50 protein-coding genes (1 of these 50 only partly in view) are annotated in these 56,848 nt (G+C 63.5%); 22 read left to right on the forward strand and 28 right to left on the reverse strand.

From position 1 onward, the window contains the following. A protein-coding gene (locus ACR30Z_RS18490; protein WP_434374108.1) for an FG-GAP-like repeat-containing protein crosses the window boundary here: on the reverse strand, positions 1 to 1,841 show its 5' portion. 226 nt of this gene lie to the left of the window's left edge; the window shows 1,841 of its 2,067 coding nt (coding positions 1-1,841); its start codon is at positions 1,839 to 1,841; its stop codon lies off the left edge, out of view. Between the two features lie 355 nt (positions 1,842 to 2,196). Here ACR30Z_RS18490 and ACR30Z_RS18495 point away from each other — a divergent pair, with 355 nt between their 5' ends. Continuing rightward, positions 2,197 to 4,497, forward strand: coding sequence for a SulP family inorganic anion transporter (locus ACR30Z_RS18495; protein WP_434374109.1), 2,301 nt, complete (start codon positions 2,197 to 2,199; stop codon positions 4,495 to 4,497). Between the two features lie 81 nt (positions 4,498 to 4,578). Here the strand turns inward: ACR30Z_RS18495 and ACR30Z_RS18500 are convergent, their stop codons facing one another. Together ACR30Z_RS18500 and ACR30Z_RS18505 are read right to left on the reverse strand one after the other, a co-directional pair. After that, positions 4,579 to 4,833 carry a hypothetical protein gene (locus ACR30Z_RS18500; protein ID WP_434374111.1) on the reverse strand — a complete coding sequence of 85 codons (255 nt, stop codon included), beginning with the start codon at positions 4,831 to 4,833 and terminating at the stop codon, positions 4,579 to 4,581. A 29-nt stretch (positions 4,834 to 4,862) separates the two neighbouring features. Next, complete coding sequence (locus ACR30Z_RS18505) at positions 4,863 to 5,450, reverse strand: hypothetical protein (RefSeq protein ID WP_434374113.1); 588 nt, start codon at positions 5,448 to 5,450, stop codon at positions 4,863 to 4,865. Positions 5,451 to 5,573: 123 nt separating this feature from the next. Here ACR30Z_RS18505 and ACR30Z_RS18510 point away from each other — a divergent pair, with 123 nt between their 5' ends. Beyond that, entirely contained in the window at positions 5,574 to 6,170 is a 597-nt protein-coding gene (locus tag ACR30Z_RS18510; RefSeq protein WP_434374114.1) for a DUF1992 domain-containing protein, read from the forward strand. Between the two features lie 88 nt (positions 6,171 to 6,258). On the opposite strand, the gene ACR30Z_RS18515 is transcribed toward ACR30Z_RS18510, so the two are convergent. Together ACR30Z_RS18515 and ACR30Z_RS18520 are read right to left on the reverse strand one after the other, a co-directional pair. Beyond that, entirely contained in the window at positions 6,259 to 7,575 is a 1,317-nt protein-coding gene (locus ACR30Z_RS18515; protein ID WP_434374116.1) for an ammonium transporter, read from the reverse strand. A gap of 175 nt (positions 7,576 to 7,750) precedes the next feature. After that, positions 7,751 to 8,992, reverse strand: coding sequence for an MFS transporter (locus tag ACR30Z_RS18520; protein ID WP_434374118.1), 1,242 nt, complete (start codon positions 8,990 to 8,992; stop codon positions 7,751 to 7,753). 155 nt (positions 8,993 to 9,147) lie between these two features. Here ACR30Z_RS18520 and ACR30Z_RS18525 point away from each other — a divergent pair, with 155 nt between their 5' ends. Beyond that, entirely contained in the window at positions 9,148 to 9,879 is a 732-nt protein-coding gene (locus tag ACR30Z_RS18525; RefSeq protein ID WP_434374119.1) for a glutamine amidotransferase, read from the forward strand. 139 nt (positions 9,880 to 10,018) lie between these two features. On the opposite strand, the gene ACR30Z_RS18530 is transcribed toward ACR30Z_RS18525, so the two are convergent. From ACR30Z_RS18530 to ACR30Z_RS18575, 10 genes are all read right to left on the reverse strand, one after another. Next, positions 10,019 to 12,214, reverse strand: a complete 2,196-nt coding sequence (locus ACR30Z_RS18530; RefSeq protein ID WP_434374164.1) for a transglycosylase domain-containing protein — start codon at positions 12,212 to 12,214, stop codon at positions 10,019 to 10,021. A gap of 107 nt (positions 12,215 to 12,321) precedes the next feature. After that, positions 12,322 to 12,822, reverse strand: a complete 501-nt coding sequence (locus tag ACR30Z_RS18535; protein WP_144652954.1) for a sensor histidine kinase — start codon at positions 12,820 to 12,822, stop codon at positions 12,322 to 12,324. A gap of 200 nt (positions 12,823 to 13,022) precedes the next feature. Continuing rightward, a complete protein-coding gene (locus ACR30Z_RS18540) occupies positions 13,023 to 13,736 on the reverse strand; it encodes an aspartate/glutamate racemase family protein (protein WP_434374120.1) in 714 nt (237 codons plus the stop codon). Further along, entirely contained in the window at positions 13,726 to 15,165 is a 1,440-nt protein-coding gene (locus ACR30Z_RS18545) for an MFS transporter (RefSeq protein WP_434374122.1), read from the reverse strand. The genes ACR30Z_RS18540 and ACR30Z_RS18545 overlap by 11 nt, the downstream gene beginning before the upstream one ends. A 474-nt stretch (positions 15,166 to 15,639) precedes the next feature. After that, positions 15,640 to 17,214: a carbohydrate-binding domain-containing protein gene (locus tag ACR30Z_RS18550; protein ID WP_434374124.1), complete on the reverse strand. Its 1,575-nt coding sequence runs from the start codon at positions 17,212 to 17,214 to the stop codon at positions 15,640 to 15,642. 9 nt (positions 17,215 to 17,223) lie between these two features. Then, positions 17,224 to 18,027, reverse strand: a complete 804-nt coding sequence (locus tag ACR30Z_RS18555) for a polyphosphate polymerase domain-containing protein (RefSeq protein WP_434374126.1) — start codon at positions 18,025 to 18,027, stop codon at positions 17,224 to 17,226. Continuing rightward, complete coding sequence (locus tag ACR30Z_RS18560; protein WP_434374128.1) at positions 18,024 to 18,707, reverse strand: DUF4956 domain-containing protein; 684 nt, start codon at positions 18,705 to 18,707, stop codon at positions 18,024 to 18,026. The genes ACR30Z_RS18555 and ACR30Z_RS18560 overlap by 4 nt, the downstream gene beginning before the upstream one ends. Next, positions 18,707 to 19,846 (reverse strand): GtrA family protein, encoded by a 1,140-nt coding sequence (locus ACR30Z_RS18565; protein WP_434374129.1) that lies wholly within the window; start codon positions 19,844 to 19,846, stop codon positions 18,707 to 18,709. The genes ACR30Z_RS18560 and ACR30Z_RS18565 overlap by 1 nt, the downstream gene beginning before the upstream one ends. After that, on the reverse strand, positions 19,843 to 20,823 hold the full coding sequence (locus ACR30Z_RS18570; protein ID WP_434374131.1) for a phosphodiester glycosidase family protein: 981 nt from the start codon (positions 20,821 to 20,823) through the stop codon (positions 19,843 to 19,845). Before ACR30Z_RS18570 ends, ACR30Z_RS18565 begins: the two co-directional genes overlap by 4 nt. Before the next feature lie 81 nt (positions 20,824 to 20,904). Then, positions 20,905 to 21,492 carry a DinB family protein gene (locus tag ACR30Z_RS18575; protein WP_434374132.1) on the reverse strand — a complete coding sequence of 196 codons (588 nt, stop codon included), beginning with the start codon at positions 21,490 to 21,492 and terminating at the stop codon, positions 20,905 to 20,907. A 112-nt stretch (positions 21,493 to 21,604) separates the two neighbouring features. Here ACR30Z_RS18575 and ACR30Z_RS18580 point away from each other — a divergent pair, with 112 nt between their 5' ends. From ACR30Z_RS18580 to ACR30Z_RS18590, 3 genes are all read left to right on the forward strand, one after another. Beyond that, entirely contained in the window at positions 21,605 to 21,811 is a 207-nt protein-coding gene (locus ACR30Z_RS18580; RefSeq protein ID WP_223941739.1) for a ribbon-helix-helix protein, CopG family, read from the forward strand. Beyond that, positions 21,808 to 22,176, forward strand: coding sequence for a type II toxin-antitoxin system death-on-curing family toxin (locus ACR30Z_RS18585; protein WP_434374133.1), 369 nt, complete (start codon positions 21,808 to 21,810; stop codon positions 22,174 to 22,176). Before ACR30Z_RS18580 ends, ACR30Z_RS18585 begins: the two co-directional genes overlap by 4 nt. A 257-nt stretch (positions 22,177 to 22,433) precedes the next feature. Continuing rightward, a complete protein-coding gene (locus ACR30Z_RS18590; RefSeq protein WP_434374135.1) occupies positions 22,434 to 24,806 on the forward strand; it encodes a polysaccharide lyase 8 family protein in 2,373 nt (790 codons plus the stop codon). A gap of 32 nt (positions 24,807 to 24,838) precedes the next feature. Here the strand turns inward: ACR30Z_RS18590 and ACR30Z_RS18595 are convergent, their stop codons facing one another. Continuing rightward, positions 24,839 to 26,026 carry a GntR family transcriptional regulator gene (locus tag ACR30Z_RS18595; protein ID WP_144652943.1) on the reverse strand — a complete coding sequence of 396 codons (1,188 nt, stop codon included), beginning with the start codon at positions 26,024 to 26,026 and terminating at the stop codon, positions 24,839 to 24,841. 153 nt (positions 26,027 to 26,179) lie between these two features. On the opposite strand from ACR30Z_RS18595, the gene ACR30Z_RS18600 reads away from it, so the two are divergent. Continuing rightward, positions 26,180 to 27,628 (forward strand): sulfatase-like hydrolase/transferase, encoded by a 1,449-nt coding sequence (locus ACR30Z_RS18600; RefSeq protein ID WP_434374136.1) that lies wholly within the window; start codon positions 26,180 to 26,182, stop codon positions 27,626 to 27,628. Here ACR30Z_RS18600 and ACR30Z_RS18605 read toward each other — a convergent pair. Beyond that, positions 27,625 to 28,650 (reverse strand): Gfo/Idh/MocA family protein, encoded by a 1,026-nt coding sequence (locus ACR30Z_RS18605; RefSeq protein ID WP_434374137.1) that lies wholly within the window; start codon positions 28,648 to 28,650, stop codon positions 27,625 to 27,627. The two genes, ACR30Z_RS18600 and ACR30Z_RS18605, sit on opposite strands and share 4 nt — an antisense overlap. 242 nt (positions 28,651 to 28,892) lie before the next feature. Here ACR30Z_RS18605 and ACR30Z_RS18610 point away from each other — a divergent pair, with 242 nt between their 5' ends. The 5 genes from ACR30Z_RS18610 (at position 28,893) to ACR30Z_RS18630 (ending at position 32,871) form a co-directional block, all read left to right on the forward strand. Further along, positions 28,893 to 30,230: a sugar ABC transporter substrate-binding protein gene (locus ACR30Z_RS18610; RefSeq protein WP_434374139.1), complete on the forward strand. Its 1,338-nt coding sequence runs from the start codon at positions 28,893 to 28,895 to the stop codon at positions 30,228 to 30,230. Then, positions 30,230 to 31,228 carry a carbohydrate ABC transporter permease gene (locus ACR30Z_RS18615; RefSeq protein ID WP_434374140.1) on the forward strand — a complete coding sequence of 333 codons (999 nt, stop codon included), beginning with the start codon at positions 30,230 to 30,232 and terminating at the stop codon, positions 31,226 to 31,228. The genes ACR30Z_RS18610 and ACR30Z_RS18615 overlap by 1 nt, the downstream gene beginning before the upstream one ends. A gap of 10 nt (positions 31,229 to 31,238) precedes the next feature. Next, complete coding sequence (locus ACR30Z_RS18620) at positions 31,239 to 32,144, forward strand: carbohydrate ABC transporter permease (RefSeq protein ID WP_434374142.1); 906 nt, start codon at positions 31,239 to 31,241, stop codon at positions 32,142 to 32,144. A gap of 102 nt (positions 32,145 to 32,246) precedes the next feature. Further along, positions 32,247 to 32,555: an MmcQ/YjbR family DNA-binding protein gene (locus ACR30Z_RS18625; RefSeq protein ID WP_018778846.1), complete on the forward strand. Its 309-nt coding sequence runs from the start codon at positions 32,247 to 32,249 to the stop codon at positions 32,553 to 32,555. Positions 32,556 to 32,565: 10 nt separating this feature from the next. Beyond that, positions 32,566 to 32,871, forward strand: a complete 306-nt coding sequence (locus ACR30Z_RS18630) for a hypothetical protein (protein WP_144652937.1) — start codon at positions 32,566 to 32,568, stop codon at positions 32,869 to 32,871. 98 nt (positions 32,872 to 32,969) lie between these two features. Here the strand turns inward: ACR30Z_RS18630 and ACR30Z_RS18635 are convergent, their stop codons facing one another. From ACR30Z_RS18635 to ACR30Z_RS18650, 4 genes are read right to left on the reverse strand one after another with little or no spacing between them, the layout of a single operon-like run. Further along, complete coding sequence (locus tag ACR30Z_RS18635; protein ID WP_011776030.1) at positions 32,970 to 33,782, reverse strand: bifunctional allantoicase/(S)-ureidoglycine aminohydrolase; 813 nt, start codon at positions 33,780 to 33,782, stop codon at positions 32,970 to 32,972. Between the two features lie 14 nt (positions 33,783 to 33,796). Beyond that, positions 33,797 to 35,059, reverse strand: coding sequence for a DUF6986 family protein (locus ACR30Z_RS18640; protein ID WP_434374143.1), 1,263 nt, complete (start codon positions 35,057 to 35,059; stop codon positions 33,797 to 33,799). Position 35,060: 1 nt separating this feature from the next. After that, a complete protein-coding gene (gene aceB / locus ACR30Z_RS18645) occupies positions 35,061 to 36,674 on the reverse strand; it encodes a malate synthase A (protein WP_434374144.1) in 1,614 nt (537 codons plus the stop codon). A 16-nt stretch (positions 36,675 to 36,690) separates the two neighbouring features. Next, the gene (locus ACR30Z_RS18650) at positions 36,691 to 38,091 is read right to left on the reverse strand and encodes an NAD-dependent malic enzyme (protein WP_434374145.1); all 1,401 of its coding nucleotides are present in this window, start codon (positions 38,089 to 38,091) and stop codon (positions 36,691 to 36,693) included. Between the two features lie 221 nt (positions 38,092 to 38,312). Here ACR30Z_RS18650 and ACR30Z_RS18655 point away from each other — a divergent pair, with 221 nt between their 5' ends. Next, positions 38,313 to 39,068: an IclR family transcriptional regulator gene (locus ACR30Z_RS18655; RefSeq protein WP_011776026.1), complete on the forward strand. Its 756-nt coding sequence runs from the start codon at positions 38,313 to 38,315 to the stop codon at positions 39,066 to 39,068. Positions 39,069 to 39,428: 360 nt separating this feature from the next. On the opposite strand, the gene ACR30Z_RS18660 is transcribed toward ACR30Z_RS18655, so the two are convergent. Both ACR30Z_RS18660 and pucL read right to left on the reverse strand, forming a co-directional pair. After that, on the reverse strand, positions 39,429 to 40,937 hold the full coding sequence (locus ACR30Z_RS18660) for a nucleobase:cation symporter-2 family protein (RefSeq protein ID WP_144652933.1): 1,509 nt from the start codon (positions 40,935 to 40,937) through the stop codon (positions 39,429 to 39,431). Positions 40,938 to 41,094: 157 nt separating this feature from the next. Beyond that, positions 41,095 to 42,009 (reverse strand): factor-independent urate hydroxylase, encoded by a 915-nt coding sequence (gene pucL, locus ACR30Z_RS18665; protein ID WP_208760049.1) that lies wholly within the window; start codon positions 42,007 to 42,009, stop codon positions 41,095 to 41,097. Positions 42,010 to 42,379: 370 nt separating this feature from the next. On the opposite strand from pucL, the gene ACR30Z_RS18670 reads away from it, so the two are divergent. Beyond that, the gene (locus ACR30Z_RS18670; protein ID WP_014922716.1) at positions 42,380 to 42,556 is read left to right on the forward strand and encodes a hypothetical protein; all 177 of its coding nucleotides are present in this window, start codon (positions 42,380 to 42,382) and stop codon (positions 42,554 to 42,556) included. A gap of 183 nt (positions 42,557 to 42,739) precedes the next feature. Here the strand turns inward: ACR30Z_RS18670 and ACR30Z_RS18675 are convergent, their stop codons facing one another. Then, a complete protein-coding gene (locus tag ACR30Z_RS18675; RefSeq protein ID WP_144652931.1) occupies positions 42,740 to 43,675 on the reverse strand; it encodes a type IV toxin-antitoxin system AbiEi family antitoxin domain-containing protein in 936 nt (311 codons plus the stop codon). 465 nt (positions 43,676 to 44,140) lie between these two features. Here ACR30Z_RS18675 and ACR30Z_RS18680 point away from each other — a divergent pair, with 465 nt between their 5' ends. Beyond that, positions 44,141 to 44,599 carry a hypothetical protein gene (locus ACR30Z_RS18680; RefSeq protein ID WP_434374147.1) on the forward strand — a complete coding sequence of 153 codons (459 nt, stop codon included), beginning with the start codon at positions 44,141 to 44,143 and terminating at the stop codon, positions 44,597 to 44,599. 28 nt (positions 44,600 to 44,627) lie between these two features. Then, positions 44,628 to 45,632, forward strand: a complete 1,005-nt coding sequence (locus ACR30Z_RS18685) for a hypothetical protein (RefSeq protein WP_434374148.1) — start codon at positions 44,628 to 44,630, stop codon at positions 45,630 to 45,632. 97 nt (positions 45,633 to 45,729) lie between these two features. Here the strand turns inward: ACR30Z_RS18685 and ACR30Z_RS18690 are convergent, their stop codons facing one another. Next, on the reverse strand, positions 45,730 to 47,085 hold the full coding sequence (locus ACR30Z_RS18690) for an 8-oxoguanine deaminase (RefSeq protein WP_434374149.1): 1,356 nt from the start codon (positions 47,083 to 47,085) through the stop codon (positions 45,730 to 45,732). A gap of 410 nt (positions 47,086 to 47,495) precedes the next feature. On the opposite strand from ACR30Z_RS18690, the gene ACR30Z_RS18695 reads away from it, so the two are divergent. From ACR30Z_RS18695 to ACR30Z_RS18715, 5 genes are all read left to right on the forward strand, one after another. Continuing rightward, positions 47,496 to 47,990: a nucleoside deaminase gene (locus ACR30Z_RS18695; protein ID WP_017200639.1), complete on the forward strand. Its 495-nt coding sequence runs from the start codon at positions 47,496 to 47,498 to the stop codon at positions 47,988 to 47,990. A gap of 6 nt (positions 47,991 to 47,996) precedes the next feature. Continuing rightward, entirely contained in the window at positions 47,997 to 49,580 is a 1,584-nt protein-coding gene (locus ACR30Z_RS18700) for an NCS2 family permease (RefSeq protein WP_144652929.1), read from the forward strand. A gap of 331 nt (positions 49,581 to 49,911) precedes the next feature. Further along, positions 49,912 to 51,135 (forward strand): XdhC family protein, encoded by a 1,224-nt coding sequence (locus tag ACR30Z_RS18705; protein ID WP_434374151.1) that lies wholly within the window; start codon positions 49,912 to 49,914, stop codon positions 51,133 to 51,135. Further along, positions 51,126 to 52,055: an FAD binding domain-containing protein gene (locus tag ACR30Z_RS18710; RefSeq protein WP_434374152.1), complete on the forward strand. Its 930-nt coding sequence runs from the start codon at positions 51,126 to 51,128 to the stop codon at positions 52,053 to 52,055. The genes ACR30Z_RS18705 and ACR30Z_RS18710 overlap by 10 nt, the downstream gene beginning before the upstream one ends. After that, complete coding sequence (locus ACR30Z_RS18715; RefSeq protein WP_434374154.1) at positions 52,045 to 54,867, forward strand: molybdopterin-dependent oxidoreductase; 2,823 nt, start codon at positions 52,045 to 52,047, stop codon at positions 54,865 to 54,867. Before ACR30Z_RS18710 ends, ACR30Z_RS18715 begins: the two co-directional genes overlap by 11 nt. A gap of 66 nt (positions 54,868 to 54,933) precedes the next feature. Here ACR30Z_RS18715 and ACR30Z_RS18720 read toward each other — a convergent pair whose 3' ends face one another. Together ACR30Z_RS18720 and nboR are read right to left on the reverse strand one after the other, a co-directional pair. Beyond that, positions 54,934 to 55,401, reverse strand: a complete 468-nt coding sequence (locus tag ACR30Z_RS18720) for a GNAT family N-acetyltransferase (RefSeq protein ID WP_434374155.1) — start codon at positions 55,399 to 55,401, stop codon at positions 54,934 to 54,936. Positions 55,402 to 55,411: 10 nt separating this feature from the next. Continuing rightward, positions 55,412 to 56,050 (reverse strand): nicotine blue oxidoreductase, encoded by a 639-nt coding sequence (gene nboR, locus ACR30Z_RS18725; RefSeq protein ID WP_434374157.1) that lies wholly within the window; start codon positions 56,048 to 56,050, stop codon positions 55,412 to 55,414. A gap of 158 nt (positions 56,051 to 56,208) precedes the next feature. On the opposite strand from nboR, the gene ACR30Z_RS18730 reads away from it, so the two are divergent. Beyond that, a complete protein-coding gene (locus ACR30Z_RS18730) occupies positions 56,209 to 56,400 on the forward strand; it encodes a YegP family protein (RefSeq protein WP_024818015.1) in 192 nt (63 codons plus the stop codon). An 85-nt stretch (positions 56,401 to 56,485) separates the two neighbouring features. Here ACR30Z_RS18730 and ACR30Z_RS18735 read toward each other — a convergent pair. Continuing rightward, positions 56,486 to 56,848, reverse strand: a 363-nt coding sequence (locus tag ACR30Z_RS18735; protein WP_434374159.1) for a transketolase-like TK C-terminal-containing protein, incomplete at its 5' end; no start/stop codon positions are given.

A 56,848-nucleotide genomic window follows, 5' to 3' on the forward strand; every position in this document is an offset into this window, starting at 1 on the left:
ATGAAACTCCACAGCGTGCCCTTGCTGTCACGGGCCAGCAGGTCCTCAAGGCCGTCTTTATTGAGGTCGCCCGGGCCCGAGATGAAGGTCATGCCATTCAGGCCGCTGCCGATTTCGTAGGGTCTGCCTTCCAGCCAGCCACCCACGCCATTGCCCCGGTAGAGCCACAGGTTCCCAGAGCCGTCCCGGGCTGCGATGTCAGGCTTTCCATCCAGGAGATAGTCTCCGATTCCAGCAATGGCCGTCATGCCATTCCATCCTTGCCCCACTTGGGTGCGAACCAGCCAGCCACCCTTGCCGTTGCCCGGATACAACCACATCACCCCGTTGGCGTCGCGGGCCAGCAGGTCCGCCTTGCCGTCACCGTTGAAGTCACCGGGGGTGATGAGGGCCGTCATGGCATTCCACCCCTGGCCCACCTTTGACGGCGACAGCCACCCTCCGCTGCCATTGCCTGGGTAGAGCCATAGATCACCGTTGCTGCTACGTGCCAGGACATCGGTCCTTTTGTCGCCATTGAAATCGTGCCGGATGTCATCGGGCGTGACGGTAATAGTGAACGTTGAACTTACGGCATCGGGACTGAACCCGTTGGTTGCGGAAATGCTGAAGGTGTACGTGCCGGCCTTGGTGGGAACTCCGGCGAGTGAAGCGCCTTCAAGGGTCAAGCCGGGTGGAAGTGAGCCGGAGGCAACCTTGAAGGAGATGCCGTAGGAGCCCTTCGCAGTAAAAGCGAAGCTGTACTGGGCACCAACCCTGCCCGATTCCGGAGGTGCGCCGGACGTGATGACAGGAGGAATATTTCTGCCATCAATGATCACCACGTCGCTGGTGTCCTGGTTGTTGGAGCGATACAGGTCTGGGACGAAGACCGTGTTTGTTTTCGTATTCACGGCCATACGGCCGGGAATGCTGAAACCCGGCACAAAGGAGACGGAATTGGTCGCGCCGTCGAACACCCGGACCCGCCCTTGGTACTGATCGGAGACGTAGACCTTGTTGCTGGTCTCATTCAGGGTGAGGGACAGGGCATAAGACCCCGTGGGAACCGTGGCCATTGAATGGGTGTTCCCGTCGAGCACGGTCAAGCTCGAATCCGCGAAGTTGAGGGCGTAGACCTTGTTGGTTGCTCGGTTGACTGCCAGTTCCTGGGGATGGGTGTCGGTGCCGGTCGGTACTACCGTGGTCTTTTGCGTGGCACCGTCAACGACGACGATGGACTGCTCGTAGCGGCAAGCAACATACGCCTTGTTGGTGACGTCGTTGACCGCTATTGCGTAGGCCGAAGTGCACGCGGTGACCTTCGTCATCGCGTTTGTCGATCCGTTCAGCAGGGTCACGTTTCCGCCGTCGCCGATGGCATAGACGGTGTTGGTTTTTTCGTTCACGGCCAGTTGGAATGCTGGGCCCGCCTGAACTTTTTTGGTGGTCTTTGTGGCACCGTCGATCACAGTGATACCGCTGCTGTGTGGAACGTAGATCTTGTTGGTCGTTTCATTCACTGCGGGTTTGCCGGCCGAGTCCGAGAGTTGGATCTTCGTGCTGGTTCCGGAGGTGCCATCGATGACCGACACCGAGGTTTCGCCGTAATTCTGGACGTAGATCTTGTTGGTTGCCTCGTTCACCACCAGTTCGCGGGGTTCGGTCCCCACTGAAACCGTCTTCTGGGACCTGGTTGCCGGATCAATGATGGTGACTGTGTTGGCCGCGTCATTGCTGGCAAAGGCCTTATTGGTTGTTTCGTTAACGGCCAACGCGAATACCCTTTGGCCAACCTGCACGCGGTCGGAGAGGACGTCCGCCTCGGCGGCAGGAGTGACGCCTATCAGGAGGCCAGTCATGGCGAGAGTCGCCGTCAGCAAGCCCAAGACTGGGCGCGATGCACCTTCAGCAGGAAAAGCAGAAATACCCAGAGCAGCCAAAGGCTCGACCCCCAAAATCCAGTGCGCGACCATCGCGTCAACCTGCGAAGTTTATACGTCCAGGGGCCGATGCCTGGCATCGGACGAAAGTGCGACGGGAACGAGCAATGCCCTGGGTTGCCCCAACGATCCCCACCCCCGCGAAAGTTCCCCTTTGTCCTCACGTGACGCACCTACTTCACAGCTTTTGTCATGCTTGTCACATCTAGTTGTCATTAACGGTGACAAGTTCCGTAGCTTGGATGGGTCAGCACTCCCGAGCCAAAGGAACCCCATGCCGCAACCCAACGAACACGCCACCGTCCCCACGGACTCGCACAGCCCGCCGGGAAAGAACCCGGGCAAAGGTGCGACCAAACCCTCTTTCCTCAGGAACCTGAGCGCGGACCTTCCCGCGTCCCTCGTAGTCTTCCTCGTCGCACTTCCTCTTTCGCTGGGCATCGCCGCCGCGTCCGGAGCTCCTGTCATGGCGGGCCTCATCGCCGCAGCCGTCGGCGGCATTGTCGCTGGGAGCTTGGGCGGCTCCCCACTGCAGGTGAGCGGCCCCGCGGCCGGACTGACCGTCGTCGTTGCCGGTCTGGTTGACGAATTCGGCTGGGCGGTAACGTGCGCCATCACGGTCGGTGCCGGCGTCCTGCAGTTACTCATGGGTGTCAGCCGTATTGGCCGAGCCGCGCTGGCAGTGTCGCCAGTGGTGGTCAAGGCGATGCTGGCGGGCATTGGTATCACCATCATTTTGCAGCAAGCCCATGTGCTGCTTGGCGGCCAAGCTGCCGGGTCCGCCGTCGAAAACCTGACCGCACTTCCAGCGGCCATCACCAACGTGGAACTGCACTCGGCGCTGCTGGGTTTGGCCGTCGTCGCGATACTTCTGACGTGGAAGTTCCTCCCCGCAGCGGTGCGGAAGATTCCAGGGCCGCTTGCCGCCGTCGTGGCTGTCACGGCACTATCTGTAGCGGTAGCCCCAAGCGTTGAGCGCATCAGCTTCAGCGGCTCCATTTTCGACGCCATTGCGCTCCCCAGCCTGCCCGACGGCAACTGGCGCGCCGCAGGCATGGCCGTCATCACGGTGGCCCTGATCGCAAGCATCGAATCGCTCCTGTCAGCGGTCGCCGTCGACAAAATGCACGGCGGTTCGCGCACCAACCTCAACCGCGAGCTGGTGGGCCAAGGCTCCGCGAACGTTGTCTCGGGCATGCTCGGCGGACTCCCGGTGACCGGCGTGATCGTCCGCAGCGCCACCAACGTGGAAGCCGGCGCGAAAAGCCGCACCTCCGCCATCCTGCACGGCGTCTGGGTCCTGGTGTTCTCCGCCCTGTTCGCCGGCCTGATCCAGCTGATTCCGTTGTCCGTGCTGGCCGGGTTGCTCCTGGTGATCGGCGCGAAGCTCATTAAGATCGCCGACATCCGCACCAGCCTCCGCACCGGCGACCTGCTGGTCTACGCCGTGACGCTGGTATGCGTCGTGGCCCTCAACTTGCTGGAGGGCGTCATCATCGGACTGGCCCTCGCCGCCCTCTGCGTGCTGTGGCGCGTGCTCAGGGCGCAGATTCACGCTCATGCGCCCGCTGGTTCGGGCCTGTCGTGGCGCGTCACCATCGCTGGCTCGTGCAGCTTCTTCGCCCTGCCCCGACTCAACCGCGTCCTCCATTCCGTGCCCGAAGGTCAGGACGTCGTAGTGGAACTCAACGCCGACTACCTGGACCACGCCTTCCGCGAAGCGTTGGTGGCCTGGCAGAAGCAGCACCGCAATACCGGCGCCTCCGTGGTTCTGGAGGAACATGGGACCACTGCTTTCACGGACGCCGAGGACAACACTCCCCAGCGGCAGGACTTGCGCGAATTCCCGCTGCCGCCGCGCACGTCGTGGCAGCCTGCTGACGTGGTCACCGAAGCAAAGGACGACGACGGCGGTCAGCTGCCGCTGCGGTCGATCCTCCTGGGCATCGACAAGTACCATCGTCGCCACGCGGACAAGGTCCGCCCCCTGGTGCAGGACCTCACCGAAAGTCAGAACCCTGACACGTTGTTTGTCGCCTGCGTAGATTCGCGCGTCAATCCGAACCTGATCACCAGCAGTGGACCCGGAGACCTCCTGACGCTCCGGAACATCGGCAACGTGGTGTGCAGTGACGATCACGATGCTTCGATCGACTCCGCGCTGTCCTTCGCAGTCAAGGCGTTGTCCGTGGACTCGATCATCATTTGCGGGCACTCCAACTGCGGTGCGATGAAGGCAGTCATCGCTGATGCCGAGGGTGCTGCTCCTGCCTTGGGATCCGGTTTTGATACCTGGCTGGAACACGCCCGGCCCAGCTACTCTGCCCTGTTGGCCGGCAACCCGGTGGCCATGGCTGCCGAGGCGCACGGGTACAGCCGCTTGGATCAACTGAGCATGGTGAATGTGGCCCTGCAACTCCGGAAGCTCGAGGACCACCCCGTCACGGGGCCGGCTATTGCCTCCGGCCTGGTTCAGGCCACCGGCTTGTACTACGACATCTGCACGGCACGCGTTGTGCTGGTGAGCCCGGAAGGCATCGAGCAGCTGGATCCGAGCATGGCGGTGCGCTCCTAGTTCCGGCGTAGTTCCGGCCGGGCCGCCACCACCTACTTCGAGCTGCCCGACACGCCACTTTTGCGGCGGGTCGGGGTTGGTTCACCGTGAAAGTGGGTGGTGGCGGCGCGTTGCGCGGGACTTCGCCACGTACAGCGTCACGCAGATGCTCACGACGAAGCTCAAGGCCAGGGCTGCGACGCCAGCCCATGCGGCCACGTAGTAGCTGGCAGGAGGATCGACTGTGTCCACGACGGGTTCCATGTAGGACCAGAGCGTCACACCTGTGGCCCATCCCAAGAGAACAAGCAGGGCCGTGACCGCCCACGCCGCGATGACCATCAGATTCAGCTGCATGTATGCCCCCACATCACATTGCTCGATTTCTACTGGACAGCGTCCGGCAGGGCCTTAACGAATTCCTCAATCCTGCTGAAGACGCCCGATTGGAGCTCTTGCGAAGCTCGCCAGTCATTCGGGATCTGGAGGGAATGGTCCGCGCCGGGGATCTCAACAAATGTCCCCACCGATTCAGACTTTTGGCCGCCGTCCCAGAGTTTGTCCTCGGAACCGCCGATGAAGAGGTCGGCCTTGTCCGTATGAGCGATCGTCTCCCTGACTTTGGCGTCCGTCAGCAACGGTGTGAGCCACACACCCGCTGTCTTTGTGTCTTCAGCCCAGGGAATTGCCAAGGTCCCGAACGACTTCGCAACCACCAGCCGCCGGCTTGTTAACGGCACGGCAGCAAAGGCATCCTCCGCCGCCCGCGCTACAAATGCGTGCGGGTCCGGCCCAGGCTCGTCTTCGGGCGTCCATCTGACAGCTTGGACGTGCCAACCGAACGCAGTGAGCATCTCACCAACCCAGAAGAGAACCGGGCCTTGCACCGGGTACCCCGAGCCCGGGAGAAGGACGGCAACCTTGGCTTCGCCGGCGTCGCTGGTTTTTGCCTTGGCCCAGGTGTATGACTCCATGGCCCCCATGCTAACGGGCCGAAGGTACGGGCCTCGCCCGTGGCCCGCATCTTGCGGAATACTGGACCCAGAACCACGATGTCCGACAGGCCAAGGCTGTCGTGTGAGGAGGTGGCGAGCACCGTGAATGCCGAGAACAACGCCTTCAGGCGGAAGCTTGAGCGTGGCGCGGAACTACGTGCGGTACGCGGATGGGGTGGAAGCGCCCAAGAGGACGCTGAGATCGAGGCCGCTGACGCTGAAGAGCGGGAGAAGCGCCGGAAGGTGGACGATGCTGCCCGGGTTGAATACCTGATCCGGGATGCCATGAACCAGGGCAAGTTCGACAACCTCAAGTACGCCGGTAAACCCATCCCGGGCTTAGGGGAGCACTACGATCCCGACTGGTGGGTCAAAGGGCTCATCCAGCGCGAACACCTGAGCGGGATCGGCCCACCTGCGATCCTGCTGCGGATCGAGGATGCTGAGCTCGACGGCAAACTGGACCAGCAGTACACCGATAAACAGGTTCGGGACATTCTTGAGGACTTCAACAAGCGGGTCATCGAGGCCCGGCGGCAGCTGCAGGGTGGCCCTCCAGTGATCACCAAACTCCGCGATATAGACGCCGAATTGGAGCGCTGGCGGCAACGGAGGGCAGCGGCAGCTCCACCCGAGCCGGAACCCGCACCGGACACCAAACGAACGTGGTGGCAGCGGATCTGGAACGGCTCAGGCTAGCCCGGCTGCTACCAACCCGGCGCACACAACAGCAGCCGACGGCGGAACCCAGGTCCCGCCGTCGGCTGCTGTTCTGCGTGTGGTGCCGTTAGGCGAAGCTGTCTTCCTTGGCCTCCGCAGCCGGCTTCCGTTTGATCAACGCCGACAGGTGCGCCTGCTGCTGGCGGAAGTGGCCGTGGGCGGTGAGGCCGAACTCGTAGGCTGACTCCGCGTGCTGGGTGAGGTCCACGCCGGTGACTTCGTGCTCGTGGGGGACCCGGAATCCGATGGTCTTGTGGATGGCGCGGCCGATGATCAGCGTGCCGAGTCCGGAAAGGGCGATGGTGACCAGCACGGCCATGGTCTGCGCGATGAGCTGCTGAGGGCCGCCACCGTAGAGAAGGCCGCCAGCCACACCGTCCTGGGGGAAGGCGATGAAGCCGAGCGATAGCGTGCCGATCACACCTGCGCCGAAGTGCACGCCCACTACGTCGAGGGAATCGTCGAAACCGAACTTGTACTTCAAGTCAACGAACACCGCGCAGGCAGCACCGGCCACCAAACCCAGGCCCAGAGCGGCCAGCGGGGTGATGTTGGCGCAGGATGGGGTGATCGCAACCAGGCCAGCCACCACACCGGACGCAGCACCCAGGGAGGTGGGGTGTCCGTGGCGAACCTTCTCCACCACGAGCCAGCTCAGCATGGCCGCTGCCGGAGTAACCAGGGTGTTGACCCAGATGAGGCCGGCCTGCTCCGCCGTTGCTGCGGCGCCGCCATTGAAACCGAACCAGCCGAACCACAGGATGGCCGCGCCGATCATGATGAAGGGGACGTTGTGTGGGCGGTGGTTGGGGTCCTTGGCGAATCCGTGGCGCTTTCCCACGATCAATGCGAGGACGAAAGCGGCAGTTCCGGAGCTCACCTCAACCACTGCGCCACCGGCGAAGTCGATGACTTGGCCGAAGATTTCCGTGAGGGCACCGCCGGCGCTCATCAGGCCACCGCCCCAGATCATGTACGCCAGCGGGCAGTAGACCACGGTGACCCAGATGGGGACGAACACTGCCCAGGCACCGAACTTGGCGCGGTCGGCGATGGCGCCGCTGATCAGGGCGACGGTGATGATGGCGAACGTTGCCGCGAAGCCTGCCTTGATGAGATCCGGTGAACCCATGAGGTCCTGGAGCCCGAAGTGCGCGAAGGGGTTGCCGAACAAGCCCAGGAATCCGTCACCGGTGGTCATCGAGTAGCCCCATAGGACCCAGACAACGCCCACGATGCCGGCTGAGATGAAGCTCATCATGATCATGTTGAGCGCAGCCTTGGCACGCGTCATGCCGCCGTAGAACAGGCCGAGGCCCGGGGTCATGAATAGCACCATTGCCGATGACAACATCAGCCAGACGTGTTGCGCAGAGATTTCCACCTGCGTTCCCTTCTGATCAAGTCTGTCCGAAACGGGGCCGTTGTTGCACGGCCCACACCAACCCCCCGATCAATATTCGGTGAGCTATGTTTCCGACTCAGAAGAGCCAAGTTGCAGCTAAGTTACAGAAATCCCTCGTTCGTGAAGATCACGTCACTGGCGTGTTTCGGGCATGTTAACGGCGCTTCTCGCGAGGGCCGGCCGGGTAGCCGCCCCGCCTGCTGGCGATGATGATACCCAGCGCTATCGCCGTAGGAACCGCCGCGGCCAGGGGCACCAGTTGAGCTCCCACCGTGGTGAGGGCGAACGCGCCATAGACAGCCCCGACCGCGATGCCCAGTTGGATGGTCACCACGGTGAGGCCGTTGGCGGCATCCTTGTGCTCACCTCCGGCACGGAGGATCGCCGCTTGGTTGTAGATTCCCACGGCGCCGAAGGCAATGCCCCAGAGGGTCATCAGGGCAAACGCGCCCACCCAGCTGCCGCCCAGCGCCGGCAGCAGGGCGAAAGCAAGGGTCAGGAGTCCGACGGCGGCAATCACCGAGGTGCGCGGGCGGGAGTCAGCGGTCATGCCGGCAATCCAGATGCCCACTAGGCTGGCGATTCCCACTACAGAGAGGGAGAGGCTGGTGGCTGATTCGGGCAATCCGGAAGCCAACAGGAACGGCGCCACGTAGGTGAACAGGGTGAAGTGGGCCAGGAGCAACAGCGGCCAGGCGATGGCCACGGCGATCACCCCCGGTTGTTTCATGGCCGCACGGAGGGACGGGGTCTTCTGGCTGGCGTGGTCGTGCGCGCCGGGCAGCAGCCAGAAAGCCAACACTGCCAAGAGCGCGCCGACGCCCGCGAGCACCATGAAGGAGGCGCGCCACGTCATCAGGGAGCCCATCAACGTGCCGATGGGTGCTCCCACGGCCAGCGCGATGCTGTTGCCGCTGAACACCACGGCCATGGCCTTGCCCACGGAGTGGGCCGGAACGATGCGTGCCACGTACGGTGCCATGCTGGACCACAGCATTCCGTGCGCGATCCCGCCAAGGAGCCTCGCCCCGATCGCCCAGCCCAGAGTGGGGCTCAAGGCCAGGAGGACGTTACTCAGGGCAAAGGCCAGCACAGTGGCGATCAAGAGCGTCTTGCGGGGAACCCTGCCGGCCAGGAAACGGGACAGCGGGAGGGCCGTGAAGACGATGATCGCTGCGTACACAGCAGTCAACGAACCGACGGCCGACTCATCGACTCCGAGGTCGCGGCTGATTTGCGGAAGCAGGCCGGACGGAAGAAGCTCGGTGGTAACTGCCGTGAAACCAGCGGCCGCCAGCACCAGGAGTCCGCCCCACGGGATCTTCTTCGGTTGCTGCCGTTCAGCAGGTGTCGCCTCCGGCGATGGTGTTCCGACGACCACAGGGTCCTGCTTCAAAGATTGCTCCTCAGGGATGAGTCATGCTGGGGGTGCTGTTTCATAGGGGGTAAGACAACGCTATGCAGCCACGGCGACGTGAGGGAGTCTCTGTCAGACACCCCCTTGCAGCAACACACTTTGTCACCCAGCCATTCCTCACGCAGACTGGGCCTGTGAAGCCCTTCCTCTTGCTGGCCACCCGCGCCGAAGACGCCGCAGCCGATGACGAGTACCAGGCCTACCTCCGGTACTGCGGCCTGAAGCCGGAAGAATTGGTTCGGATTCGGCTTGAATCTGGGCCTTTGCAGCCCCTTGACCTGTCCGACTACTCCGGTGTGATTGTCGGTGGCAGTCCCTTCACGTCCAGCGATCCTGTGGAGGAGAAGAGCGCCGCCCAGATCCGGGTTGAGACGGAACTCTCATCGCTGCTGGACCGGATCGTGGCGGAGGACTTCCCGTTCTTTGGTGCCTGCTACGGGGTGGGGACCCTGGGTGTGCATCAGGGCGCCGTCATTGATCGCCGCTTCGGGGAGCCGGTAGGAGCTACGGAGATCACACTGACCGTCGAGGGGGAGCGCGACCCCATGCTTCAAGGTGTCCCGCGCACTTTCGAAGCCTTCGTGGGACACAAGGAAGCGTGCAGCCAACTTCCCGAGCACGCAGTGCTGCTGGCCAGTTCTGAAGCCTGCCCGGTGCACATGTTCCGGATCAAGAACAACCTCTACGCAACGCAATTCCACCCCGAGCTGGACGCCGACGGCCTCATCACCCGGATCACCATCTACAAGGACTCCGGCTACTTTCCCTCGCACACCGCGGACGAACTCATCGAATCGGCACGCCAATCATCGGTGACGGAGCCGATGCGCGTGCTCAGGAACTTCACGGAGCGCTACGCCCGCTAACGTCGGCCGTTGTGAGGCCCGCTTTGCGCGCCAAGCGCGGGGAATGCCACGCAAAGCGGGCCCCGCAACGCCAGCGCACGACGGCGGCAGGTCGCCGTCGTACGTATTGTCACCTGGTGCGACGATCCCCAGGGCCTGCCTACCGCCCCGTGAGCCTCGGAACCGCGGGTACCGTGGCAACAGGTGCCGGTGGCGGCGGGGGAGCGGGTGCCGCGAAAGGCCCGCTCGGATACAGTGCCGTGGCTTCCATCATGTAATTGGCCCACTGCGGGCCGGCGATCATGTAGCCATCCAGTGACTTGTAGAACTTGCCGTTGATGGTGACGTTCTGTCCCGCCCGCTGCTGTCCCGCCGTCGTGTCTCCGAAGAACGAGGCGGTGGCGAGGGCGGTGGTGTAGCCGGCCACCCACGTAGCGCCGTTGTTGTTGGAGGTACCGGTCTTGGCCGCAACAGGGACCCGGGTGTGGACCTTGGGTTCGATCCACACGCCGGAGCCAACCTTCATGACGTCCTGCAGGACGGCGTTCACACCGCGTGCCACGGCCGGCTTTACCGCTTCCCGGCACTCCGGTGTTTGGGTCTGGTACTCCCTGCCCTGGGAATCGCTGATTCCCGTAATGGCGATGGGCTTGCAGTAGGTGCCGTCGTTGGCGAAGGTGGCGTAGGCGCTCGCGAGCACCAGCGGAGCCACGCCGATGGAGCCAAGGAGGTTGCCGATCTGGTGCATGTTGACCGGTGCGTTGTCCAAACCGCTGTGCAGTCCCACGGTGTCCACCATCCGCTGGATTCCACAGAAGTCCAGTTGAGCGGCAGTGGCAAAGGTGGCCGTATTGATGGAGTTGTAGAGGCCGTAATTGATGGGCATGGGGCGGTAGTAGCCGACGTCGTTGTTTTGCAGGTCATCGTCGGCACCAAGGTTCTGCGCCTTCTGTGCCGAGCTGTAACCACCCAGCACCCTGCCGCAGCTGGAACGCCACGGGAAACCCACGGGGTAGACCCTGCGGGATGCGTCAACCACGGCGGTGGGGTTCTTGCCTTCGTTGAGCCACTCGGCGTAGATGAAGGGTTTCATGGTGGAACCGGGCTGGAAGCCGCCTGCGCCATTGAGGTCGTAACCGTTCTCATCCTTGGCATCCACGTTGAAGTTCAGCTGGGTATCGTATTTTCCGTCCTGCGGCACGAACACCGTGTTTTGGGCCATGGCCAGGATCTTGCCGGTGCCGGGCTGCACCGTGGTCAACGCAGCGCCCCATTTATCCGGGTTGGCACCGGCGGAAGAGTCCACTTGCTGCTGGGCGACGGCCTGGAGCCTGCTGTCCAGCGTGGTGGTGATGGTGAGGCCGCCACGATAGAGGAGCCGCTCACGTTCCTGCACCGTTGAACCGTAGGCCTCGTTATTGAGGATGAGATGCGAAACGTAGTCACAGAAGTAGGTAGCAATCGACGCCCCTGCGCAGCCTTGCAGGGAAGGGGTGATGTTAAGTTCGATGGGCGTTGCCGCTGCGACCCCGTGGTCCACCGCGGTGATCTTGCCCTGCTCCAGCATCCGGTCCAACACCAGGTTGCGGCGAATGAGCGCAGCCTCCGGGGCGGCTGTTGGATCATAGATGCTGGGGCCATTAACCAGGCCTGCCAGGAGCGCAGCCTGCGGCAATGTCAGTTCCTTCGCTGACGTACTGAAGAAGTACCGTGACGCGGCCTCGATGCCATAAGCGTTCCGGTTGAAGAACACGATGTTCAAATACCCCTCGAGGATTTGTTCCTTGGTGAAGCGCTTCTCCAACTCCAGGGCCAGCTTGATTTCGCGGAGCTTATCGCCCATGGTCTTCTCGCCGCTGAGGACTACATCCTCTGGGCGGCCCTCGGACAGGCGCGACTCGTTGAGCACGTTGGTGACGTACTGCTGGGTCAGCGTGGAGGCGCCTTGCCGGGTCCCTTTGGTCAGGTTGGAACTCAGCGCCCGCATGATGCCCTGTGCATCAACGCCGGGATGCTCGTAGAAACGGCTGTCTTCCATGGCCACGATCGCTTCCCGGATGAATGGCGACATTTCCTCCAAGGGAACCTTCACCCGGTTCTCGGCGAAGAAGGTTGCAATGTGTTGCCCGTCTGCAGTGACCACCGTGCTGGACAGGGAAGGGGAATCGACGTCGAGTTGGCTGGGCAGGCTTTGGTAAAACCCGATGGACCCGCCCACCGTGGTGCTGGTGAAAGCGACCACGGGCACCACGAAGCCGGAGATCAGCACACCGCAGAGAATGCTCACGAAGAAGAACACGAAGACCCTCAAGAGGACCTTGCCCAGACCTAGCTTTGGACCCTTGTTCCGCGCCATTTTCGTTGCCATTCCGTTGGGATGCAGGCTGAAAAGTAGCTACAGAATACGTCCGGGAGTGCCGTCGATCCATGGGTTGGGAGCCCAATTATGGTCCCAAATAGGACTCAATCCAGCGGCAGCGTGACCCTCACACTGGTGCCCCGCCCAACTTCTGAGTCGATGTCCACTGTCCCGCCGGCGTCGTGCACTGCGATGGACATCATCAGCAGTCCGAAGCCGTGCCGGCGTCCACTGGGGGCGGCATGGATTTCGAATCCGTTGCCATCATCCGTGATGGTGAGCTGGATGCCGTGGTAGACGGCGTTGAGCCGGACGGTGAGTTCGCTGGCCTCGGCATAATTGAGGGTGTTGCTGAAGGCTTCCTGCGCCACGTGATAGAGCAGTGCGGCGGCCGATGACGAGATCTCGATGCCGTGGTGCGGAGTGTGCCAGTGCACGGTCACGCCTGCCCGTCGCAACGGGGCTGCCAGCCTGTCGATGCATCCGGCGACGCCCAGCGCGTAGAAATCCACGGGGTGCTGATCCTGGATGATGCCCTTCACGGACACCACCTCGCTTAATGCTGCTGACTGGTCCATCTGGTCCCCCACATCGTTGTGTTCCATACCGGAAATTCGTTGCCGAAACCCCGAGGTATTGGTGTTCCGACTGCTTCCAGCGTGGCGCCGCAACATCAAGGAACCTTTTCGATTTGCTCAAGTTCGCATCAAGTTTGCGGGTGAGGCTTGCGGCATGGACGCGCCTCGTGCAGTGACGCCCGACGGCGGCCCTTGCGGACCGCCGTCGGGTTGTGACTGGCGTGTGGTCAGCTGTCCTTCGCCAGCAAGGTGAGCAACAGCCGGCAGGCGCTGGGCACCGGTTGGATGATGGCGACGGAGGTGGACTCGGCAAGTCGCCGGGCGGTGGCACTGAGCGGGCCACCGGCGATGATCACCGCGTCCGCACCATCCTTCTCCGATGCCGCAGACACAGCATGGGCCAGTTCCCGGTACTGCCTTTCGGGATCGGCCGCCAGGACCAGGGGCTCGGACTCCGTCAAGCGAACACCGGCAAAGGACTCTTGGAACCCGTGGGCTGCCACCAGTTTGCCCAGTGCCTCCACCAGCAACGGTGTGCTCGTTGCCATGGCGAAACGGCGAAGGTGCCCGTCGGGGTGGTGGGCGGCGGCATGGAGGGAACCCTGCCCGATCCCGACCACGGGAATCTCCAGCTCCCGGTCCAGTTGCTCACGCCCGGGATCGCCGATTGCCGCCACAATCACTGCGGCGACCCTGCCGCCGTCGGGTCCTGAAAGGTAGCCGTGGGCTGCTTCCCTGACGTGTTCCGCGGACTCGGCCAGACTCTCCGGGTCCACGATCATGGAGGGTCCGGCGGCTGCGGTGATTCCGGTGACCCGGATGCCGTGTGACGCGAGAGTCTCCGCGGCGAGGTCCACCATCATGGCGGTGGTGTTGCTGTTGGTGTTCGGATTGATCAGCAGGACTGTTTTGTCCCTCGGCGCGTGACTGTCAGTGCCCATAGATGGCAGCCTCCTCGTCCTCGTTCGGTTCGGCGTCTTCTTCCAAGGGCTTGCCGAAGGTTTCCGGTGGGAACTGGACCACGACCGCCAGGACAATGAACAAGACTGCCAGTGTGGTGAACATCCCCGGCAGTCCGGCCGAATCGAAGACAGCCCCTGAAATGAGCGGGAACAAGCCGCCGGAAAGGGAACCCGCGGCCAGGATGATGGACGTTCCGAACCCGCGGGTGCGGGTGGGGTAGAGCTCCGGAGCGAACAGCCAAATAGTGGTGTTAAGGATGATCACGGAGAAGTTGAAGAGCACCCCGAAGATCACAATGAGCACGATGTCGCTGGCCAGGAAAGCCATGGACAGGCCGGACAGGCAGCCCAGGATCGCAGCCGATGTCAGGACCTTTTTCCGAGGCAGCCGGCTGGCGAGGTATGCGGCAGTGCAGGCGCCCAGCAAGGAACCTGATTGCATGATCAGCGTGAACCACAAGCTGGTGTTCACGGCGTAACCCCGGGACACCAGGATGGTTGGCATGAGCGTCAGCATGGAGATCTGGGCGGCGTAGGACATGCAGACGGCGATGCACAGCAGGACCGTGCGCTTGAGGAGCTTGCCGCGGAGTGCGTCCTTCCAATGGCCGGACGTCTTCACCACCACGGGGTCGGGGACTGCGGTGATATAGGTTTCGGGATCGGTGACGGGGCCGGAGAGCTTGTTGCGTGCCAGCCGGGTGATGACCAGGTTCGCTTCGTCGATCTTTCCTTGCGAGGCCAGGAAGCGGGGCGTTTCCGGAACGTAGCGACGGAAGAACATCACCAGCAGTGCGGGGATGAACAGAAGGCCGAACACCCAGCGCCACTTGTCCGGGCCGTCGAAGAGGGTGAAGACGAGGATGCCGAAGGCCGGTGCCAGCATGTTGCCCAAGCCGGCAGCGGTGACGTTGATCAGGCCAACCGCCGTGCCACGGTGTTTGGCAGCGAAGAACTCCGCCATCATGATCACGGCTACCGCGATTTCGCCGCCCAATCCGAAGCCGACGATGAAGCGTCCCACCGCCAGGATGGGATAGTTGGGGGCCACCGCGCAGAGCAACGAGCCTCCGGCGAAGATGATGAGGTTGATGACCAGCATGTGGCGCCGGCCGTATTTGTCGACGATCAGGCCCGTCGCCAGCCGTCCGAGTGCGGTTGCCGTAAACGTCATTGTGTTCAGCAAGCCGATTTCGGTGGCGCCCAATCCCCAGGACTGGCGAAGGATGGGGCCGGTGATGCCTACGGCATTTTGTTCAAGGGCGTCGAAGAAGACACCCAGCAGGATCATGAAGACGATCTGGCGGTGCGCGCCGGTCACCCCGATTCGCTGATACGCGCCTTCGATTTGTTGTGCCAGGGATCCGGTCCGCGGTGTTGCAGCCTCCTGGGCATGGTCTTTTTCCACAGTGCGCTCCTTACTGAGCTCTGAAGGGGTTCCGTCATACGGAATGCGAATATCGCATGAGGGAATGTGATGGAGATTACACTTTGGGATACCAGAAGGCCATAGCTGCCGTGTAAACAGAATGTGACCGGATCCTCAGCGGTGGCTTTGATGTGGTGGACTATTGACCCCCATTGGATGACCCACACAGCAAATTCATCCAAAAAGGGTTGATTTAGGGCCCTTCAGTGGTCGAAAGAGAGCAGTAAGGCTCACTCCTGACGCTACTCAGGCTCACCAAGGGGCGGTCCTGATCCGAGGGCCGATCGCAGCGTAGTATGCCATCGCGAACCAGCGGCCCGAACCAGTGGCCCGAACCAGTGCGTCCCGTTTCTGCTGGATCATTCGCTTGTTCCCTCTGAAGATCCCCGGATTACCGGGGACAGCGTCGGGGCGATGACGAATGATCCAGCAGAACTGCACCTGCCACGAATCTCAGCGGCGGCCGGGACCTTGCGCCTGGGGGTACTGGCCCGCGGTCACGGTGCCCTGTTCCTCTGCGCCGTCGATGGAGCCCGTGGTCACTCCGGCTTTCGCCTCGGAGCTGCCGCCCGTGTACACCGTGTACGTGGCACCGTCGGTGATCGCGGAAGAGGAGAACACCAGGGATGCGATGGTCTTGGTGGTCACGAACGTCGCCACCACGGCTCCCGACGAGTCCACAATGTGCACGGGAGTACCTGCGGCAACGGAAGAATCGAAGGTCAACTGAACGCCGGACTGCCTGGACGACGTTCCCGGGGTAACGGCCATTCCGGCGCTTCCCGCAGCAGCCACGGTGCCGCCGGTGACCGTCAGTTCACCGTTCACATCCAGTGCGCCGTTGCCGTCGTTGGTGGGCCCGTTAACCACCACCGTTCCACCGGAGATAGTGGCATTTCCGTTGGAGTCCAAGCCATCGCCCTGCGCATCGATGGTGAGAGTTCCGCCCGACACCTCAACGGTGTAGTCGCCAACGGTCTCGCCGCCGCCCATACCTCCTCCGCCCATACCGCCGCCGCCCATGCCAGCGCCGGTGTCAGTACTGGTCGACGACCCGCCGGATGCGTTCACGCCGTCGTCGTTGGAAGTGACCGCCACGTCACCGCCGGAGATCACGATGTGCTGCGCTTCCAGCCCCTCTTCGGACTCGGCCACGGTGACCGTTCCGCCGGTGACGGTCAGCGTGTTGAACGCTTTGACGCCGTCGTCGCCGGCGTTGACAGTGAGGGCGCCGCCGCTGACCATGAGCCAGCCTCGGCCCTCGTCCGTTTCATTGTCGGCCTTCACACCGTCACCGCCAGCGGTCACCTGGTAGGCGCCGTCCAGGAGCACCGTGTAGTCCTTGCCGCGGATGCCGTCGTCCACTGCATCCACCGTGACCTTGCCCGATGCCAGCACTAGGCCGTCCTTGGAAACGATGCCGTCGTTGAACTTCCCGTTGACGGCAAGGGAGCCCGTGCCAGCGATGGTCAGGTCGGCCATGGAATAGAGGGCTGCGTTGGGTGCGTCCTCACCTTGGTCCGAGTGCGCGGTGGCGTCGGTCAGCGTGTTGGTGCTGCCATCCTCCAGGTACACGATCGCTTCGTCGGCGCCCTGCACCACGAACGGCGAGCCCGTGGAGTTGCCCAGTTCCACCCCATCCAGGACGATGCGCACGGTGTCCGAATCTCCGGCGGCTACCACGATTTGGCCGTCGCTGAGCGAACCGCTGAGACGGTAGGTGCCGGCCGCGCTGATGGTGACGGTGTTTCCGTCAACCGCCACACCTGTGGAGGACGACGACGTCACTCTACTGCCGCCGTCGGACAGGCTGATTGCCACTTCAGCAGCGGTGTCCCAGCTGAGGTCGTCGCTGTCGTAGTGGGTGTCGTCCTCGATGGTGGCGGCCGTGACGGCTTGCTGCGTAGTTGTGGTGGACGTGCCCGTAGCGCCCGTTGACGTAGAGCTGGTGGCGGCGGTGGAGCAGCCGGCCAAGGAGATGGCCAGGGCGACGGCGGCAACGGACAGGGCTGTGCGGAAGGAGCGCATGGTGATTCCTTAGCTTTGGGGGAGTTGGTTGACGGGGCGCAGGGGCATGCGGCGCCGAAGTGTTTGGTTCCAGCGGTTGGCCGGCAGTTCGGGATGGAGTGCGGCCATGCCGGTGGCGAACTTGGAGATGCGGCACGGCCGGACGCCGTTGGCCCAGAGGTGCCGGTCCAGTGGGCCGGGAGCAGAGCCGGATTTGGTCTCCACCACCACCGCGTCATCAAGGACCCAGGGCTGGCCGTCCCGGCGTTGCCAGGTGACTTCCGAATCGATGGTGGCCCGGCTTCCCGATTCGGGAAGGTACAGGGTGGTGCGGTCGTAGCGCGTGGACAGGACGGGCTCCAGCGGACCGAACGGCACTTCGCCGATCGCTGCGCAGAGGGTCTCATTGACGTAGGCCAGCCCTTCGTCCGTCAGCCGGTCGCGGTCGCACAGTTCATACGGGATGCGTTCCTTGACGGTGGCTTCGCGGGCGCCTTCGGTCTTGACCTCCAGGAAGCTCACTGCGCTGTCCACGTAGGTTCGTGTGCGGATCTTGAAGCGTCGGCGCCGGCCATGGGCTGCCAGCATGTAGCTGTCCAAGTCGGGGGTATCGAAGTACACGGAGTCGTACGCGAAGGTGCGCGTGCCGTCCATGTCCAGGACGCGTGCCTCCGTGCTGAAAGTGGAGAGGACCCGCCGAGCCGTTGCCGAGGGAACCAGGTACTTGCGGTCAACCCGGGTCAGCAACGCGGCTTCGGTGGTGAGTTCTTCAAGCCCGACGGCGGGGAGCTGGCTCAGTTGCGGCATGATCGGTGGGGCGTCGGCGCGGTTCATGCGACACCGGCCGAGGTGGGCACGGACTGCTGCGGTGCCGGCTGGGATGGCAGTTCCTGTGGTGCCGGGGAGAGCGCGCCGGCCGGCTGGTTGAAGCCAAGCTGTGAGTGCCGTGGCTGTGACGGGTCCCGGTGGAAGGGCCGGACCGCATACCGGACATCCACGATCGTCTTGTCGTTGACCATATCCAGTTCCTGGATGGTTGCCGAGTGGACGGTACCGTTGAGGACTTCCTCAAGGCGGGCGTAGAGCTCGGGTTCGTTGTTGATGGCACGGTCCAGCACCACGGTCTGGTGACGGTAGGCCGGGAGGACCCTGGGATTGTCGCCCACGAACATCACCAACAGCACCAGGGCCAGGAGGGACAAGGTCAGCCACAGCGGTTCCACGCCGATGCCTGCGATGAGGCCGAGCGCCAGCGCTGAGAAGTAGTAGGCCACCTCATGCTGGGCGAGTTCCGTGGACCGGAGCCGGATGATGGAGAGAACGCCGAACAGGCCCAGTCCCAGTCCCACGCCCGCTGCCGAACCGGACAACGCCGTGGCCACCGCCAGGACTCCCACGTTCATGCCGAGGTAGGAAACCACCAGGTCGCGGCGCCGGTGCCGGCGGAGGTAGAGGGCCAGGGTCAGGACGGTGATGGCGGCCAGGTCTGCCGCTATGAGGATGATGGTGTTCATCAGTTGCTCCGGAATCTCTTGGGGGATTGGTCTCCACTTTTCCCGGTCGGGCTGTGCTGAAACTGTGCCGGGACCAAGGCTGGGATATGTGTTTCAGGGGCCTGCGGTGCCGCGGCACGGGCCTTGCGGACGAACAGGAATCGCTGCTGCACGGCATAGCTGATACCCAGCAACGTCACCTCGGTGACCACCTTGGCTACCACGTCCGGAACAGCGGCGGACGTCAGAGCCCACATCGCGCCGTAGTTGGCCGACAAGAGCACCATCACCAGCGCCACATAGCCCGTGGCAGCGGAGCGCAATGACGTGTCATTGCCATGTTCAAAGACCAGCCGGCGGTTGACCATGAAGTTCACTGAGGCGCTGACCACGCGGGCGCCCACCACCGCCAAGAGCAGCGAATCCGTGAAGGCGCTGAGGAGCAGGAACAGGACCGTGTCCACCATGAAGGCTGTTAATGACGAGCCCAGGAACTTCAGCAGCGGCGCATAGATCCGGACGGAATCGGCCACGGGACGGAAGTGCGATCCCGAGTTGTGGTCCAGGTAGACCGTGGCGATCTCCACGGTAGCGATGCCGTAGCCGGCTTGCTTCGCTTCGAGCAGCAGGTTCAACTCGTACTCGTAGCGTTGGCCCCGGACAGTCAGCAACCACGGAAGCATCTCCGCCGGGTAGCCTCGCAAACCCGTTTGGGTGTCCGTGACCCGTTGCCCGGTCGCCAGCCTGAACAGCGCACGCGTCACCGTATTGCCGAATTTGCTCCGGGCCGGGACGTTTCCCGTGAAGTTCCTGCACCCCAGCACCATGGCCGCGGTGACTCCACGGACCCGGTCGGCGACGGCCAGGATGTCCGCCACGCCGTGCTGCCCGTCGCTGTCGGCGCACACAACGTCATGGCCCGGGAACCGCTCGGTGATGAAGGCAAAGCCGCTCTTGAGGGCGTGGCCCTTGCCGCCGTTCACGGCGTAACTGAGCACATGGCACCCAAAGCGGGTGGCGGCGTCGAACGTGTCCTGGTACTCCGGGCCGGAACCGTCGTCCACCACCACGATGGTGACCCACGGGTCGGCTTCCCGGAGGGTGCGGACAAGGGTTATGAGCTGGTGGTCCGGCTCGTAAGCCGGTATCAGGATGATCATGACTGGGCGATGTAGAGGATGTCCGAGGTGCCGCGCTCTTTGTTGTCGCCGAGCGGATTGTTCACCAGGGACCCGTTGAAGTACATGGTGGAAGAACCGCCGCCATCGATGTTGTAGGCGGTGGTGGCGCCAAGGTCCTTCATGATCTGGGCCAGGTCCGTCATGGTGATGCCGGCGCTATAGCCGGGGCTGCGGCCATCCACCACCACGAACACCAGATGGTTCCGGTCGATGACGCCCACGGCCGTGCGGGGCTGTTCGCCCTGGATGGAGTGGTTGCCGAAGTTCGTATCTACCTCAACGTCCTCGATGCCCGACGCGACCTCGCCGCTGTCCAGCAATGAAGGCCCGAACGAGAGCGTATTCCACACACCGTCGGCGATCAGCTGGTCAGCAGTGGTGGTGGTTTCGTCGTAGACCTTGACAGTGCCGTCCTTGTAGAAGGCCAGGCCCTGCCGGGCGCCCTCGTCCCGGTACACCACACCGTTGCGGATCACGATGCCCGTGTCACGGAATCCGTAGTAGTCGCCGTTGATGGCGAAGATCGCGTTGTGGTCCTCGGCGATGGCGGAGGTGGTCTCCGTGATGTTCTCGCCGTACGTGTCCTCCGCGAACGCCGACTTCAGCGTGGTGGCGTCATCAAGCAAGACGTCGGCAACGTAATAGGTGACGGTGTCGTCGCCGCTGCCGGTTGTCACTGTGGAGACTGTGATGCCGGTTTCGCCCGAGGTGTACGAGGTATCGGTGACGACGGCACTGGCCGACGTGTCAGCGGAAGTCTCATCCGACGTCGTGGTTGTTTCGGCCTGGCTGGCCTCGTATTCCGAGACGTTGGTGATTTCTGCGTGCGGTATGACAAAGCGGTCCAAGGCCCAAGCGGCGGCACCACCGGCAGAGAGAGTGACCGCCAGAACGGCGGAGATCACGGCGCGCCGGGTCCGGCCGCCCTTACGGTGTTCAGTCTGTGGAGGAGTCATGCCTCATTTCTACGGAGCGAGGCTACGCCGGAGGTTTGCTCCACTTATGCGGGGGCTGTGAAGGTAGGGGCGACGGAAGGTTCAGTAGTGGCGGCGGTCGGCCTCCCGGGCTGCCTCTTCGATGCGATACCGGTGGGCTGCCCATTCTTCGGAGTTGCGGGCCGGAATGTTGGGATCGCCTGGTCGCTGCCCAGCCGTTCCGTCAATGAGTTCGCGGATGATGTCTGCGTGGCCTGCGTGCCGGGCTGTCTCGACGCACATGTGCACCAGGATCTGGTGGAGCGTCACGTTCTTCTTCTCCTCGGACCACCACGGCACTACGCCCGGTGCATCTAACGGGAGGGACTCGATGGTCTCATCGCTGTGCTTGGCGGAGAAGTGGTGCAGCTCCAGGATTTGCTCACGCGTCTCGGTTACCGGCACCCACATATCCGAATCCGGCTCCGCGTCCTCGGCCAGCCATGGCAGGTCGCGCCCGCTTGGCCGCCCAAAAGTCACGCCGAAGTAGTCCAGTTCCACGCTGGCAACGTGCTTCACAAGGCCCAGCAGGTTGGTTCCCGTGGGGGTCAATGGCCGGCGCGAATCGTACTCGCCAAGGCCGTCCAGTTTTCCGAGCAGGTCCGCCCTGCGGAGCCGCAAATAACCGAGCAACATCGCTTTGTCATCCATGGTGAGCACTCTACCGAAGGGGTCCTGCAACGACTTCGCCGCGAACCCGGGGCAGTCCGCGACAGTCGGGACGAAGCTCTTTTCATCAGTACCATTCTGGTACCATCGATGCATGGCCATGAACCTGCGCGTACCTGAAGACCTCGATCGACGGCTGGAGAAGTTGGCCGCAGAGGAACACACATCCAAGTCCGCGCTCCTGCTACAGGGGGCAGAGCTGGTTCTGCAGCGCCATGCGCGCCGACGCGAAATCAGCGAGGGCCTTGATTTCGTCATGAGTCATGATGCTGAGCTCCTGACGCGCCTTGAAGACGCGTGACAGCATACCTGGACATCGAGGATGCCCTTCAAGTCGTTGATCGGTACGGCTTCCATATCCGCGATGTCGGCCTGCTCGCCTCGGCTTTGGCCAGGCCGGCTACAACCGTCTTGGGCGCAGATGCCTATCCCGATCTTGCACTGAAGGCGGCTGCGCTGTTGGAGTCCGTCGCCCGGTTCCACCCACTCATTGATGGCAACAAGCGAACCGCATGGACACTCATGGTGCTGCTGCTTTGGGTCAACGGATATAAGCATGACTTCACCACAGATAAGGGCTTCAAGCTTGTGGTCGGTGTCGCCAGCGGCACCATCGAACTGCGGGATTCTGCCGCCGAAATCTCCCAACACCTGGTGCCACGTTAGTCGTACCGGGAATCAGCCGCCCGTACAGTCTCCCAAGCGACGCTCCCTAGGCAAAGCAGTGCAGAAAGCCCAACTGTTCGCCGCAGCCGGGGCCCGGGAGGTCGCGATGGCGGTCCCGCACGTTTTCGGCGACGTGGACGTGACAAGGTACTGCTTTATTCCTCTCTTCGGCATCGCGTTGACTTCAACCCAAGCCAGTGGCGGACCCGGCGAAGGACGTCGGACCCCGTCCCGCCACGAGTGTTAGGAGCAACTCCTTGTCACTTCAATTCCCCCGCAGGACCCTGCTCCAGGGTGCCGGCGCACTATCCCTGGCGGCAGTGGTCAGCTCGATGTTCGCACAGAACGCCTGGGCCGAGGCAGAACCGGGCGCAGCGGAGTTCGCAGCGCTGCGAAACCGTTGGGTGGACCAGATCACGGGCCGCAACGTCATCCAGGCCGGCGACCCCGACTTCGCCAAAGCCATCACCGCACTGAACAACAAAGCCGCAGACTCTCTGGCCAAGCTCAACACGTCGTCTGGCCGAACCTCGGTGTTCACGGACCTGTCCTTGGCCAAGGACGCAGAAATGGTCACCACCTACACCCGCCTGTCCCAACTGGCCACGGCCTGGGCCACCCCCACAGCGGCCGTGTTCGGGGACGCCGCGGTCCTTGCCGCCATCAAGGACGGCCTGGCCGATGCCAACTCCCTTTGCTACAACGACAGGAAGGAAGAGGTAGGAAACTGGTGGTCCTGGGAGATCGGCGTACCCCGGGCACTCGCCGACGCCATGGTGCTCCTGCACGCGGAATTGTCCGCAGCGGAGCGCACTGCCTACTGCGCGGCCATCGACCATTTTGTGCCCGACCCGTGGCTGCAGTTCCCGCCCAAGCGCGGCAAGATCACCTCCGTTGGCGCCAACCGCGTGGACCTGTGCCAGGGCATCATCGTCCGTTCCCTGGCCGGAGAAGACCCGGCCAAACTCAACCATGCAGTGGCCGGACTCAGCCAAGTGTGGCAGTACGTCACCAGCGGAGACGGAATCTTCCGCGATGGCTCGTTCATCCAACACAGCACTACCCCGTACACGGGCTCCTACGGAGTTGTCCTGCTCACCGGGCTGTCCAAGTTGTTCTCCTTGCTGGGAGGTACGGCGTTCGAAGTCTCCGACCCAACGCGCAGCATCTTTTTCGACGCCGTGGAGGGCTCGTTTGCGCCCGTCATGATCAACGGGGCCATGGCCGATGCCGTCCGAGGCAGGAGCATCAGCCGTGAGGCCAACACCGGCTATGACCTGGGGGCGTCGGCGATCGAGGCCATCCTGCTCCTGGCACGGGCCATGGATCCAGCGACGGCGGCCCGATGGCGGGGTTTGTGCGCGGGCTGGATTGCGCGCAATATCTATCGACCGATCCTCAACAGTGCGAGTGTGCCCAGGACGGCACTGGTCAAAGAACTCCAGGCCTCTGGTGTTGCCCCCGTGGCAGAAGCTACCGGCCACAAGCTTTTCCCTGCGATGGACCGCACCATGCACCGCGGACCGGGCTGGGCATTGTCGCTCTCCCTGTCCAGTAACCGCATTGCCTGGTACGAATGCGGCAACGGCGAGAACAACCGCGGCTATCACACCGGCTCCGGAATGACCTACTTCTACACGTCCGACCTCGGCCAGTACGACGACGCGTTCTGGGCCACGGCCAACTACAACCGCCTCCCCGGCATCACGGTGGACACCACTCCCTTGCCGGACAAGGTGGAGGGGGAGTGGGGCGCTGCCGTTCCCGCGAATGAGTGGAGCGGAGCCACCGCGCTGGGTGAGGTGGCCGCCGTCGGACAGCATCTGGTGGGGCCGGGCCGCTCGGGCCTAACCGCCCGGAAGTCCTGGTTTGTCAGCGGCGACGTCACCGTTTGCCTCGGCGCGGACATCAGCACTGCTTCGGGCGCCAAGGTGGAAACCATCGTCGACCACCGCAATCTCCACCAAGGCAGCAATACACTCACGACGGCGGCGGGCACCATCGCGGGAACGGCAGGCAACGTTGAGGTGCTGGGCGATGGGCGCTGGGTTCATCTGGAGGGATTCGGCGGGTACGCGATGCTCGATGATTCCCCGCTCCACGTGCTGCGGGAAACCCGGTCAGGCAGCTGGTCCGGGGTGAACATCAACGGCAGCGCCACGGTCCAGCAGCGCAACTTTGCCACCCTCTATGTGGACCACGGGGCCGGGCCTGTCACCGGCAGTTATGCGTACATGGTGGCGCCGGGGGCATCGGTGGACCTGACCCGGAAGCTGTTGCAGGGAAACAAGTACAGCGTGATCCGCAACGATGCTACGGCACAGTCCGTGGAGTTCAAGACCGCGAAGACCACGGCCGCAACGTTCTGGAAGCCCGGAATGGCGGGGGATCTTGGCGCATCGGGTCCTGCCTGCGTGGTGTTCTCCAGGCACGGGAATGAGCTGAGCCTGGCCGTCAGTGAGCCGACGCAGAAGGCTGCCGGCCTCACGCTGACCTTGCCGGAGGGAACGTGGTCCAGCGTCCTGGAAGGTGCCGGCACCCTGGGGACGGACGCCGACGGGCGGAGCACCCTGACGATCGATACCGCCGGGCTTAGCGGCCAGACAAAGCTCATCAAGCTCCGCCGCTAGAGCCTCGTTGTGGGGCCCGCTCTGCGCGCCATTTAGCCCCCGAAGGCCGCAGAGCGGGCCTCACAACGCTTCGCCCCGCAGGAGTCACGGACAACAATGCGTGGCCGCAACCGGATTTGGTACAACGGACATGCGTCACCTTCGGTCAGCCGACGCAGCAGGACATCGGCGGCCATGACGCCCAGCCTGTGCTTGGCGGGCGAAACCGCCGTGAGCGGTATCCGGGCGAGGTCAGCCATTTCGTCGTCATAGGAGACGAGGGCGAGGTCCTCGGGAACCCGAACCCCGTGCCTGGACGCGGCGCCTTCCAGCAGAGCGGCTTCCCGGTCTCCGAAGACCAACGCCGCCGTGGCACCACTGCCAGCCAGCAGCCCGAACATGTGCTCGGCCTGGTCGGCTTCCCACTCCGGCTTGGTTGCGCTGAACGCCATGCGCCCGTCGGTCTCCAACCCCAACGCCGTGATGGCAGCCGTATACCCTGCGATGACCGCAGCCTGCGTGGGATTGCTGCTGCGAGCGGCCTCGTTCGCGCGCGTGAGCAGCCCGATCTTTCGGTGACCCAGACGGTGGAGGTGCATGACGGCGTCGTACGCTCCGCCTTGGTGATCCGAGCAGACGTGTTCTGTGAGGTCGCCCGGCCCCAAGTCGTCCAGGCTCCGCTCCAGGAGGACAACCGGCACGGGAAGTGCCATGAGTTCGGCGACGCGCTGCTGGGGGTTTTCCAGACCCGTCAGCGTTGGCACCAGGATGAGGCCGTCCACTCCGGCATCCAGGAGGAATTGGATGCTGGCATTCTCGCGGGTGAAGTCGTAGTGGTACGTGGACAGTTGCAGGCTCGCGCCCCGGGCGGAGAGGTGTTCCTCGATCCCCTGGAGGACGCGCGGGTAGTACAGCTGCGTGTCCGGGAGCAGGACGCCGATGACGAACCTCGAGCGTTTCTGCGTGCGCTGGGGTGCAGCGACGAAGCTGCCGGCGCCCTGCCGCCTAACCACCAGCCCTTTGCCTACAAGGTCCTCGAAGGCCCTCCGCACCGTGGTCAGGGAAAGGCCGGTCTCTGCCGCGAGTTGCTGCTCGGTGGGGAGCTTGGTCCCCACGGCCCACGTCCCGGCGATGATGTCCCTGCGGAGGTCGTCGCTCAAGTCCTGGAACTTCAAGTTGGCCTTGGCGGTGTCGCGAAGAGCCGCTCCGCCGGAGTCCGGTTCCTGTTTCCTCTTTGGCATGATCCATCTCCAGCTGTGGACAGACGATTTCTCTTATCATGCACCACGATTTAGAGAGTATTCAGGGAGTAATTGTCAGATCCCGGGAGTATTTTCACGCCAACCGGGAATGCTCATTGATTCCTTGCCTCGAGGCTCAGTAGCTATGGGAGGGTGTCCAACAAGAAGCCAAATATCCTTTTCATCCTCAGCGACGACCAAGGTGCCTGGGCGCTGGGTTGCGCCGGAAACACCGAGATCCACACGCCCCATCTGGACGGCCTCGCTGCCCGCGGCACGCGGCTGGAGAACTTCTTCTGCGTCTCACCCGTTTGCTCCCCGGCGCGCGCCAGCCTGATGACCGGGAACATACCCTCCCGCCACGGCGTCCACGATTACCTAGCGGGCGTCGAAACCGGACCCCGGGCCATCGACTACCTGCAGGGGCAGCGGCTGTTTACGGATCACCTCGCCGATGCCGGTTATCGCCTGGGCCTGTCCGGCAAATGGCACCTTGGCGCCAACGATGCTCCCCGGAAGGGCTTCAGCCACTGGTTCGCCCTGGAAGGAGGCGGCAGCCCGTATGACAGCTCGGTGATGTACAGGTTCGACGGCGGCACCAGCCACCGGGAACCGGTCACCGAATACTTGACGGACGCAATCACCGGCGACGCCTTGGACTTCATCACCGAAGCCTCGCAAGGGCCTGAACCCTTCTTCCTGGCCCTTAATTACACAGCTCCCCACAAGCCGTGGAAGGGGCAACATCCGCCGGAATTTGAGGAACTCTACAGCGACTGTGCGTTTTCCAGCTGTCCACAGGAAGCCATGCACCCGTGGACTCCCACCGTGGACGGTGTGCCGATCGGCGGCGAGGCGGACGTCCACGCTGCGCTGGTGGGATACTTTGCCGCCGTCAGTGCCATGGACGCCGGGATCGGGACGGTCCTCAGCCGACTGGAACAACTCGGCATCCAGGACAACACCTTGGTGGTCTTCAGCAGCGACAACGGCTTCAATTGCGGCCACCACGGCATTTGGGGGAAGGGCAACGGGACGTTCCCGCAAAACGTCTACGACTCCTCCGTCAAAGTGCCGGCGATCTTCGCGCTCCCGGGCAGGATCCGGCAGGGCTCGGTACTGACGGAACTGTTGTCCGCCTACGACCTGGCGGCCACCATCCTGGAGCTGGCGGGGGTAAACCACAGCCCCTTCGAAGACGGGCCAGGACGGTCTTTCGCGGAGCTTTTAGGCGGGCTGCCACCGGCGGCCGGGGACCGCGCCGTCGTGGTCTTTGACGAATACGGTCCGGTCCGGATGATCCGCAGCACCGACTGGAAGTACGTGCACCGGTATCCGCACGGTCCACATGAACTCTACGATCTTGTGGCCGACCCGGACGAGCGAGTCAACCTCGTGGACCAGCCGGCCCACTCGGCGCGGGTGTCCGCCATGCGTTCCCGGCTCCAAGAATGGTTCCAGCGCCACGGTGTCCCTGGCCTCGACGGGAGCTGGCTTCCCGTGGCGGGGGCAGGCCAGACTGCGTCCGTGCTTGATGATCCCCTGGGGGCATTCACCCCACCCAACTGGGATGGCACGGACGCAGCCGGTGGGTCTTCCTAGCCGACTTCGGTCAGGGTGCGTCCGGTGCTAATGTCTTCGCCGGCTTCCGCGAGCTGCACCGGCCTGCCGGTCTTGTCGGCCGCGTAGGACGCCAGGACTACCTCCACGATGTGGCGGGCGTGCTCAACACTGACTTTGGGCGCGCCGCCGTCGAGCACAGTGATGAAATCCTGCAATTGCAGGAAGAAACCCTCCTGGATGTCCTCGGGCCGCGGTTCCCATACCGTGCGTGTCACGCCGTCGCGCCGGACCAAGGTTCCATGGTGCGGGCTGCAGGACAGGGTGCCGAACTCACCCACGATGAGGATCTCGTCCAGGCGTTGGGCAGCGTCGGACACCACGGAGATGCTGACATGGACCCCGTTCTTGAGGGTCAGCGCAATGGCACCGTCGGTTTCCACGGGAACGCCGAAGCGTTTGAGGGTAGAGGCGCTCACGGATTCAACGGGTGCGCCACCGAACCAGATGGAGCGGTCAAGGCAATGGCCTCCGATGTTCATCAGTGCACCCCCGCCTGCCATGGCCTCGCTGAAGAACCAGTCCGGCCGGGTTCCCGGACGGTAGTCGGTGGTCCTGTAGTCGCGGATCATCAGGACCCGGCCGAGCTCGCCGCTGGCCAGCACGTCCTCGGCTGCCAGCTTCTCCGGGAGGAAATGCTGGATTTGCCCGATGACCAAGGACACCCCGGCCTCCCGGCACGCTTGAATCATGCGATCGCAGTCGGCCACTGTGGTGGCCATGGGCTTTTCCACGAGCACGTGCAATCCGTGGTCGGCTGCGGCCAGCACCATCTCCAGATGCAGGGCGTGCGGGGTATTGATGATGACGGCGTTCAAGCCGGCATCACGGTACATGGCCAGGTAGTCCCCGTAGACGGAAGCCCCCCATGGCGATGCGACCCTCTCTGCGGCTTCAGGCCGCAGGTCGCAGACGGCGGCCAACTCCACGTTGCTGATCCGCGCTGCGGATGCTGCATGGAAGTGTGCCACGGCGCCCGCGCCAATGATTCCAAGTCGTATCAATGTCCCTCTTTAGCTCGGAGCCGGAGCGCGGGCTCGTTCGATCGGAACGCCGCGCAGGTCTCCTCGATTGTTGGGCAGCCGGAAAAGAGGAATAAATGCCTAATTGGGTCCCACCGCACACGGGCTGCCTGGCAGGTGGAGAAACTTACAAAATACTCATTGAATCCTGCTTTCGGGGGCTGTGAGAGTCGTCTCACTGAACCGCATCCGGCTGGTTCCCCCTCACTCGAAAGGTGATTCCCATGGGCAAAACAGCCCGTCATCTTCGCCCGCTGGCCGCCCTGTTGGGTGCAGCGCTTGCCTTGTCCACCACTGCCTGCGGCGGAGCCACCGATGCCTCCTCGGCCGCCGAAGCCGTGGATATTTCCGGGTCCATTTCCGGCCAGACCATCAATTATTGGTCAATGTGGAAGGACGGTGAACCGCAGCAAAAGGTCATCGCCACTGCCATTGCAGACTTCGACAAAGAAACCGGCGCCAAAGTCAGCGTTCAATGGCAGGGACGCAGCAATACCGAAAAGCTCGTCCCCGCCCTGAACACGAACAACGTCCCGGACCTGGTGGACGGAACGCTCGCCAAGCTCGCTCCGGTGATCGGCGAAACCGGGCAGGCCAGCCCCCTGACGTCCGTCTACTCGTACGAGCTGGATGGGAAGACCGTCAGCTCAGTGATCCCGGAGAAGTTCACCAGCAACGGCGTCTTCAAGGGCGAAGACGGACAGCCCTGGATGGTGCCCTACAGCATCAGCTCGGACGGCATCTGGTTCGATGCCGCCAAACACCCGGAGCTCAAAGCCACGCCGCCCGCCACCTGGGATGAATTCATTGAGGTCCTGGACAAGCTGAAGGCCGGTGGAACAGCACCCATTGCCGCGGACGGTGACATCGCCGGCTATAACTCCACCTGGTTCGTTACCTCGCTGCTCCGACTCAAAGGCGCAGGCAGCTTCAAGGCCCTCGCCGAGGACAAGTCCGGCGCAGGATGGGACGACCCCGCCGTTCTTGAAGCAGCCCAAAAGGTGGAAACCCTGGTGAAGGGCGGATACCTCAACAGTGGCTACAACGCCAGCAAGTTCCCCGCCCAACAACAGCTCTGGGCGAACGGCGACGCTGCCCTGATCCTCAACGGCTCGTGGACGCCCACCGAAACCGGCTCGTACGCCGCACCCGGCTTCGAATATTCCTCCTTCCAGTTCCCGGCTATCGGCGACAAGCCGGCCAGCGCCCGCGTGGACTTCATCGGCTTCGCTGTTCCAGCAAAATCCAAGAACCAGGTTCCTGCCCAGCGACTCGCGGCGTACCTGCTGGGCGCCAAGTACCAGGACGCCCTCGGAACGGACGCCAAGGTGCTGCCGGTGAGGCAGGACGCACCGGTGGATCCCGCCGTCGCAAGCGTCAAAGCCGCCATCGACGCCGCTCCAGCCACGCACCTGCAGAACGACGGCGTGACGTTCCCCGGCTACACCGAGAAGGTCTTCTTCCCCAGGAGCGATGAACTGTTCCTTGGAAAGACCACAGCCTCGGAATTCGTGGCCAGGATGAAGGAAGCCCAGATCCAGTACTGGAAGGACAACGGCTGATGTCCGTCGGCCTGAAGGAACCCCGCGCCGGCAAAGTGGCACTGCATAATCCCGACTCCCGGAAACCGGTGACCAGGAAGGCCTCAGCTCAGGGCCGCCAACCCGGAAGCTCCATCGATGTGCAGCGCAAGAAGCTGCTGGTTCCCTTCGTGGGTCCGGCGTTCGTCCTGTACACGGTCCTGTTCATCGTTCCCGCCCTTGGTGCAGTGTGGATCAGCCTCCACAAATGGGCCGGATCCGGACCCATGAAATTCGTGGGTCTGGATAACTACGGCCGGATCTTCCGGGACCCGCTGTTCCTGTCGTCGTTCGGCAACACCCTGCTGCTGCTGTTCGTGGTGGGAGCCGCGATCTTCATTCTCGCTTTCGCCATGACGCTCGTCCTCCGGGACATGGCAGGGAAGAAGGTGGTCCGTAACGTCATCTTCTTCCCCCACCTCATCAACGCGCTCGTGTTCGGTGTCCTGGCCGGCTTCATCTTCAACCCCGGCGGGATGGTCAACAGCCTCCTTGCGCCCCTTGGGGTGACGGACCCGCCCAAGTGGCTGGCACAGGACAACATCTTCCCGCTCATCATGGTCACCCTGGTCTGCACCACCACCGGTTACTTCACCACCATCCTGATGGCCGGCGTCGACCGTATTCCGCCCTACTACTACGAGGACTGCGCCCTGGCAGGAGCAACCGCATTCCAGCGGTTGCGGTATGTCATTCTCCCGCTGACCTGGGATGTCTTCGGCACCTGTGCCGTGCTGTGGACCATCTCGTCGGTGAAGATCTTCGAGATCGTGTGGGTATTCGGCGGTAGCTCCGGGGCAGGGGTGCCGCCCACCCAAAGCTGGACGGCCGCCGTCTACACCTACGTCAACGCCTTCTCCGGACAGTCAACGCCTGCCTATGGAGCCGCAACGGCTTCCGCCGTGTTGTCGCTGGCGCTGATCTCCGTCCTGGTTGTCCTGCTGCGCCGCGCCATGCGTCGCGACGCCGTCGAGTTCTAAAGGAAATGACATGAGCGAATACAAATTGCTGGCTCCCGTGACCGCCCGCAGGCGGGGACGCCGCGGCGTCAGTCCCGCCCTGCGCGGGGAACGCAGCGTAGTCCGGGGCATCGGTGTGGGGTTGCTGTGGCTGGTGGTTGCAATCAGTATCGCGGCGCTGGTGTGGATGGTGGCGCAGGCCTTCCGGGATACGCGGGCCATTCTTGATGACCCTTGGGGAGTGCCGGCATCCTTGGACTTCGGCAACTTCGTTCGGGCTTGGACCGTGGGAGACTTCGCGGTGGCCACGTGGAACAGCCTTCTGACCACAGTGGTGTCGTCGGTCCTGACCGTCGCCATCGCCGCACCGTGCGCCTACTACCTGAGCCGGGTGGACAACAAGCTCACCCGTGGCCTGAGCCTCTACTTCATCCTGGGCCTCGGCATTCCCGCGCAGGTCATCCTGATTCCGCTGTTCGTGATGCTGAACAAGGTGTACCTCACGGACAGCATCATCGGATTGAACCTCGTCTACATTGGGGTTTCCATGCCGTTCACGGTCTTCCTGCTGACCGCCTTCTTCCGTTCCCTCCCTCTGGAAATGGAGGAAGCCGCAGCCCTGGACGGGACCACGGCCTTCGGAACGTTCTGGCGCATCACCCTGCCTTTGGCCAAGGGAGGCATCCTCACCGCCTTCATCCTCCAGGTCATCTCGCACTGGAACGAGACCCTTCTGGCTTTGACCCTGCTGCAATCCACTGAGAAGTACACGCTCCCGGTAGCGCTGATTTCGTTCGTCCAACAGCAGACCTACTCCGGCGCTGACTGGGGTGGACTGTTCGCCGGCTTGGTGATGGTGGTGTTGCCCATGCTGGTCATCTACGTGTGGCTGGGCCGGCGGCTTACCGAGGGACTCACGCTGGGTATGGGCAAATAGACCTTCGACGCCGGGGCTACCGCGGACTCTGGTCGATAACGCAGAAGCACGGGTTGCCGGCCATGTCTTGTCCTCGGAAGCGCGCCAATGCCACAGTGAACCATGGCCACCGAAGAGGACGTCAGGAGCATCTGCCTGGAGATGCCGGGTGTCAGCGAACGCTTGAGCTGGGGTCAACCCGCCTGGTTCGCCAAGACGCTCATGGCACGTATCTGGGAAGACGGGGTTGTCACGGTCAAGACCGATGAACGTGAAGCGCTCGCAGCCATGGAACCGGACACCTATTTCTGGACACCTCATCACGACCAATCCCCGAAGCTGCTCCTGATCCGGCTTGAGGGCATCGATGTGGACGAGCTCGACGAACTGCTGCAGGAGTCGTACAGGATCGCCGGCGGCCGGGCAGGTTAGACTCGGCCGCATGGGGGAACACAACGCACTTGGGGAACACCACTCACCGCAGCCTGCCCGGAAACTGGCGGTCGTCGTCGTGCCTTTGCTGGGCCTGGTTGCCGTGATCGTTGGGCTGATCGTGGCGTGGAACAACCAGAGCACGGACTTTGGCTTCTTTGCCTATGCGCCGCTGAGCGACACGGTCTTCGTGGGGGATAACGGCTCATTCGTGAGCAAAGGAACGCAACTGGGGCTGGCCGTGACGGGGGCCGGCCTGCTGGTCCTCGCGTTCTGCGCCGGGCTGGCCATCGGCCGCCGCCAAGTTCGCCGCTGACTTCGCCGCGGGAACGCGAAAACGCCGCAGAAACGCGAAATCGCCGGAGAGCTCCAGCGAACTGGCAGCTTTCCGGCGATTTCGGCGCAAGCAGACGACTAGGTGAGCTTCACCTGGCGGTTCATGTCCTTGTACAGCAGGTAGCGGAACTCGCCCGGTCCACCGGCGTAGCAAGCCTGCGGGCAGAACGCGCGCAGCCACATGAAGTCGCCGGCTTCCACCTCAACCCAATCGTTGTTGAGCAAGTACATGGCTTTGCCTTCAAGCACGTACAGGCCGTGCTCCATGACGTGGGTTTCCGGGAAGGGAATCACGCCGCCGGGCTGGAACGTGACGATGTTGACCTGCATGTCATGGGCGAGGTCGCTGGAGTCCGTGAAGCGGGTGGTCTTCCAGACGTCGTCCGTGTCCGGCATGGAGGTGGGCTCCACGTCCTTCTCGTTGGTGACGAAGGACTTGGCCTCGAAGCCTTCAAGGCGCTCGTAGGCCTTGCGGATCCAGTGGAAGGAGACGATGTCGTCCGAGACGTTCTCCAAGCCCCACTCAGCGCCAGCAGCCAGGTAGGCGTAGCCGCCCTCCTCGAGGTGGTGCAGTTCGCCGTCGAGCGTCAGGTTGACCTGGCCCTTGGTCACGAAGATGACGCCTTCGACGCCGGCCTCGAACTCGGCCTTGGGAGCCCCGCCGCCCGGTGCGATCTCGACGATCAGCTGGGAGAACGTGGTGGCAAAGCCGGAGATCGGCCGGGCGATGATCCACGAACGCGTGTTGGAGAAGCCCGGCAGGTTGCTGGTGACGATGTCCGTCATCACGCCCTTGGGGATCACCGTGTAAGCCTCGGTAACGATGGCCCGTTCGGTGGTCAGTTGGGTCTGCGGCGGCAGGCCGCCCTGCGGGTAGTAGTACTTGCCCATGCGAGATGCTCCTATCAGTGCGAAGTTGATTGCGCGAGCCGCGGGTGCGCCAGTGCGGTCAGCTGTGAAAGTTCGACGCCGGCAAGCGCCTTGACCTCGTCGGTCCCCACTGCGCCGCATTGGACGCCGCGGAGGACGAAGCCTGCGAGGGCACGGGCCGTGGCGGGCTCGTCCATGACGCCGCCTTCGGTGCGTTCCACGTAGTTGCGCAGGCGCAGTGCCGCGGCCGGAAGGCCTTCGCGGTAGAACGCATACGACGCCGAGAAGCGGCTGGGCAGCTGGGCGGCGTGAAGATCCCAGCCTTGGTAGTAGCCGTTCTCCAGGGAACGGCGGACCAGCCGGCCGTGCAGCTTCCAGGCATCTTCCACGGCGTCACCGACGGGGATGATGTTGGTGGAACCGTCGGAGAGGCGGATTCCCGTGCCGGCAACAGCGAGCTGCATGACTTCCTTGGCGAAGTCGGCCACGGGGTGCTCCATGGACTGGTATTCGGCGGAGATACCCAGCGAGGCGCTGTAGTCGTAAGTCCCGTAGTGCAGGGCGCTGATACGGCCCGGAACAACGTGGGGGAGCTGGGCTACCGGAGAGGTCCCGTCGGCACCGATGATGAGCTGCGGCGTTTCCACCTGCACCTCGAAGCGGAGCCGGCCTGCGGGCAGTCCGTGCACTTCTTCCAACCGCGACACTGCGAAGTCCATGGCCTGCACCTGTGCCACCGTGGTGACCTTGGGCAGCGTGAGGATCAGCCCGGCAGGGAGTTCCCCGGCCTGGGCCAGGGTGGAGACGAACAGGTCCAGGGTCTTCAGGCCGCGGGCACGCGTGGGTGCTTCGAAGCACTTGAAGCGGATGCCGATGAACGGCGGGGCCGTTCCGGCCGCAACTGCAGCGGCAACAGCGTTGGCGGCAGCAACGGCGTCGGCGTCTTCTGCCTCATCGCCGCGGTCGCCGTAGCCGTCTTCGAAGTCCAAACGGAGGTCCTCGATCGGCTCGGAAGCGAGCTTCGCTGCGACGCGCTCGGCAACAGCGGCGGCCAGGTGCGGTTCCTGGCCCAGCAGCTGGCCGAGTTTTTCGAGGCCACCGTGGGCTTCCGCCGTCGCGAGTGCCTGGGCGCCCCACTCAGCTGCGAGAGCCGGCGTGAAGCGGTCGGCCGGAATGTAGACGGTGTGGATAGGCTGGCGTGAGCCGTCGTCGCCGGGGTAGTTGCGGTCCAGCAACTGGTCCGTTGCCTCCAGCTGCGACTCAATGTGTGCCAGGTCTGATGCAGAGAATGAACCCATCTCAGCCCACCAGCTCATACGCGGGCGTGGTGAGGAAGTCCGTGTAATCGTCGGAGAGACAGATGTCCTCGATCAGCTTGGATGCCGGCTCGTAGTACTTGGTGAAGTTCTCGTCGCCGAACTCGATCCGCAGGCGCTCGGTTTCTTCGCCCAGGATGCGGGTGACCAGTTCGCGGGTCACGGTGTTGCCCGTGTCCGCGAGGACGGACTTGTTGCGGATCTGCTGCCACACCTGAGAACGGGAGATTTCCGCGGTCGCGGCATCTTCCATGAGGTTGTGGATGGCTACCGCGCCACTGCCCGAGATCCACACGCCCGTGTAGGCGACGGCGACGTACAGGTTCAGGCGCAGGCCGGCTTCGGTGACGTGGCCTTCTGCGGACGCGACGTCGATCAGCTGCTCAGCGGTGACGTTTACCTCGGGGCGCTGCTTGTCCAACTGATTCTTCTTACCGCCGTTGGCAGGGTCGCCCAGCACGGAGTCGAACACTTCGCGGCAGGTGGGGACGAGGTCCGGGTGGGCCACCCAGGAGCCGTCAAAGCCATCGTTCGCTTCGCGGGTCTTGTCGGCGCGGACCTTGTCGAAGGCAGCGGCAGTGACGTCGGGCTGCTTGCGGTTGGGGATGACGGCGGCCATGCCACCCATGGCGAAGGCGCCGCGCTTGTGGCAGGTCTTGACCAGGAGTTCGGTGTAGGCGCGCATGAACGGTGCCGTCATGGCAACGGTGGCGCGGTCCGGAAGGACGAACTCTTCGCCGGCATCACGGAAGTACTTGATGATGCTGAAGAGGTAGTCCCAGCGGCCGGCGTTCAGACCGCTGGCGTGATCGCGCAGTTCGTAGAGGATCTCGTCCATCTCGAACGCGGCCGGGATGGTCTCGATCAGCACGGTGGCGCGGACGCTGCCCTGCGGGATGCCGAGGAAGTCCTGGGCGAACACGAAGACGTCGTTCCAGAGGCGTGCCTCCAGGTGGCTCTCCATCTTGGGCAGGTAGTAGTACGGGCCGTGGCCGTTGAGGAGCAACTGCTTGGCGATGTGGAAGAAGTGCAGGCCGAAGTCCACCAGCGCACCCACGGCGGGTTCGCCGTCGATCAGCAGGTGCCGTTCCTCCATGTGCCAGCCTCGCGGGCGGGCAACAACCACAGCCAACGGAGCGTCGGTCCGCAGACGGTATTCCTTGCCTTCGGGGGAGGTGTAGCTCAGGGTTCCCTGGGCGGCGTCGCGGAGGTTGAGGATGGCGTCGATGACGTTGGGCCACGTGGGCGTGCTGGCGTCTTCGAGGTCCGCAAGCCACACTTTGGCGCCGGAGTTGAGGGCGTTGATGGCCATCTTGGCCGGGGTAGCGGGACCGGTCATTTCAACGCGGCGGTCCTGCAAAGCTGCGGGAGCCTCGGCGACCTTCCAGTCGCCGTCGCGAATTTCCTGGGTCTCCGGGAGGAAGTCCAGGCGGCTGGTGTCGGCAACCTTCTGGCGCTTGACGCCGCGTGCCTCCAGCAGCTCGTTGCGGGTGCCGGCGAAGCGCTTGTGCAGTTCCTCGATGAAGGCCAGTGCCTTGGGGGTGAGGATTTCCTCGGCGCGATCGATCGGCCGGGGATCAGTGACTGTGATAGCCATTTGGCGGTGTCCTTTTCTAGAGTGCGCTGGCGGCGTTGGCGTGCGCAGCTGCTGCTACGGCACTGGCCACATCGGCGGCAACATGGGGATCGAAGACGCTGGGGATAATGTAACTCGCGTTGAGCTCATCGTCAGCTACCCGGTTGGCGATAGCCTCGGCTGCGGCCACCAGCATGTTCGGCGTGATGTCCGATGCTCCGGCGTCCAGCAGGCCCCGGAAGAAGCCCGGGAAGGCCAGCACGTTGTTGATCTGGTTCGGGAAGTCGCTGCGACCCGTGGCCACCACTGCTGCGTGCTTGGACGCGACTACCGGGTCGATTTCCGGCGTGGGGTTGGCCATGGCGAATACGATCGCGTCTTCGGCCATCGAAGCAACCTGCTCCTCGCCGATCACGTGCGGGGCGCTGACGCCGATGAAGACGTCAGCTCCCTTGAGGGCGTCGTGCAGGGTGCCGGAGAAGCCTTCTTCGTTGGTATTCGCTGCGATCCAGCTGCGGTGTTCGTCGTTGTATTCCTGGCCGGAGTGGATGGCGCCGGAGCGGCCGGCGGCGATGATGTGCTGGGCACCTTGGGCCTTGAGGAGCTGGATGATGGCGGAGCCGGCAGCGCCGACGCCCGAAACCACAATCTTCACTTCGGACAGTTTCTTGTCCACCACGCGGAGGGCGTTGACCAGGGCAGCGAGCGTGACGATTGCGGTGCCGTGCTGGTCGTCGTGGAACACCGGGATGTCCAGTTCTTCGCGGAGGCGGTTCTCGATCTCGAAGCAGCGCGGTGCAGCGATGTCTTCGAGGTTGATGCCGCCGTAGACCGGGGCCATGGCCTTGGCGATCATGATGATTTCTTCGGTGTCCTGGGTGTCCAGGCAGACCGGCCAGGCGTCAACGTTGGCGAACTGCTTGAACAGCGCAGCCTTGCCTTCCATGACCGGAAGGGCTGCGGCGGGACCGATGTTGCCCAGGCCCAGGACTGCTGAGCCGTCGGTGAGGACGGCGATGGTGTTGCGCTTGACCGTCAGGTTGCGGGCAGCGGCCGGGTCCTCTGCGATCGCCATGCAAACACGGGCGACGCCGGGAGTGTAGGCACGCGACAGGTCGTCGCGGTTGCGCAGGGCTACTTTGGGGACGACCTCGAGCTTGCCGCCGAGGTGCATGAGGAAGGTGCGGTCCGAGACGTGCTGGACGGTGACGCCGTCGAGGGCGTTCAGGGCGTCCTTGACGCGGGCTGCGTGGTCGTCGTCGGTGGTGTTGCAGGTGACGTCAACAACGATCGTCTCGTGGTGGGATTCCGTGACGTCCAGCGCGGTGATTGCTGCACCGGCTGCGCCGACGGCTGCTGCCAGTTCGCTGGTAGCGGTGAAGCTCGACGGTGCGGCGACGCGCAGGGTGATCGAGTTTCCGGGGCTCGGATTCGCCATTGAAATTCCTCCTGTTAGGCCCGTTCCCGGGCCGCCGTTCCAAACTGAATGTTTTCGTATTATGGATATTATTATCTACAAAGTGGAAACACAACCCCCTGCTTGGTCATGTTCGGTGTCGTCGCGCAGGTGCGCGCTGTGCTGTATGTTGGGTGTTCTAAGCAATTCTTTTCACGATGCGGATAAGAGTTGTCGGAATCTGAGTCATTGGAGACAAGGGAATGGCTGAAAAAGCCTCCGGAGGCGTGCAGTCCGTTGAGCGCGTCTTTGAACTGCTGGAACTGATCACGGATGCGGGTGGCGACGTCACCCTGAGCGAGCTCTCGTCATCCACTGACCTGCCCTTGCCCACCATCCATCGCCTGTTGAGGACCTTGGTGTCCCTGGGCTACATCCGTCAGCTGCCCAATCGCCGCTACGCCCTGGGCCCGCGCCTGATCCGGCTCGGCGAAGGCGCAAGCAAGCAGCTCGGTGCCGTGGCGCGTCCGCAATTGAAGACCCTCGTGGAACGCCTCGGGGAGACGTCCAACATGGCCGTCCTCGACTCCGACATGGTCATCTACGTCGCACAAGTCCCGTCCATGCACTCCATGCGCATGTTCACCGAAGTCGGCCGCCGCGCCCACACGCACGATACCGGCGTGGGCAAAGCCATCCTGGCCCAGCTGGACGACGAAGTTGTCCGCGGCATCGTGGCCCGCACCGGCATGCCCACTCCCACGGCCAAGAGCATCGGCGACATCGACTCGCTGCTGGCAGACCTCAAGCTCATTCGCGAACGTGGCTACTCCATTGACGAGGAAGAGCAGGAGCTCGGTGTCCGCTGCTTCGCCATGGCCGTGCCGAATGCGCCTACCCCTACCGCGATCTCTGTCTCCGGTCCGATCACCCGCGTGGACCAGAGCTTCGCCGACCGTGCCGTGCCCATGTTGCGCGAGGCAGCGATGGCGATCTCCGCGGAGCTGAACCAGAACTAACGCCGAGCTGGCATTTGATGGCAATGTTTCCCAGAAACATTGCCATCTTTTGTCATTTCGGCGCGGGTTAGAGCTCCGCCCGTTCCGTGGCGGTGAACTTGTCCGTCGTGGCGCCCACTGGAAGGGACGGCCAGGCAAACGTCGGCAGTCCGGCGTCGGACCCTTCGCGAAAGCAAGGGAACGGAAGCGGGATTCCTGTTCAGTCATGGCCTGATTCAACGGTGCGCTTCCCCAAGGTGTACCGCCGCGAAGGTGAGTTCCCTTCAGCGGCGACGGCCGCCGTCGTACATTCACGCAAGACGACGAAAGGCGGCAGTGTCCCCCAAGGAAACACTGCCGCCTGTCATCTGCGGAAGGGGGCTAGTGCTCAGACGCGCTGGACGTTTTGAGCGGGACTTCCTTGCCATCGGCGTCGATCAGCTTGCCGTTCTCGAAGCGGTCGCCTTCGCTCAAGCACTTGATGTCCTCTTCGCTGACGATCCGGTCAGTGCCTGCGACGAATACCGACTGGTTGTCGGAGTTGCCGGCCTTGAAGTGGTTGAAGAGGATGTTCAGCAGGATGGCCATGACGGCCGCCGAGCTGATGCCGGAGTGGAAGATCGTGGCGAACCAGGACGGGAACTGGTCGTAGAACTTCGGGGCGGCGATGGGGATCATACCGAAGCCGATCGATGCCGCCACGATGATCAGGTTCATGTTGTTCTTGTACTCGACCTTGGCCAGGGTGCGGATACCGCTGGCTGCCACCGTACCGAAAAGCACGACGCCGGCACCGCCCAGGACGGGAGTCGGAACCGCTGCGACAACACGGCCCAGGATCGGCAGGAGTCCGAGGATCACCAGGATGAGGCCGCCGGCGCTGACTACGAAGCGGCTCTTGATGCCCGTGATGGCCACAAGGCCAACGTTCTGGGCGAAGGCGCTCTGGGTGAAGGAGTTGAACAGCGGGGAGATGGCGCTGGAAAGCATGTCTGCGCGGAGGCCGTCGCCGATGCGGCGGGAGTCAACCTTGGTGTCCACGATTTCGCCCACTGCGATGATGTCGGCCGATGTCTCGGTCAGGGTCACCAGGATGACGATGAGCATGGAGATGATCGCGGCGATTTCAAAGGTCGGTGCGCCGAACGCGAAGGGAGTGGGGAAAGCGACGATGTCGCCCTGGCCAACCTTGGAGAAGTCAGCCATGCCGGCCACCAGCGCGATGATGGTGCCGATGACCATGGCCAGCAGGATCGAGAGCCGGGAGATGGCAGCGTTGCCAACCTTGCTCAGGAGGAGCACGACGCCCATGGTTGCTGCTGCAAGGCCGATGTTGGCCATGCTGCCGTAGTTGTCAGCCTTGGCGTTGCCACCCATGGCCCAGTTTGCAGCCACTGGCATCAGCGTCAGGCCGATGGTGGTGATCACGGTGCCGGTGACCACCGGCGGGAAGAACTTGATGATCTTGGAGAACAGGGGAGTGATCGCCAGGCCAATCAGCGAGGCCACAATGACTGAGCCGAACACCGCCTGGATGCCGCCGCCACCTTGGACGATCGCCACCATGGTGGAAACACCGGCGAAGGAAACGCCCTGGACCAACGGCAACTGCGAGCCAAAGAATGGAATGCCCACGGTCTGCAGGATGGTGGCCAGGCCGCCAACGAACAAACAGGCGGCGATGAGGAGACCGATGTCCTGCGAGGACATGCCGGCTGCTGCGCCGATAATCAGCGGGGGTGCAATGATTCCGCCGTACATGGTGAGGACGTGCTGGAAGCCGTAGGCGAAGGTGCTGCCAATTGACAGGCGCTTGTCCTCGGGGCGTTCCGGCTTGTTCGTCTGCGAAGAGGTGGTATTCGCAGGGCGGGATTTCTTCTTGATGTTCATGGCAGACTTTCTGGGTTCATGGCAGACGCCTTCGTCTGGCTAACTGTGTCTGGCTAACAAATCTTGGGGTTGTTTTGGGGTTGGGTTTGTGTGCAGGTCCGGCCTGTACGGGGCGCCGTTGGGGAGACCTGCACACAAACCCGGAGGATAGTGCGGTCTAGCAGAAGCCGGCGATGCCGCTCCAGGCAACGGGTGCAGCCGTGGTGTCATCACGCTGGACGGTTGCTTCGATGAGGCCGTACGGGCGATCCGCGGCGAAGAAGACCTCGTTGGGGTTGTCCAGGCCGAACGGGCTCAGGTCAACCAGGAAGTGGTGCTTGTTGGGCATGGAGAACTTGATCTCGTCCACTTCGCTGTGTGCTTCCAGGACCTTCTTGCCCATGTCGAACAGCGTCTGCTGCAGTGCGTGGGAGTAGTTCTCGGTGAAGCCTTCCAGCAGGAGCGCCTTGATGTCCTCGTAGCTCTTGTTGAAGTCGGTGCCGGCAACATCAAGGTTGGTGTTGTAGCGCCAGCGGGCGGAGACGTCGGTGGCAAGGATGCGATCCGTGGTCTCCGGGAGGGTGGTGTACTTGTCGCGCGGGTAGCCGACGAAGCCGGATTCCGTGGTCTTCAGGACGGTCAGGTCCTTGAGGCCGGAGATTACGTGGGTGGTTGCGCCATCGCGGACGACGACGGCGGTGCGCACCTCTTGCCCGTTGCGGACGAAGCTGTGGTTGTGTCCCTCGCCGTGGGCCTGGATGCGGTCCCACGAGTAAGCTTCGGCTTCCCAGCGGCCGCCGGTGACCCAGTCGAATTCGCCGGTGAAGTGATCTGCAAGGCGGAGGAGGAAGGACTCGGGGGAGCCTACTCCTTCACGGGCAAACGCGTAGACGGTGTTCTTCTGGGTGTCAGTGGCAACGACGTGGCCGTTGTCGCCCTGGAGGTGAGCGGCCTGGAAGTCGCCACGCAGCTGCGAGGTGACGTTCAGGTCTTCGATGTGGTGGCGGTCAGTATCCCGGGTGACCTTGACGACGCGGACTTCTGCCTTGCCGTACTGGTTTTCGCCGAGGACGATGTTGTTGCTCATGGTCATATCCCAACTTCTGTGAGGTGGAACTTACGTTCCATCAATGAAATTAAGCGCGTGTTTCCACCGCGTTTCTGGTGGAGTCGACCCAACAAAAAAGAGCCGACATCCATTGATGCCAGCTCATTACGACCCTGCCTGCTGCTCCCAGGTTACGTGACCTACGCCACGAACTGATTCGAGAGTAGCGCACAAATTCGTCTTGTGTATACGGGTTTCCCGGGATCGTTATGAACCTTCCAAATGTGACCGGGGCAACTCGATTGGTCCCAGGGGAGGTCTTGACGCCTGCTTTCAGGGCTGCCTACACTTTCCACATAACAATAAAAGTTTTCCGGAGTACGGAAACTGCTTGCATGAGAAAGAGGAGGAACAGATGGACTCGAAGGATACGAACAACGTCGTGGAATTCCCGGCGCCGGGCCAGGAACTGTACCTGCCGTTCGGTGCAACAGATCCGGACTTCTACATTCCGGCCGACTGTGACCGCAAAGCCGGCGGGTTCTCCCGTTGGCTGCGCGCGCTCCCGGTGTTCGGCCGGCAGCGCCCCTAGGATCTTCCTGCATCAACGGGGCGCGGACTCTGCGCAACAGAGCCAACGAGGCGGGTGACACCTGGGGAGGTGTCGCCCGCCTTTCCGCATGCCCTGCCGCCCCGCCCCCACCCCGTTTCGATGCCTTGCTGCACACCGTGCCGTGCGTACGGCGTAGTGCGCAGCAAGCCCCCGAAATGGGGACTATCCTGGGCTCCGCAGAACGCGCAGGACGCTCATCTTGAACTGCTGCTCCCGGAACAAGTGCTGCCATTTGACCCGAATGAACGTCCATCCTTGAGCCATCAGTGCCTTCTCTCGCTGCCTTTCCCGGTAGATGACCTCCGCAGTGGGCGCGTAGTCGAAGTACTTGACCTTTCCGTCGAACTCCAAGGCCACCTTCTTCTTGCGCCAAGCAAAGTCCAGGCGATGATGGCCCTCCGACGAAGATGCCTCCACCTGGAGCTCGGGGAGTTCGATCCCCAAGCGTTGGAGTAGCTCGCGGGTAAGCGTCTCTCCCGGTGACTCGGATCGGGCATCGGCATTCTCCAGGGCCCGGCGCAGGGTGCGAACTCCGTTGCGCCCGGCTAATGACGCGCACATCTGCTGGATCTCTCCCACGGCCGCGCCCATGCGAAGGGCGTGGTCCATCAGCACCAGGGATTGTTTGTAGTTCAGCATGAGGCAGCAGTCCACTACGGTCTGTTCCAGAGAGGTGCATGGCATGTCGTCCAGGAAAACAACACCTCCCGACCTCAGCGCACGGGCGTGCGGCACCACATCCTTGCCGTGGGATGTGCGTGATGCTGTTGATCCGGTGGTGACGTGCACCCTGTCATCTACATCCCACAGGAACAACCCGTGGAGGCGCGCGGCCGAGGTGTGGCTGTAGACCAAGCCGCCGGCCGACGTCGGGAGCGTTCCGTGCGCGTGCGCGGCGATCAGTTGCCGGCTGCGAACCCAGGGCTTTTGCTCTGTCCACGTGCTGCCGCGGATGTAGCAGCCGCGACGTAGTCGCACTAATTCGCCGGCGCGCAGCAGCGATGCAATCTTTCTGTCATTCAAGCCCAGGTCGTGGAGCTCGCTGGTTCGCCATAAATCCATGCCCATTGGGAGTTCGCCCAGGCCTCTCTTCGTCATGGGATAAGCCTCAAACGTGCCGCGCCGCGGGAACAGGCGCGAGCCCCGTTATGTGGAGAAATCCATTTCGATGGCTTGCTGCAGGCAATGCCGAACGAACGGCCCGATGCGCAGCAAGGCGTCGAAACGGCCGGCATGGCGCAAAAGTGTGTCACGTATGCTGGGTTGACGGCCGCCTCTGGGTACTTGAAAGGTCGTCGCGGCCCTGACCGGACACGGGCCGCACCCTCTCGTTCCACGGGACCGTCCACAGGCGGGGACCGGACAGGAACGAGAATCCGACGCGCATTGCCGCGCCGTGCCGGGCTTGATCCTGGCTGAAACCCTGCGAATGCAGGTGACGGAAGAGCCGGTCTGGGGGCCGGTACCGGAGCAGCTGAACCCTGGCTGCAACCCCGAAGGAACACACGCTATGAAACTCAAGGTCTCAACTCTTGGGGCGGTGATCGCGTTGGCTCTAGCTGGATGCACGACGCCGACACCGCAGCCTACGCCGTCGGTAACTGTCACGGCGCCGACGCCGACGCCTACGCCGTCGGTAACTGTCACGGCGCCGACGCCGACGCCTACGCGTACTGCGACACCCACTCCGACGCCGACCACGGTAAGTCCGACGCCGACGCCGACGGTAACCACTGCGACACCCACTCCGACGCCGACCACGGCAAGTCCGACGCCTACGCCGACGCCGACCACGGTAAGTCCAACGCCGACGCCGACCACGGCAAGTCCGACGCCGATGCCGACGCCGACGCCGACGGTAACCACCCCGACACCCACCCCGACTCAAACCAACGGCAGCCTCGCCAACCTGGCAAGGGTCCCTTGGGACGGCGGCCCTGCGTACTGGGCGAAGTTCCCCGGCGCGGCGAAGCTCAACAACCCCAACCTGTTCCCGATCAGCGTCTACTACGGCAAACCTGAACACGCCCCGCAGCTGAAGGACATCGGCGTGAACGTTTACCAGAACGCGGAACACGACGGCTCCACGATGGCCTCCATCACGAACACGGGAATGCTGGTCATCGCCGGCACCGAGTGGTCCCGTACCGAAGTGGGCAGCAACACGGGCGTGGTCGGCTGGGACACCTACGACGAGTGCGACATGCTCGGACTGGGCTGCAGCGGCTCCACTTACGCGCAGAACCTCCAGCAGATGCAGAACAAGGTGGCGCAGATCCGCGGATTCAACGATGGCAGGTTCGCCTTCGCCAACTATTCCAAGGGCATCCTGGGCACCTACTGGGCGCCGGGACTTATGGACGACTTCATGGCAGCCGTTGACGCAGCATCAGTCGACAATTACATGTACGCCCGGGCTGATTTGCAGGATGAGTTGAACCGCACTCCGGCATGGCCTCAGGGCGCGAGGACAGCTACCTCGGCTGCTTATGGCTGGCAAATAGACCAGATGCGGAAATTCCAGGCCACCCCTGGCAATAAGCCGAACTGGATTTTCGTTGAGTCCGCCAAGCCATTCCTGAATGCCTCCAACGACCGGACCATCACGCCGGAACAGATGGAGGGCGCTATGTGGTCAGGCATCATCCATGAGGCGCGTGGGATCAGCATCTTCCAGCACAACAACAACGGTCAAGCTGGTTTCGGGACGTATTCCTTGGTCCAGGCGCCGGCTGACCGGAAGGCGAAGATCAAGGCTGCCCTCGCTGGTATCCAGGCCCTGGCACCTGTCCTGAACACCCAAAGCTACGTGTGGAACGCGGGGGCTGCGGGAACAGACACGATGCTCAAGGCCAAGGATGGCAGCGCCTACCTCTTTGCGGGGATCGGGCTGAACGGGACCACCGGCTCCAAGACCTTCACGCTCCCGGCCGGGATCACTGGCTCGCAAGTGGAGGTTGTGGGCGAGAACCGGACCATCGCCGTGCAGGGCGGTAAGTTCACGGATTCGTTCGCCAACGAGTACACGCACCACGTCTACAAGGTCACGATCTAGCCAGCAACAGCCATTTCGATGGTTCGCTGCCAAACGTGCCGTGCGAACGGCCCAGTGCGCAGCGAACCATCGAAATGGCCAAGCCAGTAGAACAGGCCTACCCAGCCACCAGCTTCCGTGCCGCCGCGGAGTGCTCGGCGATCAGTCCGGCCACGTCCAGCCCGGGAATCGTACCGTCCACTACCCGCCAGGCCCCACCAACCATCACCCGGTCAGCCCGATCCGCCCCGCAGAGCAACAACGCAGCAACGGGATCGTGGCTGCCGGAGAACCGCAGCTCGTCAGGCTTGAACAAAGCCAGATCGGCCTGTAATCCCGGAGCCAGTTGCCCGATGTCGGAACGGCCCAGAACCGCAGCGGATCCACGCGTTGCCCACCCAAGAGCCCGCTCCACAGGAACCGAAGCGCCGTACCGCAGACGCTGCAAGTACAGTGCCTGCCGTGCTTCGAGGATCATGTTGGAAGCATCGTTCGACGCCGATCCGTCCACTCCCAGCCCCACGGGAACACCCGCTGCCTCGAGTTCCAGGACGCGCGCGGTCCCGGAGGCGAGGCGCATGTTGGACGTGGGGCAATGCGCGACGGCGGTTCCGGCGGCTCCCAGCCTGGCGATCTCCTCGTCGTTGAAATGGATGCCGTGGCCCAGCCAGGTCCGGTTACCCAGCCAGCCCACGGATTCAAGGTAATCCACGGTGCGCAACCCGAACATGGATTGGCAGAAGTCTTCTTCGTCGATGGTTTCGGCAAGGTGGGTGTGGAGCCGGACGTCGAATCGTTCGGCCATGGCGGCGCTTTCGGCCATGATTTCCTTGGTCACGGAGAAGGGCGAGCACGGGGCAAGGGCGATCTGTACAACGGCCCCGTCACCGGTCTCGTGATACTTGCGGATGAGCCGTTCGCTGTCCGAAAGGATCGCCTCAGGCGACTGGACCGTGGTCCTGGGCGGCAGCCCGCCGTCGTCCTCTCCGAGTGTCATGGAGCCGCGGGTCAACGTGGCCCGCATCCCCATGGCGCGGACCGCAGCGACCTCGATATCGATGGCATCTTCCATACCGTCGGGGAAGAGGTAGTGGTGGTCGGCGGCGGTGGTGCAGCCCGACAGCAGCAACTCAGCGAGGGCAACCTGCACCGCGAGCTCGAGGCTCCGCGGGGTCAGTCGTGCCCACACAGGGTAGAGATTCTGCAGCCACGGGAACAGTGGTGCGTTGGCCACGGGACCCCAGGCGCGGGTGAGCGTTTGGTAGAAGTGGTGGTGCGTGTTGATGAGGCCGGGGAGGACCACATGCCCGGATGCGTCAAACACGGCAGCGGGAGCCGAGGGCTGCCCGCCCGAAGGCACCAGCTCCACGATATTCCCGTCGGAAACTACCAGGCCGCCGCCGGCATCGAGGTCGTTTGCGGTGAAGATGCCCAGCGGATTCTTGATCCAGAGCCGGGTGGGGGATTGCGACATGAGGGGTTCCTTGTCTGGTCGGCATGTATGCGTTCCAGCTCAGTTAGGCCCTGTCTGCTGATCCAGGTTGCCGGGCCGCCTCGGGCGCCCGGTGCAAAAAGCGTAAAATGCTCGACGGCGGCAGTCAACGCCCGCAGCGACGTGGCGGTCACATTTGGCGGACACCCGGCATGAATAACTAATTTCGTATGACGAAATTAAATTTTCAAAAAACTATGGCGCGGCTCACAAACCCGGTGCTACGCTCTAACTGCCAAAGGCGGGCACCCGGACCTCGGGAAGCTATCTACCAGGCGCAACTTAACCTTCATCGCACATGCTGAAGCCTGGTAACCAAGCTAACTGGAGCTCCTTTCTGTAGCGCCCCCAAACAGGTCACCTGGCTTCCTCAGCACTAAGGAAGTCGCAACATGAGTACAACCGTCACGGCCGAGCAATTCCTGGCCACATCCATTGAGCTGGCAACAGCCAATGTCCTCAACAGTGGAGGCCCCTTCGGCGCCGTCATTGTCACCGCGGATGGACGAGCCTTCGAAGGCGTCAACCGCGTCACCGCCACCAACGATCCCACCGCTCACGCAGAAGTCACGGCCATCCGTAACGCGTGCCGCGAACTGGGAACCTTTGATCTGAGCGGAGCCACCCTCTACACCAGCTGCGAGCCATGCCCCATGTGCCTGGCCTCCGCACTTTGGGCACGCGTTGACCGCGTGTTCTTTGCCGCAGACCGTCACGACGCCGCATCTGTCGGCTTCGACGACGCCGTCTTCTACGAGTACTTCGAGAACGACAACCGGGACGCGCTGATGCCGGTAGCCAAGTTGGAACTGGGCGACCCCCAGGCTCCGGCGGCCCTCCAGCCGTTCAACACATGGAACACGCTTGATTCCAGGATTGATTACTAGGGCCCGGTGGCTGACATGGAAATCCTGGATACCGCAGATATGCCCAAAGCAGCTGAAAAGCAGGCTGCGCTCTTCCCCAACGGAAACGACGGCGCAGAGCCCACAGCGGCAAAGCACACGGCAACCGGCCTGGCAGGCGGCAACAAGAAGCCCCCGGTGTCGAACTCCTTCCTGGACAAGTTCTTCCAGATCTCAAAGCGTGGCTCCACGCTGGCCCGCGAATTCCGCGGCGGCCTGGTCACGTTCTTCACCATGGCGTACATCGTCATCCTGAACCCGCTCATCCTGGGTGGTTTCTCGGCAGACAACGCCCCTGTTGATGTCGCGGGCGGTTGGCTCTCCGCCGCGCAGGTGGGTGCCGTCACCGGCCTCACCGCCGGCGTTATGACCATCATCTTCGGCTTGGTAGCCAACCTGCCCTTTGGCCTGGCAGCGGGCCTGGGCATCAACTCCTTCCTCGCCGTCGCGGTCATCCAGGAAGTCACCTGGCCAGAAGCCATGGGCCTGGTGGTCATCAACGGCATCCTGATCGTCCTCTTCGGTGCCACCGGCGCCCGGACGGCGATCTTCAAGGCAGTCCCCAAGGAACTCAAGGCCGCCATCACCGTTGGCATTGGTCTCTTCATCGCCTTCATCGGCTTCGTGGACTCCGGATTCGTTCGCGCCACCACGGGCGGCCCACCGGTCCAGCTTGGCGACAACGGTTCCATCACCTCCATCCCCACCCTCGTCTTCATCATCGGACTGCTGACCATGGGAATCCTCGTGGCACGCAAGATCCAGGGCGGCCTGCTCATCGGCATTGTCGCCACCACCGTCCTCGCCGCTGTCGCCGAGGCTGTGTTCCACATTGGCCCAGGCACTGCCGACAACCCCGGCGGCTGGCACCTCAACGTGCCCATCCTGTCGAGCCAGCTGGTGTCGGTCCCGGACCTGAGCCTGGTGGGCCAGTTCGATCTTTTCGGTTCTTTCGCAAGGATCGGCGGCCTCGCTGCCACCATGTTGGTCTTCACCCTGGTATTCACCAACTTCTTCGATGCCATGGGCACCATGACCGGCCTGGCCAAGAGCGCAGGCGTGGCGCACAAGGATGGCACGTTCCCCAAGCTGAAGTCCGCCTTCATTGTTGAAGGCATGGGCGCAGTGGTGGGCGGCGCGACGTCCGGCTCGTCCAACACCGTGTACATCGACTCGGCAGCGGGCATCGGCGAAGGGGCACGCACCGGCCTGGCCTCCGTGGTCACCGGCCTGCTGTTCCTGGGCTCGATGTTCTTCACGCCGCTCACCTCGGTGGTGCCGCTGGAAGTGGCTGCTGCAGCACTGGTGGTGGTGGGCGCGATGATGATGGCGCAGATCCGCGAGATCAAGTTCACCAAGTTCTCCATCGCGCTGCCCGCGTTCCTGACCATCGTGACCATGCCCCTGACCTACTCCATCGCCAACGGCATCGGCGTCGGGTTCATCTCCTTCGCCGTCATCAGCGCGGCGTCGGGCAAGGCCAAGAAGGTGCACCCGCTCATGTGGGTGGTCACGGCAGGCTTCATCATCTACTTCGCCCGTGGCCCCATCAACGCCCTGATGGGCGTCTGACCCGGAGCCCCACCCCGCGCCGGCGGGCATCATTCCGGCACTCCGATCGACGGTCCGTCGGAACCCACCGCACGAATAGGCGTCCGCCGTCGTCGTCCCTATAGAACAGGCACGACGGCGGGCGGCGGCCGGGTTCCGACGCTCCGTCAGGGAACGGGGGCAGGGAGATGAAGCCCTTGCCCCCGTTCCTATGAACCCTTACTGATTGAACTTTTACTGATAAGCCGCGACTACCCCGCAACATCCTCTGGAAATGAGAATATGGGGCAAGATCGCGCACTGCTCCGGCCGGGCCACCCGGCCGGGACACCTGGAATAAGGATGTGTTGCCATGCTGGATCTGATGCCTTCACTGGGCAGCTGGCGGCCTGCGGTCTCCGGCCAACTGTGTGCCGTGGCCACGATCGTAGGGACGGGCGGCTCTGTGCCGCGGCCTACCGGGACCTCCATGATGGTCTCCGAACATGGCGAAATCCTGGGCAGCTTGTCCGGCGGATGCGTGGAAGGTGCCGTCGTTGAGGCGGCATTGGAAGCAATGCGCGACGGCGGCCCGCGCCTTGAGTCTTTTGGCTACAGTCCAGAGGACGCGTTCGCCGTCGGACTCAGCTGTGGAGGAGAGCTGGAAGTCCACATCCAGCCGCTCACGGCAGGCGCACCCGAACTCTCTGTGTTTGCTCAAACACAACGCCCCGCAGCGCTGATCCGGCGCCTCGATGCCGGCGGCGGAGTCGTGCTGGTCAATGATCCTGTGAGGTTCCGAGCCATGGAATCGGAGGAACTCGCCAAATTGGTGGGAGACCACCCTGCCACGCTGTTCGCCGCTGCGGCACAGGTTGAACCGCTCCTCCAGGGTGGCCGTGCCGGCTTGGTCCGTCTGGCCGCACCCGAGGGCTGCATCGATGGCTGGGTCACCACAGAGAGGTTGGCTTTGCCCCCGCGGGAGGAAACCCAGCCCGAACCCATCACCCTGTTCGTTGAAAGCCGTTTGCCGGCGGCACGAATGCTGGTCTTCGGTGCCAACGACTTTGGGGCGGCACTGCTCCCCGCAGGGCAACTCCTCGGCTATGACGTCACCATGTGCGACGCCCGGCCTGCCTTCGCCACGCAAAGCCGCTTCGCCGGAGCCGATCAAGTGGTCACCGACTGGCCCCATCGGTACCTCGAATCGGAGGCAGCGGCAGGACGTATCGACGCCCGGACGGTGGTGTGCATCCTGACCCACGATCCCAAGTTCGATATCCCCTTGCTTGAGAGCGCCCTCCGGTTGAACCTGGCGTACGTTGGCGCGATGGGTTCCCGTCGCAGCCACCGCCAGCGGGTGGAGGCACTGCTTGATGCCGGTACGCCCCCGGAACGATTGGAACGGCTGCATTCACCCATCGGACTGAACCTCGGCGCTGTGACTCCCGCAGAAGTTGCCGTCTCCATCACGGCCGAAATCATCGCCGGGCGCGGGACCAGCCACTACAAAGACGGCTTCCCTTCCCTCAAAGACAGCACCGGTCCGATCCACCCGGCACCTCAACACCTCACCCAGGAGGACCCATGGACATGAACACCATCGAGGCCGTGGTCCCCACCACGGACCCTGCGCAATGGCGCGACGGCGATGCCTGGCTCGCCGGAGGCACCGTCCTCTTCTCCTACGGAAGCACCGTGCTCAAGAGGCTCCTCGACCTCGGACAAGCCAACTGGCCAGCCGTCACCGTCACTGACCAAGGCATCGAACTTGCCGCCACCTGCACCGTGGCCGAGCTTTACGCCTTGCCGCTTTCCGCTGAAACGGCGGACCGCGAGTGGCCTGGCCTGGCCCTGGTCCGTCCGTGCTGTGACTCGTTCGTGGCATCGTTCAAGATCTGGAACATGTCCACGGTAGGCGGCAACATCTGCACCGGATTGCCGGCCGGACCCATGACGTCGTTGTGCGCTGGATTGGACGGCATCGCCACCATCCTGAGCCCGGATGGCACCAGCCGAACTGTTCCCGTGGCCGATGTCGTCATTGGAGACATGCAGACTGTCCTGGCTCCGGGGGAGTTGCTCCGCAGCATCCACCTACCGGACCCTGCGTTGTCCGCCCGGGTAGCGTTCCGGCGTCTGTCGCTTAGCAACCTCGGTCGCTCCGGCGTGCTGTTGATCGGGCGGTTGGACCCCGACGGCGGCCTGGTCATCACGGTGACCGCGTCCACCAAACGGCCGGTACAGCTGAGGTTCCCCGCTGGGCAGGTTCCCGACGCCGGGACCCTGGCTGACGGCGTCGGGAATTCCATTCCCTGGCCGCTCTATCACGATGACATCCACGGGCTCCCGGCTTGGCGCCGGGACATGACGTTCAAGCTCGCCGAGGAAATCCGCGCCGAGCTGTTGGGCGAATCGATGACGGTTTCCGGCGATTTCTGGCCGCCGCACGCCACGTCGCCGCAACCGTCCGCACAACCCAGCACCCAGCAGAAGGAGGCCCGGAATGGCAATTGAAATCAATGGAGCCGCCTCGCAGGCCACACCCCGGCCCGGCCAATGCCTCCGCACGTTCCTCCGCGAAGAAGGCAACTTCGGCGTCAAGAAGGGCTGCGACGGCGGCGACTGCGGAGCCTGCACCGTCCACGTCGACGGCACGCCGGTCCACAGCTGTATCTACCCGGCCGTCCGCGCCGAGGGTAAAGCGGTGACCACCATCGAAGGCCTCGGTTCCGCTGATGGGCTGCACCCTGTGCAGGAGCAGTTCCTGGAGGGTCAAGGCTTCCAGTGCGGCTTCTGCACCGCTGGAATGATGATGACCGCGGCCACGTTCGACGACGAGCAACGCGCCAACCTGCCCCGCAACCTCAAGGGCAACCTGTGCCGCTGTACCGGCTACCGCTCCATCGCGGACGCCGTCTGTGGCCACGGCGGCGATCACCAGCACGACGCCGGGGCCGACGTTTCGGGGGCCCAGCCGCCTGCCGCTGCAGGAAACCCCACCGTGGAAGCAACTCCCGGCCAGCTGGGCGACAACGTCCCGGCGCCCGCAGGCCAAGCCATCGTGACCGGAACCGCCCGATACACCTTGGATGTCCCCTCCGAGCAACTCCCCGGCCTGCTGCACATGAAGCTCCTGCGTTCGCCGCACGCACATGCCCGGATTGTGTCCATCGACAAGGCTCCGGCCTTGGCCGTTCCCGGTGTAGTGGCAGTGTTCACGCACGAAGACGCACCCCGGTTGTTGTTCTCCACGGCCCAACACGAGAACTTCGCCGACGACCCCGATGACACCCGGGTCCTGGACAACGTAGTGCGATTCATCGGGCAGCGGGTTGCCGCAGTGGTGGCCGAATCCGTGGGTGCGGCCGAGGCCGGTGCCCGTGCACTGGCCGTCCAGTATGAAGTCCTGGAACCCGTCTTTACTCCCCAGGAAGCCATCCTTCCCGGCGCCCCGGCGATTCATGGGGAAAAGGACGGCGAAGCTTCCCGGATCTCACGGCCGCTCCAGAACGTGGTGGCCGAGGTCCACGCCGAACTGGGCAGTGTGGCCGACGGCTTCGCGGCCGCCGACTTCATCCACGAGCACACCTACCAAACGCAGCGTGTCCAGCATGTCGCGATGGAAACCCATGCTTCCATCGCGTGGTTGGATGAGGACGGCCGTCTGGTGATCCGATCTTCCACGCAGGTTCCGTTCCTGGTGAAGCGCACGCTGAGCCGGGTGTTTAACCTGCCGCCGGAGACCATCCGCGTGGTGGCCGGCCGGGTTGGCGGTGGATTCGGCGGAAAACAGGAAGTCCTTACCGAGGACCTGGTGGCGCTGGCAGCCTTGGCCCTCCGCAGGCCTGTGCAGCTTGAGTTCACCCGGACGGAGCAGTTCACGGCAACCACCACCCGCCACCCCTTCACCATTCACCTGAAGGCGGGTGCCAACCGCGACGGGTACCTGACCGCCCTTCAGTTGAATGTCCTCACCAACACCGGTGCCTACGGAAACCACGCTCCCGGCGTGATGTTCCACGGCTGCGGCGAATCCTTGGCTGTCTACAAGTGCGTCAACAAGAAAGTGGATGCGCACGCCGTTTACACCAACACCGTTCCAGCCGGCGCTTTCCGTGGTTATGGGCTGAGCCAGATGATCTTCGCGATCGAGTCAGCCATTGACGAGCTCGCCGTAGGCATCGGCATGGATCCTTTGGAATTCCGCCTGAAGAACATGGTCCGGCCCGGTGACCACATGCTCTCCACCACGCCCGAGCCTGAGGAAGACGTGCACTATGGAAGCTACGGGCTGGACCAGTGCGTGGCCTTGGTTCGGGACGCCTTGGATCGTGGCAAGGAGCGTTACCGTGCCGCCGGACTGGACGACCTCGGACCGGACTGGGTCATCGGAGAGGGCTCCGCGTTGTCCATGATCGACACCGTTCCGCCGCGCGGCCACTTCGCCCACACCCGGGTGAGCCTGGAAGCGGACGGGAGGTTCGCCGTCGACGTCGGTACTGCGGAATTCGGGAACGGCACCACAACCGTGCATGCGCAGCTGGCTGCCACCGCGCTGGCGACAGCCGCGTCCAAGGTGACCGTGCGCCAGTCCGACACCGACCTCGTGGAGCACGACACCGGCGCGTTCGGTTCTGCCGGAACCGTGGTGGCCGGCAAGGCGACGCTCGGAGCTGCGCTGGAACTCGCCACCCGGATCCAGACCGTGGCTGCGTCCCTGACGGGTGCGGCCCTGACGGATTGCCGTTTGGTGGACGGAGCGGTTCAGTGCGGCGACCGTACTGTGCCACTGAAGGACATTGTCGACGCCGCCCGGCTGCAAGGCGTTCGGCTCGCCACCGACGGAAACTGGGGAGGAACGCCGCGATCGGTGGCGTTCAACGTCCACGGCTTCCGGGTTGCAGTGAACACGGGAACGGGTGAGCTGCGGATCCTGCAGAGTGTGCAGGCCGCAGACGCCGGTGTGGTGGTCAATCCACGGCAGTGTCGCGGGCAGATCGAGGGCGGCATTGCGCAGGCGCTCGGCGCGGTGCTGTACGAGGAAGTGAAGGTGGACGACGCCGGGCGCGTCACCACGGACATCCTGCGGCAGTACCATATTCCGTCTTTCGCGGACGTGCCCAGGAGCGAGGTGTACTTCGCCACTACCAACGACTCCACCGGTCCGCTCGGCGCCAAGTCCATGAGCGAAAGCCCGTTCAACCCTGTGGCACCCGCGCTGGCCAACGCCATCCGCAACGCCACGGGCATCCGCTTCGGTGAGCTGCCCATCGCGCGGGACAAGATCTACCTTGCCCTCCGCGACAGGACCACTGCGCCCGTCTAACCCAAGCGACCCAACCAGGGGACAGCAGACGCCGGTATGAGCCTTCATTACGACGTTTGCTGTCCCCTACTTGGGTGAAACGGTGAGCTCCATGAACACGCTGTTCGGGTCCAGGGTGTAGTCGGCGAATGGTGGGCACTCGGTGAAGCCGTGCCGGGAATACAGGCGGCGCGCGGGGGCGAAATACTCCTCGGTGCCTGTTTCCAGGCTCACGCGTTCGTAGCCCAGGCGGCCGGCCTGGGCCACGATGTGCTCCAGCATCAGGGTGGCGACTCCGCGCCCACGGGCACTGGCTGTTGTGCGCATGGATTTGATCTCGGCATGCCCACCGGAGAGCTTCTTCAACGCGCCGCACCCCAACAGCACGCCGTCCTCGCGGGCTGTCCAGAACGTGATCGACTCGTGTGACAACGCTGAGTGATCCAAGGCGTGGACACTCTCGGCCGGCGACGTTGCGAACATGTCGGCCAGGTGCTCGCTGAGGAGTTGGTGGACATCAGGGCGCGCGGGATCATCAGGTTCGATGCGGATCATGGACCCTAATTTACCCTTCTAAAAGATGCAACTGATCTTTCGTGTCCAGGTCCTCGCCCGAGCAGAGGTCACTGCAATCCACCAGATCCACCAGCCCTGGATGGGCCTTGAGGAAAGACCTCGCGCCCGTGTCGCCATTCGCTGCTTCCGCGGCTTGCTGGCGGAGTCCGACGTCGAAAATCACCGGGTGCCTGCGCTTCAGGCGGCCTGCCTCATCAGGGTAGGCGGCCGCAGTGACCCGACCAGGACGGTGGCTGCCCAGCAGCCGGCTCACCGCCGTCGGGGTTAATCCGGGCTGGTCCACCAGCGCCACCATGATGCTGTTGCCTGGTGTTGCGGCGTCGATGCCTGCGCGGAAGGACCCGGCCATGCCCTTGCCCCAGTTTTCGTTCTCCACCACTACGTGTGAACCCAGGTCCACGATGCTCCTAACACGGTCGGCCTCGGCCCCGATCACCACCACTACCTCGCGGCAGCCGCCATCGAAAAGGGTGTCGGCGAGGACTTCCACCAGTGTGCGGCCGCGGAAGGGGAGCAGCGCCTTGGGGCCACGGCCCAGCCGGGTGCCAGCGCCCGCAGCGAGCAGCACGCCCGTAACAGGGGCCATGCCGGAGTCAGTCATATCCTCACGATACGCGCGGGGTTGCATGCGGTCTCTAGCTCCTAGCGTGCTTTCGAAGAGATCTACCGATATCGGTTGCAAATTACCGATCGGTAGGGCTTTTGATGGACGGAAATGGCCGCTAGGGTCGGTGGAGAGTTATGAAGTCAGCTCGGGTACGCAACGACGCGTGAGGACAGGGGAAAATGGCGGGCAGTTTCGAGATTCTCAAAGCAGGTACTAACTCATTCCGATTCCGGCTCACAGCCGAGGACGGCACGGTTGTGGCAGTGTCGCCGCAGTTTCCAAGTTTGAAGGCCGTGGTGGCCGGTATCAACGCAGTCCGCGAGAACGCGGCAACAGGCTTTGTGGTCGACAGGAGGAACCTGGGCACCTGAGCCAGGTTCGCAAAACCCAGCACAACGACAGTTGGCGGCAGTGTTCTTTACGAACACTGCCGCCAACTGTCGTTAGTGCGGGTTGTTAGGCGTCGCCGCCTGCTCCGCCTGTGGTGCCGGCGTTTACGTCGAGCAGTTTGTAGCGGTCAATGGCGTACGACGGCGCGCCCTCCTCAACCTCGCCCCTCGCCGCCAGCAACTGGAGGGTTTTGGCGACGATGGAGTGGGTGTCGTTTTTGAAGTAGCGGCGGGCGGCTTGGCGGGTGTCGGAGAAGCCGAAGCCGTCTGCTCCGAGGGAGGCGAAGTCGTTGGGGATGAATTGGCGGATTTGGTCGGGGACGGCTTTCATGTAGTCGGACACGGCGATGACCGGTCCGGTGGTGCCGGCGAGTTGTTCGGTGATGAACGGGGTGCGGGCGGGTTGGCCGGGGTTGAGGAAGGCGTGTTC

The organism is Paenarthrobacter sp. FR1 (assembly GCF_051106045.1).
Taxonomy (GTDB): Bacteria; Actinomycetota; Actinomycetes; order Actinomycetales; family Micrococcaceae; genus Arthrobacter; species Arthrobacter nitroguajacolicus_A.

What these genes read in the sequence shown, in the direction of transcription:
- ACR30Z_RS18670 (WP_014922716.1), top strand. Translation starts at nt 42,380, where the DNA reads ATGGACTCGAAGGATACGAACAACGTCGTGGAATTCCCGGCGCCGGGC.
- aceB (WP_434374144.1), bottom strand. Translation starts at nt 36,674, where the DNA reads ATGGCTATCACAGTCACTGATCCCCGGCCGATCGATCGCGCCGAGGAA.
- ACR30Z_RS18505 (WP_434374113.1), bottom strand. Translation starts at nt 5,450, where the DNA reads ATGGAGTCATACACCTGGGCCAAGGCAAAAACCAGCGACGCCGGCGAA.
- ACR30Z_RS18625 (WP_018778846.1), top strand. Translation starts at nt 32,247, where the DNA reads ATGGCCACCGAAGAGGACGTCAGGAGCATCTGCCTGGAGATGCCGGGT.
- ACR30Z_RS18550 (WP_434374124.1), bottom strand. Translation starts at nt 17,214, where the DNA reads ATGCGCTCCTTCCGCACAGCCCTGTCCGTTGCCGCCGTCGCCCTGGCC.
- ACR30Z_RS18495 (WP_434374109.1), top strand. Translation starts at nt 2,197, where the DNA reads ATGCCGCAACCCAACGAACACGCCACCGTCCCCACGGACTCGCACAGC.
- ACR30Z_RS18690 (WP_434374149.1), bottom strand. Translation starts at nt 47,085, where the DNA reads ATGTCGCAATCCCCCACCCGGCTCTGGATCAAGAATCCGCTGGGCATC.
- ACR30Z_RS18535 (WP_144652954.1), bottom strand. Translation starts at nt 12,822, where the DNA reads ATGGAACACAACGATGTGGGGGACCAGATGGACCAGTCAGCAGCATTA.
- ACR30Z_RS18620 (WP_434374142.1), top strand. Translation starts at nt 31,239, where the DNA reads ATGAGCGAATACAAATTGCTGGCTCCCGTGACCGCCCGCAGGCGGGGA.
- ACR30Z_RS18500 (WP_434374111.1), bottom strand. Translation starts at nt 4,833, where the DNA reads ATGCAGCTGAATCTGATGGTCATCGCGGCGTGGGCGGTCACGGCCCTG.
- ACR30Z_RS18565 (WP_434374129.1), bottom strand. Translation starts at nt 19,846, where the DNA reads ATGATCATCCTGATACCGGCTTACGAGCCGGACCACCAGCTCATAACC.
- ACR30Z_RS18555 (WP_434374126.1), bottom strand. Translation starts at nt 18,027, where the DNA reads ATGAACCGCGCCGACGCCCCACCGATCATGCCGCAACTGAGCCAGCTC.
- ACR30Z_RS18640 (WP_434374143.1), bottom strand. Translation starts at nt 35,059, where the DNA reads ATGGGTTCATTCTCTGCATCAGACCTGGCACACATTGAGTCGCAGCTG.
- ACR30Z_RS18540 (WP_434374120.1), bottom strand. Translation starts at nt 13,736, where the DNA reads ATGGGCACTGACAGTCACGCGCCGAGGGACAAAACAGTCCTGCTGATC.
- ACR30Z_RS18560 (WP_434374128.1), bottom strand. Translation starts at nt 18,707, where the DNA reads ATGAACACCATCATCCTCATAGCGGCAGACCTGGCCGCCATCACCGTC.
- ACR30Z_RS18575 (WP_434374132.1), bottom strand. Translation starts at nt 21,492, where the DNA reads ATGGATGACAAAGCGATGTTGCTCGGTTATTTGCGGCTCCGCAGGGCG.
- ACR30Z_RS18635 (WP_011776030.1), bottom strand. Translation starts at nt 33,782, where the DNA reads ATGGGCAAGTACTACTACCCGCAGGGCGGCCTGCCGCCGCAGACCCAA.
- ACR30Z_RS18675 (WP_144652931.1), bottom strand. Translation starts at nt 43,675, where the DNA reads ATGACGAAGAGAGGCCTGGGCGAACTCCCAATGGGCATGGATTTATGG.
- ACR30Z_RS18615 (WP_434374140.1), top strand. Translation starts at nt 30,230, where the DNA reads ATGTCCGTCGGCCTGAAGGAACCCCGCGCCGGCAAAGTGGCACTGCAT.
- ACR30Z_RS18695 (WP_017200639.1), top strand. Translation starts at nt 47,496, where the DNA reads ATGAGTACAACCGTCACGGCCGAGCAATTCCTGGCCACATCCATTGAG.
- ACR30Z_RS18660 (WP_144652933.1), bottom strand. Translation starts at nt 40,937, where the DNA reads ATGAACATCAAGAAGAAATCCCGCCCTGCGAATACCACCTCTTCGCAG.
- ACR30Z_RS18720 (WP_434374155.1), bottom strand. Translation starts at nt 55,401, where the DNA reads ATGATCCGCATCGAACCTGATGATCCCGCGCGCCCTGATGTCCACCAA.
- ACR30Z_RS18530 (WP_434374164.1), bottom strand. Translation starts at nt 12,214, where the DNA reads ATGGCGCGGAACAAGGGTCCAAAGCTAGGTCTGGGCAAGGTCCTCTTG.
- ACR30Z_RS18655 (WP_011776026.1), top strand. Translation starts at nt 38,313, where the DNA reads ATGGCTGAAAAAGCCTCCGGAGGCGTGCAGTCCGTTGAGCGCGTCTTT.
- ACR30Z_RS18730 (WP_024818015.1), top strand. Translation starts at nt 56,209, where the DNA reads ATGGCGGGCAGTTTCGAGATTCTCAAAGCAGGTACTAACTCATTCCGA.
- ACR30Z_RS18705 (WP_434374151.1), top strand. Translation starts at nt 49,912, where the DNA reads ATGCTGGATCTGATGCCTTCACTGGGCAGCTGGCGGCCTGCGGTCTCC.
- ACR30Z_RS18715 (WP_434374154.1), top strand. Translation starts at nt 52,045, where the DNA reads ATGGCAATTGAAATCAATGGAGCCGCCTCGCAGGCCACACCCCGGCCC.
- ACR30Z_RS18580 (WP_223941739.1), top strand. Translation starts at nt 21,605, where the DNA reads ATGGCCATGAACCTGCGCGTACCTGAAGACCTCGATCGACGGCTGGAG.
- nboR (WP_434374157.1), bottom strand. Translation starts at nt 56,050, where the DNA reads ATGCAACCCCGCGCGTATCGTGAGGATATGACTGACTCCGGCATGGCC.
- ACR30Z_RS18595 (WP_144652943.1), bottom strand. Translation starts at nt 26,026, where the DNA reads ATGCCAAAGAGGAAACAGGAACCGGACTCCGGCGGAGCGGCTCTTCGC.
- ACR30Z_RS18630 (WP_144652937.1), top strand. Translation starts at nt 32,566, where the DNA reads ATGGGGGAACACAACGCACTTGGGGAACACCACTCACCGCAGCCTGCC.
- ACR30Z_RS18650 (WP_434374145.1), bottom strand. Translation starts at nt 38,091, where the DNA reads ATGGCGAATCCGAGCCCCGGAAACTCGATCACCCTGCGCGTCGCCGCA.
- ACR30Z_RS18570 (WP_434374131.1), bottom strand. Translation starts at nt 20,823, where the DNA reads ATGACTCCTCCACAGACTGAACACCGTAAGGGCGGCCGGACCCGGCGC.
- ACR30Z_RS18610 (WP_434374139.1), top strand. Translation starts at nt 28,893, where the DNA reads ATGGGCAAAACAGCCCGTCATCTTCGCCCGCTGGCCGCCCTGTTGGGT.
- ACR30Z_RS18710 (WP_434374152.1), top strand. Translation starts at nt 51,126, where the DNA reads ATGGACATGAACACCATCGAGGCCGTGGTCCCCACCACGGACCCTGCG.
- ACR30Z_RS18680 (WP_434374147.1), top strand. Translation starts at nt 44,141, where the DNA reads ATGCACGACGCCGACACCGCAGCCTACGCCGTCGGTAACTGTCACGGC.
- pucL (WP_208760049.1), bottom strand. Translation starts at nt 42,009, where the DNA reads ATGACCATGAGCAACAACATCGTCCTCGGCGAAAACCAGTACGGCAAG.